Origin of the sequence: Nocardia sp. NPDC051030, from assembly GCF_040683015.1 — a bacterium.
Lineage (GTDB): Bacteria > Actinomycetota > Actinomycetes > Mycobacteriales > Mycobacteriaceae > Nocardia.
Genome location: NZ_JBFBCD010000002.1, coordinates 823,005 through 880,675, shown reverse-complemented (window position 1 = coordinate 880,675; position 57,671 = coordinate 823,005). Strand labels below are relative to the sequence as shown.

The following is a 57,671-nucleotide window of genomic DNA, read 5'->3' as shown; positions in this document are numbered from 1 at the left end:
CCTCGCCGAACACCTCACCCCCTTCCTCCCCGACCTCGCCACCCGCATCACCCACCAATGCACCGTCCACGACGGCAAACTCCCACCCCCACAACCCATCCAACCCCGCCTCGCCGCCACCCACACCACCTGAACGCCCGGCCGACTCCATCCACATCAAGATCAGGGAGCACTGGTGGCGGAAATCCGTCCAATTCACCACCACCAGCGCTCCCTGATCATGAAGCGCGCAGCCGGAAAGCGGCGTGGCCGATCTATTTGCGGTCGCGGATGCCCACTGGTCCGATGGCCGGGCGGTGTGGCTCGACCTGGCGATGCCCTGGTGGCGGGGCGAGTGGCTGAGGTGCAGCGTTGTTCGGCAGGCTCTACAGTTTCGGCATGTTCGAACCGCAGACATTGAATCCGCTGCTCCGTGGGGCGCGCGTTGCCAACTCGGTGGCGTTCGCGTTGCAGGGGTTCTTTCTTGCGGTGATTCTTACCGAGCTGCCGCAGTTGAAGGACAAGTTCGAGCTCACCGATGGGCTGATCGTGGGGATCGTGGCGCTGATCTCGCTGCTGGCGGGGGTGGGGAGTATTACCGCGGAGCGGATCGCGCTGCGGTGGTCGAGCCGGACGGCATTGCGGATCGGGCTCGGGTTGATCGCGGCCACGGGGGTGGGGATTGCGTTCGCGCCCAATATGATTGTGGTGTTTCTCGTGCTGGGGATTTATGGGATCGCGGTGGGGATCGTGGATGCCGGGACCAATATGCAGGCGGTGTTCATTCAGCACGGGTATGGGCGGTTCGTGTTGTCGTCGTTCTATGCGGCGTGGAGTGCGGGATCGATTGTGGGTGCGCTGACCGTGTCGGCGTTCGAGGCCGTGGATGTGCCGCTGTGGGCGTCGATTCTGATCGCGGCCGCGGTGGTGCTGGTGGCGGGACAGGCGTTCGGGGTGCGACTGCTCGGGAGTCGGGAAGCCGAGGCGGGTCCGGCCGAGACCGAGATCGCCGAGGCCGTGCCGCCCGCATCGGTGCCGGTGCGGATCTTCCTGGTGTTCGGGGTGGTGATCGCGCTGGCGTTCGCCATCGACCTCGCGGTCGGGAACTGGTCGGCGCTGTATCTGAAGGAAGAACTGCTGTCCTCGCCGTCGACCGCGGCATTGGCGCTTGCCGCCTATCAGGGTGCGTCGTTGCTCGGGCGGCTCACGGGTGACTTGTGGGTGCGGCGGTTCGGACCACGGCTGGTGGTGCGGGTCGCGGCTGCGGTCGGGGCGGTCGGTTTGGCGATCGTGGTGGGTGCGCCCGGTCCGGTCACCGCGATCATCGGCTTCCTCATCGCCGGAATCGGCCTGCCGATCATCGCGCCGCTGTGCTTCAGCGAGGCCGGACAGCTCACCAGCGGACGCGGACTCGACGCCCTCATCGCGCGGCTGAATCTGTTCAACTACGCGGGCACACTGGTCGGCGGCGCAGTGGTCGGCCTGGTCTCCGACGCCTTCAATATGCGAGCCGGATTCACGATTCCGCTGGTCTTCGCGGTAATCCTGGTCGGCTTCGCCAAGGTCTTCCACCCGCGCGCCACCACCTCGGCCGCGGACGTGCAGCCAGCCAACGAACCTGCTTGACTGGATCGAGTGAGCAACGAAGCAGTGATCGTCGACAGAGCGAAACCGGACGACGCGAACGAACTGGGTGACGTAGCCGCCGCGACCTTCCCGATGGCCTGCCCACCCGAATCCACACCCGAAGACATTGCCGCGTTCATCGCTGAGGTGCTGTCCCCCAACCGCTTCCAGGACTACCTAGCCGATCCCGCCCGCACCGTGCTCAAGGCCCTCGCCGACGAGAAGATCATCGGCTACGCGCTGCTGAACACCGCCGAACCCGCCGACCCGGATGTCGCCAAGGTCATCGAACTGCGCCCGATTACCGAGCTCAGCAAGATGTATGTGCTGGCCGGACACCACGGCAACGGCGTATCCGCGGCCCTGATGCAGGCCGCCCTGGACTCGGCCCGCGAGGACGGCAGCGCGGGCGTCTGGCTGGGCGTGAATCAGAAAAACGCTCGCGCCCAACGCTTCTACGGCAAGCACGGCTTCCAGATCGTCGGCACCAAGACCTTCATGGTCGGCTCACAGCAGCACCACGATTACGTCATGCAGCTCGAATTCTGACGCCCGCCGGGGTTGACTCGTTTCGTGTGTTCAGTCGATACTGAACACACCGCACCTACAGAACATGATGTGGGTAGCAACGAAGGAGTCGAGAGATGACCACCCCCGCCATCCGCATCGAAAACCTCACCAAGCACTACGGCAAGAATGTCGCCCTCACCGACCTGAACCTGGAGGTCATGCCGGGTGAGGTGTTCGGATTCCTCGGACCCAATGGCGCGGGCAAATCCACCACCATCCGCATCCTGCTCGACCTCATCCGCCCGACCTCCGGCCGCGTCGAGGTCTTCGGCACCGACCCGCGCACCGGCGGAGCCGAACTGCGTCGGCGCATCGGCTACCTGCCCGGCGAACTCGCCCTCGAAGGCCGCCTCACCGCCAAGGACCTGCTCGACTTCCTCGCCGCCCAGCACGGCACCGTCGCCGCCGGGCACATCGAGGAACTCGCCGAACTGCTGGACCTGGACCTCGCCAGGAAGGTCGGCGCGATGAGCAAGGGCAATAAACAGAAGGTCGGCATTATCGCCGCCTTCATGCACCGCCCCGATCTGCTCATCCTCGACGAGCCCACCTCAGGCCTGGATCCCCTACTCCAGCAACGGTTCCTGGAAATGGTCGAGGAAGCCAAGGCGAACGGCCAGACCGTGTTCATGTCCTCGCACATCCTCAGCGAGGTGCAGCAGACCGCCGACCGCGCCGTCATCATGCGCGCCGGGCGACTGCTGGGCACCGAGAATGTCGAGGATCTGCGCCGCCGCGCACCGCGCTCGGTGAAAATCGTGTTCGGGGAGAACATCTTCGACGACGACTTCGCCCACCTGCCCAGCGTGCGAGACCTCTCCATCGACGGAAAAACCCTGCGCTGCACCACAGAAGGCGATGTCGACGCCCTGTTCAAGACGGCCACCAAATACCCGCTGGTGAGCGTGCTGTCCACCGAACCGGATCTCGAAGAGCTCTTCTTCAACCTCTACGAACGCCGCTGAATCCCCTCTCGAAAACCACGAACCACCTTCTCGCACAGGAGAACAAGCAATGACAGCCACGGTTTTCACCCAGACCCTGAAGGAACAGCGGCGCGCCCTCATCGGCTGGTCGATCGGCCTGGCCATCGTCCCGCTGATGTATCTGCCCTCCTACCAGTCCTTGAAGGACTCGGGCTCGCTCAATATCCAACAGAACGATATGTACAAGGCCATGGGCATGAGCGACTTCGGCAGCGCCACAGGCTATCTGAACGCCACCATCTTTTCGCTCATGGGCCTACTGCTGATGGTGATCTTCGCGGTGACCATGGCCGTCCGCACCGCCGCCCAGGAGGACAGCGGAACCCTCGATCTGCTACTCGCCCAGCCGATCTCCCGCGCCTCCCTGCTGCGTCAGCGCTTCGCCGCCCTCGCCGTGCAGGTCGGCGTCGTCACCACCGTGCTCGGACTGAGCGTGATCGCCGGGGCCAAGGCCGGGAAGATGGACGTTCCCACCGGCAATATCCTCGCGGCCATCGCCGGGCTCGGACTGCTGGGGCTGGCGGTCGCCGCCCTCACCCTGTGCGTCGGCGCGGTGACCGGGCATCGCGCCCAAACCCTCGGCGGCGCAGCCCTGCTCGTGCTCACCGGATACCTGTTCAATAGCCTGGGCGCGTTCATCGACGGGGCCGTCTGGTTGCAGAAGTTCTCGCCCTTCCACTACGCCGTCGGCGACACGCCGCTGGTGAATGGCTGGAACGCCGGGGATCTGGGGATTCTGGCCGCGCTGGCCGCCGCCGCGATCGCCGTGGCCCTGACCGTCTTCGATCGCCGCGATCTCGCCGTCTAGCACTCCCCGCGGGGTGGGTTCACCGAACCCACCCCGCTGTGCCGTCTCCACCGGAAGGAATACTCGAATCCATGACCAGCGCAGCATCCGAGCCGATCGCCCCCACCGACGCCCAATTGGCCTTCGTGGAGGATTTCGCCCTCGTACTCGAACGCATGGGGCTGGTCCGCATGGTCGGCCGGACCGTCGGCTGGCTGCTCGTCTGCAATCCGCCGCAGCAGACGTTCAATCAGATCACCGAGGCGCTGCAAGCCTCCAAGGGATCCATCTCCAGTTCTCTCAAGACGCTGACCACTATGAAGTGGGTGGACAAGACCACCAAGCCGGGCGATCGCCGCGACCTGTACTCCATCCGGCCGGGCATCCTGCCCGAACTCACCCGTCAGCAGACCGGCATGTACTCGAGCCTCACCGATATGACCTCGCGCGGACTGGCGCTGTTCGACGACCCCGATAGCGATGAGGCCGCCCGCGTCCGCGATATGCACGAGTTCTTTATGTGGATGTTCAAGGAGATGCCCGCCCTGATGGACCGGTGGGACGCCGAACAGCGCAAAGGCAAGTAGCGGCACGAAAAGGCCCGGCCGGGAACCGAATTCACGGTTCCCGGCCGGGCCTTTTCGTTGCGGAGCCGAAAGCGACTGTCAGGCGAGCAGTTTCGCCTTCAGCGCGGCGACATCCGCATCGCTGAGCTTCAGGCCGTCGCGCACGTAGTTGTCGAAGCTGCCGTAGGTCTGGTTCGCCTGATCGAAGGCCGAATCCAGCGCGGACGCGGCGACACCGTTCATCATGTCGCCGTCCTTGGCATTGCGGTAGTAATTCGACAGCAGGTAGTCGTAGTAGACCGTGTCCTTGTCGACGCCCAGGATGGTCAGCAGCACAGCCGAAGTCCAGCCGGTGCGATCCTTGCCCGCGGTGCAGTGGAACAGCACGGCACCGTCATTGTGGGCGATATCGCGCAGCACATCCGCGAAGCCCTCGTTCGCACCGGGCGCGGTGATGAACGCGCGGTACAGGTCGGTGCCCGCCGTCAGCGTGGACGCCATGACCTGCGGAGGAGCCTGACCGATGATGTCATTATGGAATTCGGTGGCACCGGCCGGAACCTTGTCCACACCCATGAGCTGCTGCTCGTAAGACGTCCGAAGGTCGTGCACGGCACGCACATTCAGGTCGGTCAGCGCGGCCAGATCCGCATCGGTGGCCTTGCTCAGCTCACCGGTGCGGTACACCAGGCCGGTGCGCACGGTGTGGCCGTCGGCGGTGCGGTAACCACCGGCATCGCGCGCGTTGACCACGCCCTGCAAGCCCAGCGATCGCGCATCGGTGTTCACCAGCACGTTGCTGGTGGAGGCGGGCGGCTGCGCCTGCGTCGCGGCGGGAGCGTCGGCGAAGGCCATCGCCTGCACCGAGCCGAAGGACAGGGCTGAGGCCAGCACCAGCGAGGCACCGAGGACACGGGTCCGGGTCATACGAAATCCCTTTCTTCGAGCGCCCAGACTGATGGCTGGGCCGGTAATCCCGCAGAGGTCACGGGATCGGGTTCAGGACGCGGTGGCCGGAGCCTCGAACCGCGAGAGAGCGAGCAGGCGGGAGATCGCGCGCAAATACTTCTTGCGGTAGCCGCCGTTCATCATCTCCTCGGAGAAGATCTGATCCAGCTTCGCGCCCGACACGGTGACCGGAGTTCCCGCGTCGTACAGCCGGTCGGCCAGGACCACCACGCGCAGCGCGACGGCCTGATCGGTGACCTGGTGCACGCCCGAGATGTACACCGCCGACACGCCGCTGATCAGCGCGTTGTAGCGGGACGGGTGCAGGGTGCTGAGGTGCTTGAGCAGCGCATCGAAATCGTCGAGCGTGGAACCCGGTGTGGCGGCGGCCTTCTCGGCGAGCAGCTCGGGCGCGGTCGGCTCCGGGGCGGGTGGCAGATCGCGGTGACGGTAGTCGGGGCCGTCCACGCGGATCGGCTCGAACAGCGAGCCCAGCTTCTTGATCTCGCGCAGGAAGTCCTGGGCGGCGAAACGGCCCTCGCCCAGCTGGCCGGGCAGCGTGTTCGAGGTCGCGACGACCGACACGCCGCGCGAGGTCAGCTCGGACAGCAGGCGCGACACCAGCATGGTGTCGCCCGGATCATCGAGCTCGAACTCGTCGATGCACAGCACGCTGTTTGCGGCCAGACGCTCGACGGCATTATTGAAGCCCAGCGCGCCCACCAGATTGGTGACCTCACCGAACGTGCCGAAGGTCTTGGGCTCCGGAACCGAGTGGTAGATCGAGGCCAGCAAGTGGGTCTTACCCACACCGAAGCCGCCGTCCAGGTACAGGCCGATGCCCGACACCGGCTTCTTCTTGCCGAAGAGCGGCTTCTTCGCGGCAGCCTTGTGAAGCTTGGTCACCTGACCCGCGAATTCCTCGGCCTTGCGGACGGCCGCGGCCTGCGAGGGCTCCTTCGGATCCGGGATGTACGAAGCGAAGCTCACCTCGTCGAAGGTGGGCGGGGGAACCATCTGGGCCACCAGCTGGTCAGCCGGAACCTCCGGGTGGCGATCGACGAGGCGTTGTTGCACGGCGATAGCGTACGGACGTGGTGAGATCGGTTCTCATGCAGCGTATGCCCAATGCGATCCAGCTCACAGATCTCAGCCACGACGAACTTGTGGGGCTGTACGCCTACCCGGCCGGGCCCTCGGCACCGTATGTGCGCGTCAACTTCGTGAGCAGCATCGACGGGGCGGTGTCGGTGGACGGGCGGTCCGGCGGATTGGGCACGCCCGCAGACAAACTGGTCTTTCGGATACTTCGGGATCTGGCCGATGTCGTCGTGGTCGGGGCGGGCACCGCGCGCACCGAGAACTACGGTGCCGCGCACACGGATTCGACCCTGCGGACGCGGCTGTGGCATCACGGCTTCGGCGGGGATCCCGATGGCGCGCCGCCGCGCATCGCGGTGGTGAGCGCCGGGGCCGCGCTCGATCCCGCGAGCAAGCTGTTCACCGATACCGGGGCGCGGCCGATCATCATCACCACCGCCGCCGCACCCGCCGAGAACAAGGCCGGGCTCATCGACGCGGGGGCGGAAGTGATCGAAGCGGGCGATGCGACGGTCACCCCCGCCCAGCTCCGCGACACCCTCGAAAAACTCCATCTGCGGCGCGTCCTGTGCGAGGGCGGGCCCGCGCTATTCGGTGATCTCATTACCGCCCAGGCCGTCGACGAACTCTGCCTGACAATCTCTCCCATGCTGGTCGCGGGCTCGGAACAGCGAATCGCGGTGTCCCCCAATGCCATGCCCACACCCATGAACTGCCGCCACCTGCTCTTCGCCGACGACGGCACGATCCTCACCCGCTGGGAGCGCTGTCACACCCGGTAGCTGAAAGAGCACGCGAGACCTGGCAGGCTGTAGCGCATGCGCTGGACTCGGGCCGCTTTGCTGGCGTCGACACTTTCGGTTTTGGTGACCACCGCCTGTGGTGCCGGGCCTTCCGACCGGCCGGTGGTCGCGGTGGAACGCCCACATCAGGCCGGGGCCGTCGAGACCACCACGCCCGCCGAGGCCGTGCCGCCCGCGCCCGAGGTGCCCAAGACCGAACTGTCCTGGCATGACTGCACCGTGCCGACACTCAATCTGCTCTCGCTCGGCACGCCGCCCAATGGGCTGATCCTGGAATGCGCCGAGTACACGGCACAAATGGACGCCTCCGGGGCGGTGGGCGGGAACTTCCGCAATGCCGCGATCCGCGCGCGCTACGACCGGACCCCGAAAGATGTCGCGCCGCTGGTGCTGACCTCCGGGGCGGATCGCTCCTCCACGGCCACCCTCGCGGGACTGGCGGCCGGACCGGCCAGCTCGCTGCTGGCCGCACGGCCCATCGTGGCGGTGGATCGGCGCGGCATCGGCAGCTCACAGCCCGTGAACTGCATGACCCCCGACATTCGCGCGAAGATCACCGATCAGGCCCAATTCACGCGGGGCACCACCGATCCCGTCGACGCGGTCGCCACGGCCAGCAAGGACGCCACCGTCGCCTGCCTGGACTTCCTGTCCCCCGCGCAGGGCACCTTCGACTCCGCGCATGCCGCCGACGACATCGAACAACTGCGTCGGGTGTGGCAGGTGGATCACCTCGCGCTGCTCGGGACCGGCAGCGGGGCGAACGTGGCGGTGAATTACGCACGCAAGTACGGCGATCATGTCGGGCGGCTGGTGCTCGATTCACCGCAGGCGCTCGGGCTCGACGCCATCGGGCGGGCCGAACAGCGGGTGCAGGGCGCGGAGGCCGCGCTCACCGCGTTCGCGCAACGCTGTGCGGGGCTTGGCTGTTCGCTCGGCGCGGATCCGCGGGCGGCGATCATCGACCTCGTGAATCGTGCGGGTTCGGGTGGGTTCGGGGACCTGTCGGCCGCAGCACTGGCGACCACGCTCAGTGGCTTCCTCGGGGATTCGCGGACCGGGGCGAACAATCAGATCACCGAATTCGCCGATGCGCTCTCGGCGCTCGGGCGTGGGGACCGCGGGCCGATCACGCCGTTCGTGCTGCGGCAGACCTCCGCCATCAACAATGACGGCGAATTCGTGAACCGCTGCACCGACAATGTGCAGCCCGCCACCCCGGGCCGGGCCAAGGACCTCGTGACCACGTGGGGGACGCAGTATCCGGTGTTCGGGAAGGTCGGGGCGATCGATCTGATGGTCTGCTCGGCCTGGCCCGCCTCGACGCCCATGCCGGCCCTGAAGAAGTTCGAGAAGCCGGTGCTGGTGCTCGGCGGCAGCGCCGACCCGGTGACCGGACAGGACGGGCGGCCCTCGGTGACCGGTGCGCTCGGCGCGGCCGGGGCGCGCACCGCGACTGTGATCTGGCAGGGCTGGGGTCATCCGGCATTCGCGCACTCCGGATGTGCGCAGCAGAGCGTCTCGGACTATCTGAAGGACGCCAAGCTGCCCGCGGACGGCACTGCCTGCCCGGCTTGACCCATCCCGACCGGTCCGCAATCCCGGCCCGACCGGCGAGTCTCGGGCGCGCCACGCAATCCCAACGGCGGGTCCGCGCACCCGTGACAGTGCCATCCGGTGTACCGTGCCCGAGTGTTCCTTCGCCAGCTCGAGCCCCGCACGGCTCGCACCACCACCGAGGTTCTGAACTTCGCACTGTGGCCGTTCGCGGTCCTCACCGTGCTGAACCGGGTGTTCATCAAGGCTGTCAACGGGTACATCACCGATGACTTCCGGCCCGTCTACAACGCGTCGCTGGCATTCCTGAATCACAAACCGATCTACAACGCCAACTTCGACTCCGTCGATCCGCATTATTTGTATCCGCCGAGCGGGACGCTGTTGATCGCGCCGCTGGCGATCATCGATCCGGAGAAGTCGCGGTGGTGCTTCATTCTTTTGAATGCGGCCGCCATCATTCTGGCGGGGTATCTGCTGCTGCGGCTGTTCAAGTTCAGCATCAAGTCGGTGGCCGCGCCCGCGCTGCTGCTGGCCATGTTCGCCTCCGAGACGGTGACGAACACGCTGGTGTTCACCAATATCAACGGGTGTCTGCTGCTGGCCGAGGTCGGGTTCATTCATCTGCTGCTGCAACGCAAAGACCTATGGGCCGGTGTGGCTTTGGGGTTGACGATCGCGGTCAAGGGGCCATTGCTCGCGCCGCTGCTGTTGATTCCGCTGGTTCGCGGGCAGTGGAAGGTGTTCCTCACCGCGCTGGGCGTGCCGCTCGTGCTGAACCTGCTGGCCTGGCCGCTGATCGTCGATTACAAGCAGTTCTGGACCCACACGCTGCCGTATCTGGCCGAGTCGCGGGACTACTTCAATAGCGCCATCGTCGGCAATGCCGGGTACTACGGGGTCGCGGACTGGCTGACCTGGATCATCCGAATCGTCATGGGCGTCATGGTGTTGCTGACGCTGTGGATTCTCTACCGCTACTACCGCGATGACGAAGTGTTCTTCATCTGCACGACCACCGGCATCCTGCTCACCTCGATCCTGGTGCTCGGATCGCTCGGCCAGATGTACTACTCCATGTTCCTGTTCCCGATTCTGATGACCGTGGTGCTGCGCAACTCGGTCATGCGGAACTGGCCGGCCTGGGTCGCGGTATTCGGGTTCATGTCCTACGACAAGTGGCTGTCGGATCGCTGGCAGAGTGCCGGGCGGACCGCCGAATACCTGCGCACCACCTTCGGGTGGGGGCTGCTGCTCATCGTCGCGTTCTGCGTGCTCGGCGAGCGCTACCTGGCGGCGCGCCGCGATGGACGGCTGGAGCCGGGCAAGTCGCTGGACCCGGCCTGGATGCATCCCGAACGGGCACTGGACGCGCCGGGCGCGCGCAATGGGCGACCGGCACGGGACACGGTCGCCGAACCCATCGGCACCGGTCACTGATCACCACATTCGCTTCGACGGCCCGCCGGAACTCCGGCGGGCCGTCGGTGTTTCGCGCATCGGTGGACCTGGGCATCGGCGGTTGGCGCGGAGACGGCCGCCGCCGGGACGTATTAGCGTGGGGGCATGAGTTCCGACGCTGATACCTCGCTACCGGCACCGCGCATCCAGCTCACGCCGCAGGAGTGGAAGGCCAAGCTGAACCCGGACGAATACCGGGTGCTGCGGCAAGCCGGTACCGAACCGGCCTACACCGGCGAATACACCGACACCGAAACCGAAGGCGTCTACGGCTGCCGGGCGTGCGGGGCCGAATTGTTCCGCAGCAGCGAGAAGTTCCATTCGCACTGCGGCTGGCCGTCATTCTTCGATCCGGCTCAATCCGACGCGGTGATCCTGCGCACGGACGACACCCTGGGCATGCGACGCGTGGAAGTGCTGTGCGCCAACTGCCACAGCCACCTCGGGCACGTGTTCGAGGGCGAGGGATATCCCACCCCCACGGACAAGCGCTACTGCATCAACTCGATCTCTCTGCGATTGCAGCCTGCGCAGGGTGCTGCGGGTGAAACGCCCTAGGCTCGTTCGCCGCTCGGCGGGCGAGCGTCGCGATTCCCGCGATCATCGGCACCGCGACCGCCAGGGAGATCCAGCCCGTGCCCAGGCCGAGCCCATCGGCATGAGATGAAGCCAGCCAATCGGTGATCGACGCACCGAGGGGTCGAGTCACGATGTAGGCGAACCAGAATGCCGTGATCGCGCTCATTCCCAGTCGGCGATGCGCGATCGCGGGGACGGCGATGGCGACGGCGAACAGGATGGCCGAGGGCAGGTAGCCGAGATGCAGGGTGGCGGCGGTGAGGTCACCGGCCACGGTGCCGAGGGCGAAGGTCGTCATCACCGTCGCCCAGTAGAAGCCCTCGCGCCGACGAGTGGTAATGCTGTGCACCGAAAGAGTTTTCTCCGTTCGATACCACCAGGCCAGGATGCCCGCGAGGACTGCCGCGAACACCGCGGTCGACGCGGGCAATGGGATACCGATCACGAAGTCGACGATGTCGGCGACCATGGTGCCCACAATGGCCACCATGACCACCGCGGTCCAGTAGGTCCACACCCGATAGCTGGGCGTCCGAAACTGCAGCCACAGACTGATGGTCAGCAGCGCCAGCCCGCCACCGACCGCCACCTCGGGGGCGGGCCCGGAGACCAGGAAGTCCGAGAACGTCTCCCCCATCCCGGTGGACAGGATCTTGATCACCCAGAACAGCGCGGTGATTTCAGGGACCTTGGTCAGTATCGAACGCGGAGGCGAAACATTCTCTGTCACATTGCTTGTCACGCGCACAGCCTGCCGACACGACGCTGAGAAACCGTTGTGAGCCACCGGTTGCGGAGCGGCCCACTCTATGCGTGGGCCGCGATCTCCAGAATCCAGAAACCGGCGGTGACCTGAGGGAGCTTATAGTCGGTTCGGGTTGACCCCGGAGAGGAGAGGCGCTCGTCCATGAGATTGCTACTGGTCGAAGACGAGCAGCGCCTGGCCGAAACCATCGCGCGCGGGCTGGGGCTGGAGGGCTTCGTCGTGGTGATCGCCTCGACCGGGCCCGACGGGCTGTGGCGGGCGACCGAGGAATCGTTCGATGTGATCGTGCTCGACATCATGCTGCCCGGTATGAGCGGATACCAGGTACTGCGCGCCCTGCGCGCCCGCGATGTCCGGACGCCGGTGCTGATGTTGACCGCGAAGGACGGTGACCATGAGGAAGTCGACGCGCTGGATATGGGAGCCGACGACTATCTGACCAAACCGTTCTCATTCATCGTGCTCATCGCCCGGTTGCGAGCCCTGCTGCGCCGCAACGCACCCCAGCAACATCCGATCCTGTCCGCGGGTGATCTGCGCCTGGATCCGGCGCGCCGGACCGTGCATCGCGGCGACGTCGAATTGACCCTCACACCAAGGGAATTCGGGCTGCTCGAATATCTGCTGCGCAACAAGGGGACGGTGCTCACCAAACTCGAGATCCTGCGCAATGTATGGGACGCGCACTATGACGGTCCGGAGAATGTGGTCGAGGTGTATGTGGGTTACCTGCGCCGCAAGATCGACACCCCATTCGGGTGCGCCAGCATCGAAACCCGCCGCGGTGTGGGCTACCTGCTCGCCGACGAGGATCGACCGGCGAACCGTTTAGGCAGCAGGACAACGAATCTCGCTCCCCCGTAGGGTGATTCGCCGATGCTCACGGTGCCCGCGTGGGCGCGGACGAGCTCGGCGACGATCGCCAAACCCAGTCCGGTGCCGCCTGAGTCACGACCACGATCATCTTGCAGGCGGACGAAGCGCTCGAATACCCGCTCACGATCGGCCACGGGAATCCCGGGACCGTCGTCATCGACGATCACGCGAATCGACTCGCCGGCATCCTCAATAGCCACGCTGACCCGCGTAATGGCATGCGCGGCGGCATTATCGGCGAGATTGCGAATCAGCCGATGCAGCGCACGGGGATCGCCGGCGACACGGGCGGCCACCACCCGCGCCTCGACCCGTAGTGCGGGGTGATTGTGCCGCAAGGCGGTCACCGCGGCCGCGACCAGATCGTCGATATCGACATCCTCGGGAGTCACCCTGAGCCGGGACTCGTCGGCCGACGCCAAGGTGAGCAGGTCCTCGACGAGATAGCGAATCCGCTCGGCCTCCGGGAGCACCGAGCCCGTAATGGTGGCCGAGTCCAGGAAGTCCGGATGATCGCGGCCGAGCTCGAGCGCGGCTATCACGGTCGAGAGCGGACTGCGCAGCTCATGGGAGGCATCGGCGACGAAACGGCGCTGCGCGTCACGTCCGGCTTGAATGCGGTCGAGCATCGCGTTCATCGTGACCGCGAGCTGGGCGATCTCGTCGCGGGTGGCGGGCACCGGCACCCGGTCACCGAGCCGGTCCGCCCCGATCGCGGCGACCTGACGGCGGATCGCGTCCACCGAGGCCAGTGAACGCCCGACCAGAGCGAAGGTCGCCACGCCCGAGGTCAACAGCACCACCGGTGCGACCACCCCGAGCACCAGCGCCACATTGCGGACCGTCTCCTCGGCCTGCTCATCGCTGACCGCGACCAGCACCGTGTAGCCCCCGCCGGTCACGGGCACGGTCGTCACGCGCAGCCCGTCCGCACCGCCGACCTCGAGGCCCCTCGCCCGCATCGGAACCGGATTCATCAGCGGCACATCCGCCTTCCCCGCCGAACCGCGCACCACGGTCCCATCCGGGGCGATCACCTGGATCGCGGTGAGGGTGTCATCGACATCGAACAGGGCATTGTCGAGTTGACCGGGAGCCTGCTTGCCCAGCTGCTGGACCAGTTCACCGGCCCGCTCATCGGCCGAGGTTTCGAGCGATCCGATCAAAGACCGATACATCAGCACCAGCGCCACCACACCGCCGATGCCGAACACCACCGCCAGCACCAGAGTGCTGAACACCGCGGACCGAACGCGCAGCCCCCAGCGCGAGGGCCGCAATACGATCGACAGATCAACCATGTCCGCAATCATCAGGGATGCGGGCACGCCAACGCCGTCTGCTCTCAGCGTGTTCACAGCGCCCGCTGGCAGTGTGGCCGATATGTCGACCACAGGCAGTCGATTCCGGCGACGGCGCGGTAAAGCTGATATCAGTCGGCGAGATGCGAAAGAGGCTGTCCGGCAAAGACTTTGCGTACATTCGCCGCGAAGGCCAACGCCATCGAACGGTACGATTCCGCGGTGACACCACCGATATGCGGGGTGAGCGAGACGTTCTCGTCCAGCAGCGGGTCGGCGGGATCGATGGGCTCATCCCACGTGACATCCAGTCCCGCGCCGGCGAGCCGGTCGGACCGTAAGGCGTCCAGCAGTGCGTGGTAATCCACGATCGGCCCGCGTCCCACATTGATCAGCCACCCACCGGGCGGCATTGCCGCGAATTGTTCGGCTCCGATCAGGCCTCGGGTGTGTTCTGTCAACGGGCAGCAGACGATCAGCACCTCGGTGCCGGCCAACGCTGTGTCGAGCTCCTCGATGGACCGATACCGCTCGAGCGGAACCAGCCCGGTCAGCGCCGGGTAGTCCTGGTAGCCGCGATGACCGACCGCGGTCGTGACGGCCTCGAATGCGTTCAACCGCCCGATCAGCGCGATCCCGATCGCGCCGGTTCCCACCACGGTGACCGCCTTCCCCGCCAGCATGCTCCCACCGGGTTCCCCCACCCGGCCTGCGCTGATACTCCGCTGCGCATCGCGATACCGACGCAGCAATGCCAGCACATGCAGCATCGCCATCTCCGCCACCGCGACCGCATTGCCGGTATCACCCGCGGGCACATATGCCACCGGAATCTCCCGGGCACGCGCGGCCGCGACATCCACCCCCTGCACCCCGACCCCGAACTGCTGAATCACCCGCGGCCGCGTCGCATCCATCAGCCCACCATCGACCGTGGCCCCCAACGGCACCAGCACGTCTACCGGCGGCGGCCGCTCCTCGTCGACCCTGATTCCGACCAAATCCGCCTCGGGCAGCGCGGCCTCCAGTGCGCGCCGCACATCGGCGAATCCCGACCCACAAAGTCCGATCAACATAACCCGATTCTGGACTCGCACCAGTCGGCGATATCGGCGAATTGCCCGATTGGGCAGTGGGCTATGGCTGCCCGTTCGTGGCCGCAGCGTTGCTGTCAACCTACGAACGCCTTTGGCGTGCCGCTCAGCGACACGCCCAGGGCCGCTCGATCGTCGCTGCGCTTGCACCCCTCGGGCAACACAGACGAGTGAATCGCAGGAATCCTATGGGGCATATGCAAATACGCGCATGCCCCGAATTCCCTGGGCATGAGTTCGGCGAATTCATGGCAGCCTGATGGGATCCGAGGTTCGAACCAGGAATACGACGGAGCCCGGCCGCATTTCGCGGCCGGGCTCCGGTCTTTGGTGCCAAGGCTATCCCCGGCAGCACCTTGGTTACTTCACGGCAGCGTGTCGCTGATTACGGCAGGGAGGCGATCAGCTTGTCGACCTCGACGCGCGGGCCGGTGAAGAACGGAACTTCCTCGCGCACATGCAACCTCGCCTCGGTGGCACGCAGGTCGCGCATGAGGTCGACGATGCGATGCAGTTCCGGGGCCTCGAAGGCCAGGATCCACTCGTAATCGCCGAGGGCGAACGAGGCGACGGTGTTGGCGCGCACGTCCGGGTAATCGCGCGCGGCCTTGCCGTGATCGGCCAGCATCTTGCGACGCTCCTCGTCCGGGAGCAGGTACCACTCGTACGACCGCACGAACGGGTACACGCAGATGTAGTTCCCCGGCGCCTCACCCGCCAGGAAGGCCGGAACATGACTCTTGTTGAACTCGGCCGGGCGATGCAGCGCGGCATTGCTCCACACCGGGTTACTGACCGAACCCAGCTCGGTGAGGCGACGGAAATCGGCATAAGCGGCCTGCAAATCCTCGATCCGCTCCGCATGCCACCAGATCATGAAGTCCGCGTCGGCGCGCATGCCCGCCACGTCATACAGCCCGCGCACCACCACCCCGCGCTCCTCCAGCGAATCGAAGAACGCCTGAGCCTCCTTGATGGCAGCCTTCCGGTCATCGCCCAGAATGCCGGGCTCGACCTGGAACACCGAAAACATGAGGTACCGAATGGTGTCATTCAGAGCTTTGTAATCAAGTCGCGCCATGCCCCCATCGTGCCACTCCCCCCGAACCCCCCAGACACCCGGTGCAACTCCCGATTTCCGGGCATTCCCCTCGAAATGACCTAGTGTTTTCGGAGTGAGTAGCCTCCCCCCGCACGGCTCGTCACCCCACCCCTTCGACCCGGCCCACCAGCCAGGCGAACCGGTCCCACCGGGCGAGCAAACCCCACCCGCCGCCCAGTGGTCATCCGGTGGCGAGAACCCACCCGACGCGCAGTCGCCGCAGAGCGGGCAGATCCCATGGAACGCGCCGGTTCCACCCGGCGGGCAAAACCCGTGGGGCCCACCGGTCCAGCCCGCCCAGCCGGGCCCGTTTTCGGGCGGGCCGGGGCAGTTCGGTGGCGGCCCCGGGCAATTCCCCGGGGCTCCAGGCCAGTCCGCGGGACCCGCGTGGAGCGGACAGTTTCCGCCGGAGGGGCAGGTCCCTCCGGGAGCTCAGTTCCCATCAGGCGGGCAGGTCCCACCGGGCGCGCCCGACCAGTCGGGCGCGCAAAACCCATGGGGCGCATCGGCCCAGCCAGGATCGGGCGGTGGGCCGGGGCAGTTTCCCGGTGGACCGGGGCAGTTCGCGGGTGGCAGGCAGGGATTTGCTGGGGTGGCGGCCGGGGTGGTCAAGGATCGGGTTGCGGGTGGGCTGCTGATTTTTGCTGCGGCTGTTGCCGTGATCGGGTCGTTTTTGACGTTGGTGTCTTGGGAGATGAGTCTCGAGTCGCCGGGTAGTGGTACCGAGGCGATGAACTTTCATGCACGGTTCACCGCGTGGCGGTCGTATTTCGAGAGTTCTTATCAGCCGGTTGATTCCGACTCTCAGACACAGTTGTTGGGGGTGCCGCTGGTGACAGGGGCCGTGCTGGCGGTGCTGGCGGGGGTGCTGCTGTTGGCCGGGCTCGGTGGGCGGAGCCGGGTGGTGAAGGCGATCGGTTCGCTGGCTGCCGGAACGATTTTCGGGGTGACGCTGACCGTGGTGTTCATCACGGCATCGACGACACTGGCCGAGAGTGAGCTCTCGCAGAGCAGCCTCGGCGCGGGGTTTTGGATCCTATTGATCGCGACCGGGGTGGGGTTGGCGGCGCTGGTTCTGGGGCTGCCCGTGCAGAGGGCATCGTCGGGTGAGTCGAATCCCGGTGCGTACGGGGCTGTTCCGCAGCGTGGGCGGGCCTCCGGGACCGATATCGCGACCGGGGTGCTGCTGGCGCTCGTGGCGGTAATGCTGATCGTGGGGTCATTCCTCCAGTTGATCGGCGACTCCACCTGGACCACATGGGAACTCGGGATCGGCGACCAATCCTCGACGCAGCTGACCGGTGTCTCGCTGCTGCTCGCCGCCATGCTGGCTTTGCTCTCGGCGGCACTGCTGTTCATCGGGCTGGGCGCGCGTGGGCGAGTCGCGCGCGGGCTCGGATCCGTCGCGGCCGGAATGGCTTTCGGTGTGGCATTCACCGTGATCTTCGATGTGGTATCGACGGCGAACGGCGCCGACCAAACATTCCAATCCACCGAGTACAAGGCGGGCTTCTGGGTGCTGGTCGCCGTCGGCGTGGTTTCCTTCTGCGCCGCCATCGCCAGTCTGATCTTGAATATAGGGGCGGCGCAGCCGCCTACCTATCCTCCCGCCCCGCAATACAACTCACCGGGCGGATACAGCCCGATGCCGAACAATCCCGCGCCCCAACAGTATTACGGCCCGCCGCCCACTCAGGCGCAGCCGTGGAACATGGATCCACCGCAATAACGAAGCCTCGCTTTCCGGCGAAGGCGCGTTCACACGCCGGGGTCAAGATGCGGTTGCGGTCCAGGAGGCGATCAGGCGGCGCAGACCGTCGCGGTAGACGCCGTCACCGGCGAGAACCGTGGTGATGTCGTCCAAATGCGCTGCCAGCAGCGGGTGTTCATCGGGATCCAAGGCTGCCAGGGCCGAACGGGCGCGCAGTCGAACGGCTTTCGGATCCCGCTGCTCAACCAGCGCCGCACAGCCGAGGGTGTACAGATACATCTCGCGGTAAGCGTGCAAAGCCTCGGTGATCGGAAGCCCGAGCGAGAGATTATCGGCCAGTTGAGGTTCGGTGAGCCGGGCCAGCACGCGCGGCCCGAGCCAAGGCCGGGGCCCGCGCAGCAGCACCAGCCCCGGATGCGCGACCAGCAGGTCATACCAGGCCACGAATCGCCGCTCGGTGACCTCCGCCCACATGCCCGAGCCAGGAGCGATCTCGGGCAGGCCATCGGCCAGATGATCGGCGAGAAGATCCAGCAGACCGCCGAAATCACCACCGCCACGCCGAACCACCGTGGTGTGCGACACACCAAGGAAGCTCGCAATGGCCCGGAAACTCAGCTCCGACGCCCCCCGAGTCTCGATAATCGCCAGCCCCGCGCGCGCAATCGCCCCGGGCGTGGCTTCCTCCAGCGACTTCGACGTCTTAGGCATGCAGACACTGTAAGTTACAGTGTAACTATCGGGTGCACCGGCCCAGCCGTGTCCCCCGGCCGCATCGGCGCGCGCATCGACTCACGCGCGAGCCAACGACCGTGATCCGAATCGAAATGCGAAGGACCGTGCTGTGCACCCGACTTACGCCGACGTGAAGGCGGCCGCCGACCGAATCGCGGGCCTCATCCGCCCGATCGTGCTCGCCCCCATGGACCCGGCCGCCATCCCCGCCGCCGACGGCGGCACCTGCGAAGTCTGGCTGGCCCTCGAACACCTCCAGCACTCCGGCAGTTTCAAGGCCCGAGGCGCGGCGAACTTCCTCCTCGCCCACCGCGAACAAGGGGGGCTCCCCACGGCGGGCGTGACCATCGCATCCGGCGGCAATGCGGGCGTAGCGTGCGCCTGGTCCGCCCGCCTGGCCGACACCGCCGCCACCGTCTTCCTCCCCACCACCGCACCCCCGATGAAGGTGGCCCTCCTCCAATCCCTCGGAGCCCAGGTCCTCACCCCCGGCCCCTCCTACGCCGAAGCCGCCGCCGGCTGCGAGCGCTACGCCACCGCCAGCGGAGCCCTCCGCTCCCACGCCTACGACGACCCCTACATCTCAGCCGGAGCAGGCACCCTCCTCGAAGAAATCCTCACCCAACTCCCCACCCTCGACACCGTCATAGTCGCGGTAGGCGGAGGCGGCCTCTTCACCGGCGTGGCCACCGCCGCCGCCCACCACGGAATCCGTGTGGTCGCAGTCGAACCCGAGAACTGCCGCGCCTTCAACGCCGCCCTGCAAGCAGGCCACCCCGTGGACGTCCCCACCGACTCGGTGGCCGCCGACTCGCTGGGTGCCCCCCGCACCTCAACCATGGCCCTGGCCGCCGCAGCCGCCGCCGACACCCACTCGATCCTCGTCCCCGACACCGCCATAATCGCCGCCCGCCAAGCCCTCTGGGACGACCGCCGCCTAGCCGTAGAACACGCCGCCGCCACAGCCCTCGCAGCCCTGACCTCCGGCGCCTACACCCCCCGCCCAGGCGAACGCATCGCAGTAGTCATCTGCGGCGCAAACACAAACCCAAGCGACCTGATCTCCACCTGAGCCCGATCCCCACGCCCTCCTCACCCGTCCTGCTTGCAGCCGAAAGCCACCCGGCCGCTGAGGATCCCGGTCACAGCGCCATGCGCGCGGACTACCGGGCCAGCGAGCTGCTGTCGCGGGCGTGCGGCCGCAACAGCCGCATGTGCGCTGCATGTTCCTGGCCGCCCGCGCCCGACATGAACGCTCGCCACTCGGGTCTTGATGATGCCGCGCTTATCGAGCCCCAGGTGGGCGGCCGCGCAGAGGCAGGCCGGTCGGCGCGGTCAGGCCGGTCAGCGCGGTCAGGCCGGTCAGCGCGGTCAGGCCGGTCGGCGCGGTCAGGCCGGTCGGCGCGGTCAGGCCGGTCGGCGTGGTCAGGCCGGGTAGCGGAGTGCCACACAGGGATTCGGTCAGGTGAGGTGTTCGAGGATGCGGCGGGCGGCGGCGGTGCCGGAGGCGGCGCAGGCGGGGACGCCTACGCCGTTGAGGTAGGAGCCTGCCAGGGCCAGGGCGGGGAGATCGGATGTGGCGGAGCGGAGTTCGGCGATTCGGGTGGTGTGGCCGGGGGCGTATTGCGGCAGGCCGTTGGGCCAGCGTTGGACTACCGCGGTCAGGGGGGTGATTTCGATGCCGGTGACGGTAGTGAGATCTTCGACGGCGGCGGTAACCAAGTCTGAGTCGGACCAACCGAGGGGGGTGTCGTTGCCGAAGCGGCCGAAGGAGGCGCGGACCAGGGCCACGTCGCGGGCGGCCAGGTGGGGCCATTTGCGGCTGGAGAGGGTGAAGGCCTTGGCGCGCAATGGTTCATCGGTGGCTACGAGGATGCCGGAGTTGTCCGGGAGGGGTGCGTCTCGCGGGAGGGCCAGCGCTACCACCGCGGACGAGGCCAGCTCGATTCCGGCGACCAGATCGGCTGCGGCCGGGGATATTTCGCGGAGGAGAGTGGCGGTTGCCGGGGCCGGAGTGGCCAGAATCACGGCGTCGACCGCGCCGACCGGATCCAGGTGCCAGCCTGTCGCGGTGCGAGTGAGACGGGTTGCGGTGGTGGCGGTTTCGACCTTCACATCGGCGGCCGTGCGGAGTGCTTCCAACAGCACGCCGTATCCGTCACGAATACCACCGAAGACAGGCGTATCGCTCGGCGGCGGCAGCGCCCGCGCGACGGCCTGAGTCAAGCTCGCGGCCCCCGTATCCAGCGCGGCGGCCAGGGTGGGCAGTGCCGCGCGCACGCCTATCGAATCCGCCCGTCCCGCATACACTCCCCCGAGCAGCGGGTCGACACTGCGCCGCACCACCTGCTCGCCGAACCGATCCGCGACCAGCTCCCCCACCGACATGTCCCCGCCCGGCTTCCACTCCAGCGGCCGATTCGGCTCATCGGCAATCCGGGCAACCGTCTCCGCATCCACCAACCCCGAAACCGATTCCGCCCCAGCCGGAATCCCCATCAAGGTTCGCTCCGGCAGCCGATGCCCCACCCCGCCGGACCACACCAGCGGCCGCCGCCCCGCCGGATGCACCAACTGCTCCTCGATCCCCAATTCCCGCATCAACTCCGGGATCTCGCGCCGCCGCCCCACAAAAGCCTCGGCCCCCAAATCAACCGGCTCCCCCGCGATCTCCACGGTGCGCAAAATCCCGCCCACCCGCTCCCGAGCCTCCACCAAAACCAGCTCGACCCCGCCCCCGAGCGCCTGCCGCAACCGGTAAGCCGCCACCAGCCCGCTGATCCCGCCACCAACCACCGCGATCCGCATCGACCACTCCTCGTCACCCGATACTCACCCAGCCCAGCCAACCCGCCGGTCAACCAACCCAGGCACCCGCGACCTCACCGCCGAGCCGCACTCCCCCGAACCTACCCCCGCCCACCACTGTGACCTGCGCCGCCCGCCCAACGAGTGTCCACTCATGCAGGCAAACGCCGAGAATCCCCCTGCACCACTGAACACTCGCCGCTATCCGAAAACGTCCGGCCCGGCGGGAAGCCCGTTAGTGGGAGCGATCTCGTCGGCGACGGCCACCCATACGCCGCCCAGCGGAATGTCACCGGGCATGTCGCCGGAGGCCAGGTGAGCATGCAATGGCTGAGGCAAACGCCGAGTAGACCACTCGCCCATTGCATGCTCGGCGGAGCGGGCTCGGTGGGAAGGCCCGGGTGGCGAATTGGCGGGTGGGGGTATTGATTCGGGGTGGGGCGAAAGTTCGGACAGGGTTGTGGTGGGTCACCTACGCTTTCGGGGTGACTGGAGGTTTTCCCGGTTCACAGCCGGGGGCGTACAACAGTGGACAGCTGCCGCGAGTTCAGGACGGTCGGCGAGAACCGGAGCCGGAGGCACACTCCGGCGCGAAGGCGGCGATGCTCGGCAGAGTCGCGGGAATCCTGCTCATCCTCGGATCGGTCACGACGATCATCGGGTCTTTCGTGCCGGTGCGTTGCAGCGACTTCTACCGGCCCCGCGGATGCAATGCCACGCTGTGGCATCTCCCGGCGAACAAGACGAGCGCCTACATAGGGCTGCCGATAACGGTTCTCGCCTTCGCCGGGCTGGTCATGGCGGTATTGCTGGTCGCCGGATTGGGCACGCGCAGTGGAGTTGTGCGCGTCTTCGGAATGATCGCCGCGTTCAGCGTCTTCATCGCCGCCACCAGCGGAACGATCACGGCGTTCGCGGTGGATACGAGCCGCAGCCATATCTCACTCGGCGTAGCAGTGATCATCCTCGCCGCCATTCTCGCCTTCGCCGCCGCGATCTTCTGCGCCTTCGCCGCAGTCGCCGCACCCCGCACCCTCACCCGACGCCCATTCACCCCACCCCCGGGCTGGCCCCCGCCGACCGGTGGCCAATGGACTCCCCCGCCCACCGGTCAATGGCCCTCGACAACCCCTCACACCGGCCAGGTCGTCCACCTGCCCGCAATACCGCCCGGCTACCAGGCGGTGATCACCCTGGTACCGATAACCCAACTCCACCAACCGGTTCCACCACAAGGCCACCAACCCTCACACCAAGGCCACCAGCCACACCAAGCCCACCCGAATCCGGCCCCGGGCCAGCACATGTCACAGCCCCACCAGCCCATTCCGCAACCAGGGCACTACATGTCACACCCCGGCCACCCGATTCCCCAACCGGGGCAGCCGATTCCGCAGCCCGGCCAAGCGCAATCCAGCCGGACAGACCCCCAGATCGCCCTGCAAAAACCACACTCCGGTCAACCCATCCAGCACCCTGGTGAGCACACACCGCACCCGGGGCAACACGCGGCACAGCCCGGACTTCACTCATCGCAACCTGGCGACCACATCCCTCAGCCCGGCCAACTCCACCCTCAGCCCGGCCAACTCCACCCTCAACCCGGCCAACTCCACACTCAACCTGGCCAACATATGCCGCAATCAGGGCATCACGTGGTACAGCCGGGACACATACCCCAGACAGGGTGGCTCCCGCAGCCAGCCCAACACATGCCATCACCCGGACGGCGATTGCCAAGCGCCGGACCATATCCGACGCACGGCCCCGGGTCTCCCGGACCATTCGCGCCACCGAGCGGGCCTATGGATCAAACGCCCGGATCGGCCGCCACCGCAAGCCCTGAATCGCCGTCCGATGCCACCACCATCGGCCCGGGACAGCATGCGCCACACCCTGGTTCAGGAAATCCGCACATCCTCCCGCCACTACCGGGTGATCCTGCCCCGCAGCCACCACACCCGACTCCCCATGCAGCACAAGACACTCCGCCCCCTCCCGCACCCGGGCCACCGACTGATGCCGATACACCCGCTGAACCCGCTCAGCTCGACGACGGAGTAACGGAGCGAAGAGACTTCACCGAACACCCCCTGCCCGAGGAGCGGAAGGACCAGCCCCGACCGGACTAACGCGCCACCTCGAAACCCCCCACTCGCAGCGCTGAATTCACCCGACTCCGTAGTCCCGGAAGACAGCGCTCCGTGCCCCAAGGCCTAAGCGAAGAAGAGAGACTCTCCAACCCCAACTCACGGAGGCGGATTCACCCAACTCCGCGGCCCACAAGGAGAGAGCGCTCCGCGTGCCCAGCACCTAGATCCGGACGGTGCGCGCCCAGCTCCTAGATCCGGGGAGCGGCTCTCGAACCCCGACTCGCGGAGCCGGATTCATCCAACTCGGCGGTCTCAAAGAGAGAGCGCTCCGCGCCGCCCAGGCCTAGCGCGGGGAGGGGACGCTCTCGAAACCAAACTCACGGAGGCGGATTCACCCGACGGCGCGGGCCCCAGCGCGAGCGCTCCGCGTCGCCCAGGCTTAGAGCGGGGAGGGGAGACTGTGGATCAGGGCTACGGTTTCGGTTATTACGGTGGGGTCGGTGTTGGGGAGGACGCCGTGGCCGAGGTTGAAGATGTGGCCGGTGGCGCCTAGGGCGAGGGCTTCGTCGGCTTCGCGGGCTATGCGGCGGACTTCGGCGTCGATGGCGGCGGGGCCGGCGAAGAGGACTGCGGGGTCGAGGTTGCCCTGCAAGGCTTTTCCGGGGCCTACGCGGCGGACGGCGTCGTTGAGGGGGATGCGCCAGTCGACGCCGACTACGTCTGCGCCGGCTTCGCCCATGGCGCCCAGGAGTTCTCCGGTACCGACACCGAAGTGGATGCGGGGGATGCCCGCGTCGGCGATTTCGGTGAGGACTCGCTCCGAGTGCGGGAGAACGTATTCGCGGTACTGGGCGAGGGTCAACGCACCGGCCCAGGAGTCGAAGAGCTGGACCGCGTCGACGCCCGCTTCGATCTGGGCGCGCAGGAATTCGATGGTGATGTCGGTGAGGACGCCCAGCAGCTGATGCCAGGTTTCCGGATCGGCGAGCATCATCGCCTTGGTGCGCTCATGGTTCTTGCTCGGACCGCCCTCGACCAGATAGGACGCGAGGGTGAACGGCGCGCCCGCGAAACCGATCAGCGGCGTATTGCCCAGCTCACCGAGCAGCAGCTTCACACCGGATGTGACGGCCCCCACTTCCTCCGGCCGCAGCCGCGGCAGCGCGCGCACATCGGCGACGGTGCGCACCGGATTGGCGATCACCGGCCCGACTCCCGCCACGATATCGAGGTCGATCCCGGCGGCCTTCAACGGAACCACGATGTCGGAGAACAGGATTGCCGCATCCACGTCATGGCGGCGGACCGGCTGCATGGTGAACTCGCACACCAGCTCCGGATCGAAACAAGATTCCAGCATGCCGACTCCGGCGCGCAGTTCGCGGTACTCGGGCAGGGAACGCCCGGCCTGCCGCATGAACCACACCGGACGCCGATGCGGCCGGCCACCGGTGGCGGCGACGAGGAAGGGGGCATCGGTCAGGCTGCGGCGGCTGTGAGTACTCATCGCAACCCATCGTAAGGGTGACGGGCGGCGCGCCTCTCACGACACCGGACCCGAGAGGTCTACCGTTGCCAAACGTGACACCGCTCGACTTCCGCGACGGCGCCGCACCGACCCCGGAGCCAGAAGAACCTGCCAGGTTCCGCGCCGCGGTCGATGCGATGGGAACCGCAACCGTGCACCCTCGGATCGAGCTCGCACCGATCCGCCCGCCGCAACGCCTGGCTCCCTACTCCTACGCACTAGGCGCGGAAGTCACGCGACCCGACACCAATGTGGTGCCGGTCGACTCCGACGGTGACGCGTTCGGCCGCCTGATCCTGCTGCACGACCCGAACGGGCAGGAAGCCTGGCACGGCGTGTTCCGCTTGGTCGCCTACATCCAGGCCGACATCGACTCGGCCCTGGCCGCCGACCCGCTGCTGCCGGAGGTGGCGTGGAGCTGGCTGGTGGACGCGCTCGAATCGCGCACCGGCTACACCGCGCTCGGCGGCACCGTCACCTCCACCAGTTCGGTCCGCTACGGCGATATCGCCGGACCCCCGCGCGCGCATCAACTGGAGTTGCGCGCGTCGTGGACGGTGGGCGATTCGGAGATGCGCCCGCATGTCGAAGCCTTCTGCGAGGTACTCGCGTATGCCGCGGGATTGCCGCCCGCCGGCGTAACCCAGCTGGACGTGCGCCACGGCGACGAAGACGCCGAGTAGCTCTCACCACCGAGAACGTCTGTACTGCAACCAAATCGACGCGGGACACGTACGATTCGCAATGGCCCGGGGTCGTGCCGCGGGCCACCGTTTCACCGACGTGACGCGGACCGCGCCTGCCCTACCCGTAAAGTTCAAGACCATGTCCGTACCAGAAGAACCCGAAGCCACTGTCGCGGTACCCTTGCTCGCGCCAGTGGACGGTGTGCCGCCGGTATTGGACACCCCTGCCGCAATCACCGCGGCCGCCCGCCTCCTCGCCGAGGGCACCGGCCCGCTGGCCGTCGATGCCGAGCGCGCTTCCGGCTTCCGCTACTCCAATCGCGCGTATCTGATCCAGTTGCGCCGCGCGGGCTCGGGCAGCTTCCTCATCGACCCGATTCCGGTCGACGGCGACCTGTCCCCCCTGGCCGATGCGATCAACGACCTGGAGTGGGTGCTGCACTCCGCCGACCAGGATCTGCCCGGTCTCGCCGAGCTCGGCCTGTATCCCGCCCGCCTGTTCGACACCGAACTGGGCGGTCGCCTCGCCGGATACGAGCGCGTCGGCCTGGCCGCCATGGTGGAGAAACTGCTCGGCCGCGAACTCAAGAAGGGCCACGGCGCGGCCGACTGGTCCACCCGCCCACTCCCCGACGACTGGCTGAACTACGCCGCCCTCGACGTCGAACTGCTCCTCGAACTGCGCGACGCCGTCGCCGAAGACCTCGAACAGCAGGGCAAGACCGACTGGGCCGCACAGGAATTCGAGCACGTCCGCGCTGCCGAACCCTCCGCCCCCAAATCGGATCGCTGGCGACGCACCTCCGGCATTCACACCCTGCGCCGCACCCGCCAACTCGGCATAGTCCGCGAACTCTGGATCACCCGAGACCGCCTGGCCCGTCTGCGCGACGTCGCCCCCGCCCGCATCCTCCCCGACTCCGCCATAGTCGCCGCGGCCACCAGCGAACCCAAAACCATCGCCCAACTGCGCACCCTCCCCGTCTTCGGCGGCCCCCGCCAACGCCGCTACTCCAGAGAATGGCTAGGAGCGGTAGAACGCGCCCGAGCCCTCCCCGACACCGACCTCCCACCCCTGACCCAGCCCTTCGACGGCCCCCCACCCGTCAACCGCTGGGAACGCCGCGACCCCGCCGCCGCGGCCCGCCTCCAACGCGCCCGCGCCGCCATGACCGAACTCTCCGGCGAAGTCGCCATCCCCGTGGAAAACCTCCTCACCCCCGACCTCCTCCGCCGCATGTGCTGGGACGGCCTCCCCCGCACCGCCGTCAACGGCGACGCCCCCACCCTCATAGAAACCTTCCTCACCGCAGGCGGCGCCCGCCCCTGGCAACGAGAACTCGCAGTAACCCGCCTCGCCGAGGCCCTCTACCCCGAAAAACCCGCCTAGCCCGCCACGAACGCCGAGGAACCCGCAGCCGAGGGAGCTCTGGTGGTGGCGAATCGGACAAAATCCCGCCGCCACAGCTCCCTGATCTTGATGCTGCGTCAGTCCTCGAAGACGGGTGGGCGGCGGTCCTTGCGGGCGCGGACTGCTTCGTCGAAGTTTTCGGTGGTCAGGCGGACGTAGAGCTGGGCCATGCCCTCATGCTGCATATGCGATTCGAAGCTGCCCGCTTCCAGGCCACTCCACAGCATGCGCTTGGTGAGCTCGCCGCCTACTCGGCTCCAGCGGATGATCTGGTCGGCGGTGTCGTAGCACGTCTCCAGCAGCTTGTCGCCGGGAACCACACGCGAAACCAGGCCTATGCGTTCGGCTTCGGTGGAATCCACGTCGCGACCGGTGAGCATGATCTCGAAGGCACGGGTGGTGCCGATGACGCGGGGCAGCAGGTAGCTGATGCCGAGTTCGGCGGAGGTGAGGCCATTGTTGATACCGGCCGCACGGAAGTAGGCGTCCTCGGAGGCGATGCGGATATCGGTGCCGACGGCCAGGCAGAAGCCGCCGCCGATGGCCGCGCCATTGATGGCGGAGATGACCGGCTGATGCATGCGGCGGATCGTCAGCATCACATTATTGAGCAGATCCATGGACCGGCGGGCAATGCTGGTGCGCGTCAAGCCTTCCACGCCGGGCACTCGTCCCGCGTGCTGCAAATCCGCGCCGGAACAGAAGCCATGCCCCGCACCGGTGAGTACGACCACCCGCACCTCATTGTCGGCGGCCACCGCCTCGAGGGTCTCCCGCAAGGGCACCATGACATCGAATGCCATGGCGTTCATCCGATCCGGGCGATTGAGGGTGACCAGCGCGATCCCCGGGCGCGGCTTCTCGACGAGCACGAACGCGGTGGAATCGGACGCTGGGGTATCGGACGCTGGGGTATCGGACGGCATGCGACCTCCTTGACGCAGAAACTGAAACCTGTTCCAGAATCTACGCGAGAACCGCAGCCCCGCACAGGGAACACCCCATCCGACTCGGCCGCTCACACCGGCCCCCGTGCTAGCTTCCGATCATGGAACAACGCGTCAGCCTCATCACCTTGGGCGTTGCCGACCTCGCACGCTCCCGCACGTTCTACGAAACCCTCGGTTGGCGGGGACAAGAAGTCGAAGAGACGGTCTTCTTCCAAGCGGGTGGACTCGGCCTGGTCCTCTGGAGTCGCGAGAAACTCGCCCTCGACAGCGGCCTCGACGACGCCCACGGCACCGGCTTCGGCGGCATCGTCCTCGCCCACAACCTGCGCTCCCCCGCCGAAGTCGACGCCCTCCTCACGACAGCCCGGCAAGCCGGGGCCACCATCACCAAACCCGCGGCGACAACGACCTACGGCGGCTACGCCGGCTCCTTCGCCGACCCCGACGGCCACCTCTGGGAGATCGCCCACAACCCCGGCTTCCCCTTGGCCGAGGACGGCACCTTGACCATCCCCGACTTCGGCACCCCCTAGCCGCCCGCCGAACCGATCCCGGCAACGCCGACAGCCATCACCTCCGCCGCCGCCAATTCCGCAGCGGCCTGCTCTTCCGACGTGCGTTCGTCGTAGCTGCGGCCTTTTCTTTGTCGGGCGATCACGTGCCCGCAGGGGACGAGAATCCCAGCGCCACAGCGAAAACGAGGGGCTCCCACCATGTTGGTGGAAGCCCCTCGAACGTCGAAACGTCAGCGCCCGTTGGGCGAGAACGCCTTTCCGGAGATCTCCGACGACAATGTTTGCGTGGCAACGCCTGTGGCCCGCTCGGCCAACTCCGGCGACAGGGTTCGTTCGGCGGGCTTGTCCGGGTGGCCGCCTCCGCCCAGCCAGCCGTTGATGCGCTGGGAGATGTCGGCGGGGGTCAGGCCCAGCTCCTGGTGGATCGTCGCCCGCGAGGCGTGATCCAGGAAGCGTTGCGGCACACCGAGATCGCGGGTGGGGACATCCAGACCGGCGGCGCGCAGGCGGGCCGACACGGTCGAACCGATGCCGCCGTGCAGGCCGCTGTCCTCCAAAGTGACCACCATGCGGTAGTTCTCGGCCAGCTTCACCACGGTGTCGGAGACCGGCAGCACCCAGCGCGGGTCTATGACAGTCACCGAAACACCTTGCGCCTCCAGCAGATCCGCCACGCGCAGGGCGAGATCGGCGAAGGTGCCGACGGCGACCAGCAGGACATCGCCGTGCACGGACTGCGCGGAGGCACCCTCGACATCGGGCAGCCGCAGCACGTCCACGCCCTCGAGCCGCTCGACCGCCGAAATATCCTCGGAGACAGAACCCTTCGGGAAGCGGATGGCGGTCGGTCCATCACCGATGTGCAGCGCCTCGCCCAATTCCTCACGCAGCGTTGGCGCATCGCGCGGGGCCGCCACCCGAATTCCGGGAATGATGCCCAGCACCGACAGATCCCACATGCCATTGTGCGACGCACCGTCGTCACCGGTAATGCCCGCACGGTCGAGGACCAGCGTCACCGGCAGCTTCAACAGCGACACATCCATCAGCAGCTGATCGAAGGCGCGGTTGAGGAAGGTCGAGTAGATGGCGACCACCGGATGCAATCCGCCCAGCGCCATACCGGCCGCGGAGGTCATCGCATGCTGTTCGGCGATCCCGACGTCGAACATGCGCTCCGGGAAGCGATCCCCGAACGCGGAGAGACCGGTCGGCCCCGGCATGGCGGCGGTGATGGCGACGACATCGTCCCGCTGCTCGGCCTGGGCGATGAGTTCCTCGGAGAACACCGACGTCCAGCTCGGCGCGGACGAACGACTCACCGGCTCACCGGTTTCCGGATCGATATGGCCGACCGAATGCATCTGATCGGCCTCATGGTTCTCGGCGTGCTTGTAGCCGCGCCCCTTCTGCGTCACCACGTGCACGAGCACCGGACCGCCGAAGTCCTTGGCGCGCCGCAGCGCTCCCTCCAAGGCGACCTCGTCGTGCCCGTCCACCGGGCCGACATATTTCAGCCCGATATCGCTGAACAGCTCCTGCGGCGCGACCGCGTCCTTGATGCCGGTCTTGATGGCATGCAGCACCGAATACGCCGAATCCCCCACGCGCGGAATGTTCTGCACGATCCGCTTGGTGGCGTCGAGCGCGTGCTCGTAGGCGGGCTGCATGCGCAACCCGGCCAGCCGTTCGGCGAGTCCGCCGATGGTCGGCGCATAGGACCGGCCATTGTCATTGACCACGATGACCACCGAGCGATCCTGCCCGGCGGCAATATTGTTCAACGCCTCCCAGCACATACCGCCGGTGAGCGCGCCATCCCCGACGACCGCCACCACGTGCCGCTTCTGCCGGGTCAGCGCGAACGCCTTCGCGAGCCCATCGGCATAGGACAGCGAGGCCGACGCGTGCGAGGACTCCACCCAGTCGTGCGCGCTCTCGGCGCGACACGGATAACCCGACAAGCCCCCTTGCTTACGCAGCGTGTCGAACCCATCCTTGCGACCGGTCAGAATCTTATGCACGTAGGCCTGATGCCCGGTGTCGAAGATGATCGGGTCGGCAGGCGAGTCGAAGATCCGGTGCAGCGCGATGGTGAGCTCCACGACGCCGAGATTCGGCCCCAGGTGCCCGCCCGTGACGGCGACCTTCCGCACCAGGAACTCACGAATTTCCTCGGCCAGTTCGCGTAGCTCCGGCACTGACAGCCGACGCAAGTCCTCGGGCGTATCGACCCGGGAAAGCACTCCCACGGCTATTGCTCCCTCCGGATGTCTCCATGTGTTTGCAACAGTCTACGGAGACCCGACCGGCCCCCGATGCCAGGAACGAAACCCACCTGCGACATCTACTCGAGATGTGAGGCTCGACACACCCTACCCGGATACAGTGGCCGCGTGGTCCCCAATGAGCCAGCCACCGGCGGATTCGCAGCTCCAGCGCCCGCCGGGGTCGTGGCCCGCATCATCGACGAGGTGTACGAGCTGTGCCGGGCCGACACCTCGGGGACGCTGGCCGACTACATCCCGGAACTGTCGGCGGTGCAACCCGATTCGTTCGGCATATGTCTGGCAACCGCGGATGGGCAGGTGTACGGCAGCGGAGATCTGGACATTCCCTTCACGATTCAGTCGATCTCGAAACCGTTCACCTACGCACTGGCGCTGGCCGATCGCGGGCCGGAAGAAGTGGCGAAGCGGATCGATGTGGAGCCGTCCGGGGAACCTTTCAATGAGATCAGCCTGGATCCGAAGACGCAGCGGCCGCGCAATCCCATGATCAATGCCGGGGCCATCGCCGCCGCCTCGCTCATCGAAGGCCATGACGCCGCCGACCGATTCGCCCGAATCCGCCGCAGCTACAGCCGATTCGCGGGCCGCGAACTGCGCATGAACGACGCCGTCTACGCCTCCGAGGCGCGCACCGGATATCGCAATCGCGCCATCGGGTATCTGCTGCGCGGCGTCGGGATCATCGATATCGATCCGGATGAAGCGGTGGACCGCTACTTCCGGCAGTGCTCCATCGACGTCACCTGCCGTGACCTGGCGATCATGGCCGCCACACTGGCCAATAACGGCGTGAATCCGATGACCCATGAGCGCGCCCTGTCCGGGCCGCTGGTTGAGCAGGTCCTGTCGATCATGACCACCAGCGGCATGTACGACGCCGCCGGAGACTGGGTGACGACGGTCGGACTGCCCGCCAAAAGCGGTGTGGGCGGCGGCATTCTGGCCGTGCTGCCGGGCCAGATCGGCATAGCCGTCTACTCCCCGCGACTGGACGCACATGGCAGCAGCGTGCGCGGCGTGAAGGCCTGCCGCGAACTCTCCAGCCGATTGGGCCTGCACTTTTTGCATGTCACCCGCGCCGCGCACACCGCCATCCGCGCCGCGTACACGGCGGCCGATGCACCCTCGCGGCTGCGACGCGATGCCGACGAATTGGAGATTCTGCGGCAATACGGCGACCACGCCCGCATCTTCGAACTCCACGGCGACTTGCTGTTCGCGGGTGCGGAATCCACCGTCCGCGCCGTCGAGCAAATACCAGGCGAATTAGATGCTTTGGTTCTAGATCTCCGCGAAATCGGGGATGTGAGTCCCATCGCAATCCGCATGCTCGACGACCTGCAAGCCGAATTGGCCGCCGCCGGATGCCGCGTCGCACTCGTCGATCCCGAGGCGAAACTCGGACATATGGTTTCCAGCCTCGATCCGAACGATCCGCGCGGCCGCGTCTTCGTCGACCGTGATGCGGCCACCGAATGGTGCGAACAACTCGTTCTGGATAAACATCGCCCACCCGGACACACCGACCATTCGGCATTCACAGTCGAACAGCATCCGGCCCTGACCGATATGCCCGACGACGAACGCCAACAACTGGCAAAAGAATTCGAGATCCGCACCATCGCGCGCGGGGAACGCATCGTAGCCGCGGGCAGCCCCCGCGCGGGCCTGTTCCTCATCCTCGACGGTCGCGTCCGCTTCACCTTCGAGGACCGCACCGGCCGACGGCACCGACTCGTATCGCTCTCCCCCGGAATGTCCTTCGGCGAAATCTCACTGCTGGCCGGAGCCGCCTTCGCCAACGACGTCTACGCCGAAACCACGGTCCGCGTGGCGGTCCTGCCGCCACCCAAATTCGACCTGCTCACCAGTAAGGCCCCCGAGGTGAAACTCGCCCTGCTGGAACGCCTCGCGGCCGCCGCCTACGCCCAGGCCGATGCCGCGGTCCGCGCCCTGGCCGCACACGGCGGAGCCTGATAGCAGCCTGCCGCGGTCCCGGCCGCCCACCCGATCAGGTGCGGACAGCCGGGAACGCTGCGGCGCAGGCGATCAATCATGTTCACAGACTTCTGGCGAGATCGTTCCGGGGTCAGGCCAGCCCGAGGATCTGCGCTGTCCGAGCGAGGTGATCGTCGGCGGTGTGCTGATCGACATCCACGGGGGCTTCGACGCCCGGAATCATCTTCCGTAGTGCGGGCTCCCACTGAACCTTCCGATCCGGGAAGCACTGCGCCAGCAGATCGACCATGATCGCCGGAGCGGTGGAGGCACCCGGGGAAGCGCCGAGCAGACCCGCGATCGTGCCGCCCGCGCCCGTGACCAGCTCGGTGCCGAAGGTCAGAATGCCGACCTTGTGCGGGTCCGGCTTGACGAGCTGAGCCCGCTGGCCCGCTTGCACCAGATACCAATCGGCGGGATCGGCGTCCGGGTAGAAGCGTTGCAGCTCAGCGAATTTGCGGCGGCGAGTGGCCAGCAGTTGGCCGATCAGATAGCGCACCAGCGGCAGGTTCTGGACTCCGACGGCGAGCAGTACCGCGATATTTCGCAGGCGCAGGGTCGTGAACAGATCGATGAGACGGCCATGCTTGAGCAGGCGGGTGCTGAACGTGGCGTAGGGGCCGAACAAGAGAGACCCATTGCCGTCGACCACGCGTTTGTCCAAGTGCGGCACCGACATCGGAGGCGCGCCGAGTTCCGCCTGGCTGTAGACCTTCGCATCGTGCCGTCCGACGACGTCCGGATTATCCGTACGCAGGAATTGCCCGCCGAACGGAAACACCGCATACCCGCGGACCTCGGGAATCCGGGCCTTCTGCAACAACTTCAGCGCATAGCCGCCCGCGCCGACGAACACGAACCTCGAACGGACCGTGAAGCGCCGCTTGGTATTCCGGTCGCGCACAGTCACGGTCCAGAGGCCATCCGGGTCGCGCCGCAGTCCGGTCACCTCGCGCCCGAGCAGGACCTGCGCCCCCGCATCGGTCATCGTCTTCACCAGAGAACCGGTGAGCGAACCGAAATCGATATCGGTGCCCGCTTCATATCGGGTGGCGGCCATCGGCTCGGTGCGGTCGCGACCGGCCATGAGCAGCGGGGCCCACTCGGCGATCACGTCGGGGTCCTCGGTGTAGTTCATGGCAGAGAACAGCGGGAGCGAGCGCAGCGTCTCGTAACGGCGACGCAGGTAGGCGACATCGCGGTCACCGAAGACCACGTCCATATGCGGTGCCGGGTTGACGAACGCGGCCGGGTCGGTGAGATCGCCGTCTTCGACCAGCGCGGACCAGAATTGGCGTGACAGCTGGAACAGGCGCGCGATCTGTTCGGGCTTGGCCGGATTCTCGGGGTCGGGCATGTAGTTCAGTTCGATCAGGCCGGAATGGCCGGTCCCGGCATTGTTCCAGGCATTCGAGCTCTCCCCCGCGATCTCGCCGAGGCGCTCGAACATGACCATGGACCAGTCCGGTTGCAGCTTGGTGAGCATTGCGCCGAGCGTCGCGGACATGATGCCGCCGCCGATCAGGACGACGTCGAGGACCTCTCCCGGGACAACGGATTTCACGGCCGTGGTGTGTGCGGGTTCCATTTCCAACCTCCACTGTGTGGTGTTGATTGCATCGTCACCCCGCCTGACTCATCCGTCCAATACCGAGAACTCTCGATTATCATCCAGATATGGATGAATATCCTTCGGCCCAGGTGGAAGCACTCGCGCCGCTGCTGGCAGCCTTCGATGCGGCCGCCGCTGAGGGGCACATCACACGCGCGGCCCAGCAATTGGGTGTCCCGCAGTCCTCACTGAGTCGCCGGTTGAAGACCCTCGAGCAGATCCTGGGCGTGCAACTGTTCCAACCCGTCGGGCGCGGCATCACCCTCACCCCGGCCGGACGCGAACTGTCCGAACGCACCCGAGACCTGGTGCGCGCCCTCGACGACGCGGTCAGCGTGGTGCGCAGCAATGCCGACCCCGACAGTGGTCTCGTCCGCTTCGGCTTCCCGCTCACCCTCGGACCGGTCAGCATGCCCTCGCTGCTGGCCGACTTCCACACCGCCGCACCACGAATCCGCCTGCACCTGGTCCAGGCCCACGGCGAAGCCCTCGCCGACCAGATTCGCGCGGGCCGCCTCGACCTCGCGGTCATGATCCCCTCCCCCGCGGATCTCCCGGCAATCGTGTTGGGCCACCAGCGCATTCACGTGTACGTCGCCCGCCATCACCGGCTCGCCGCACAGCACACGGTCGATCTCACCGAACTGGCCGAGGAACGATTCATCGCCAACCCACCCAGCTATCACCTGCGCCACATGCTCGACTCCTGGTGCGCCGAAGCCGGATTCACCCCGAACGTCGCCTTCGAGATCACCGAATTCGAAACCCTGCGCGCCCTCGTCGCCCACGGCCTCGGCATCGCCCTGCTCCCCGAACCCGAAACCCCCCACCCCGACCTGCACCGCATCTCCCTCACCACCCCACGCGACCGCACCATCGGCCTCGTCTCCGGAAACCACCGCCCCACCCCCGCGGTGGCCCGCCTGCACGACTACCTCGCCACTCACGCCGAGCGGTTCCAGTGGCGGACAGCGCCGCAACAGCCCTGACAGTGCGGGGGCAGATCGGTCAGAGCCGAGATTCCGCAGCTGCCACTTCCTCGGCGAAATCAGGGACGCGGGATCGGGCGATGAGATCGTCGCGGGCATATCGGCGTTCGACTTTGTACCGGCGGGTGGCCCCCGCGGGGAAGCGGCGCGGCGGGGTTCGCGGTGTGTCGGGCGTCGGTAGCATCGGCTGGGTTGCCCCGGAACCCAGCGAGAGGACGCCCGTGACCAGCAGCGAGGCCACCACCGGCACCATCACCACCTATGGCTCCGGAAGCGCGAGCGCCACCCCCGACATCATGCGCGTCACCGTCTCCATCGAAACCCACGCCGATACCGTGGCTCTCGCCTACTCCCGCGCCGGAGAACGCACCGACTCCGTCATCCAGTCCCTGCGCGGTGACAATGTCCAACCCCGCGACATCTCCACCAGCGGGCTATCGGTGCGCACCAATACCGTCTGGACGGACAACAATCGCGAGAAGATCATCGGCTACGTCGCCAGCACTTCCCTGACGGTGACCCTGCGCGACCTCAGCGCGAAGACCACCGACGCGACCGGCCCAGCCGCGATCATCGCCCACGCGGTGGACGCGGGTGGCGACGACGTCCGTCTAGGCGGCCTCACCCTCACCGTCGACGACGAGGAATCCCTCCTCACCCAAGCCCGCGACGCCGCCTGGGATCACGCCAAATCCAAGGCCGACCAATACGCCACCCGCTCCGGCCGCACTCTCGGAACCGTCCTCGAAATCACCGAGAACACCTCCGACCCAATGCCCGTCCCCCGCATAGCCTTCGCCGCCGCCAAGCGATCCATGGACGCAGGTGGCTCCGTCCCGGTCGAACTCGGCGAAAGCGAACTCTCCGCCACAGTCCGAGTCACCTGGCAACTCAACTAACCCACCCCGGCTGGAGCCCATCAGCCACCTCACCATCGAGTGTTCACTGGTGCAGGCATTCGCCGAGAAAGGCCCTGCGCCATTGAACACTCGATGCGGGATGGTGGGGTGAATCCACCAGGGGCTGCTGGGATCTTGGGTCAGCGCTCCAGTAGGGCGATGCATTCGACATGGTGGGTACCGGGGAAAGCGTCGAAGACGCGCAGCTTGGAAGGCTGGTAGCCCGCGGCTCGGTAGAGGCCGATGTCTCGGGCGAAAGAGGCTGGGTCACAGCCGATATGGATGATGCGGCCCGGATTGCGCTCGGTGAGGGCGTTGATGACGTCCTTGCCCGCGCCCGCACGCGGGGGGTCCAGTACTACGACATCCGGTGAGGTGGCGGGCTGTTCGGCTATCCAGTGCTCGACTCGTTCGGCGCTCAGGTCCACCCAGGGCTGGTCGGTCAGGGCGATGCGACCTTCGGCGACGGCTGTGCGGGCGGATTCCACGCCGTGGACCGCGCCGGTCTGGCCGACCTGGTCGGCCAGGCGGGCGGCGAAAACGCCTACGCCGCAGTACAGATCCCAGGCGAGTCCGCCGGGTGCCGCATCGGACCACTCGGCCACGACATCGGAATAGCGCTGTGCGGCACCGTAATGGGGCTGCCAGAACCCGGTGGCCGACAGCTCCCAGCGGCGGCCCGACACGTATTGCACGGGTTGGCCGGTGCCATCGACCACACGCTCGACCCGGGCGCGGTGTGCGGCGGCCCGCCGAGCCGTCGTGCTGCGACGGTCCGCACCGCGGCGGCCCTCACGACCGCCGGACCGGTCACGCCCGGAGCCATGCCCCTCCTCGGGCGGGGCCAGCTCGACGATATGCCGCATGCCGTCACCATCCACGGCCACAACGAGATCCGCGCCCGGTGTCCACGTCCGCTCGCCGATCCCCTCCATCGCACCCGCCATAGGCTGCGGGCAGCGCAGATCCGCGATCACCTCGGTGCTGCGATACCGGTGCACACCGGCGTTCCCGTGCGCATCCACCACCAGCCGCACCCGGCTACGCCACCCACTCGTAGGCGCGTCCGCAACCACCGCATCGGCAGCTGCCCCAGCGCTCGGCGACATCGCTTCGGTTCGCGAACCACGCCCAGCCGCAGCGGCATTCACCTGTGCGTCCCGGACAGCCGCGCGGGTCTCCGACCCAGCGCCCGAGGCAGCCGTATCGGCGTCGGCCCCGGTCCGCGTACCCCGGGTGGCGGTATCGGACGTGATGGTCGCAGTCCGTGCAGCGTCATCTTGGGGCGGTGTACCTCGCAAGTGCGCGGGCCACCCAGTCGCCACGCCGCCGAGCCGACCCGGTGTGTGGGCCGAGGCGTGCGTACCTCGCGGTGTCACAAGGCCACTGGGCCGGACAAGTCCGGCGGGGATGGCCTCGACGACGAACTCCGGCTCCCAATCCGCGAGGCGGCGCAGTTGCTCGGAGACGACGGAGGCCTTGAGCGCGCGCTGGGCTTCCGGTGTGGCGAAGGAGAAGTCGCAGCAGCCCGCGCCGCCGGGACCGGAGACCTGGCAGGTGGCGGGGATGCGGTCGGCGGAGGGTTCGAGGATTTCGACGGCGTCGGCGCGGCAGAAGGAGCCGCGGTCCTCGGTGACCACCGCGCGGACGAATTCGCCGGGCAGGCCGTGGCGCACGAACAGGACTCGCCCCTCGTGGCGGGCCACGCAGAAGCCGCCGTGGCCGGGCGGGCCGAGGCGGACCTCGAAGACCGAGCCGAGCCAGTCGGAACCGGTGTGGGAACTCACGATTCATCTCCGAATCCGCGGCGCACCGAACCGGGCGCATTGACCGCGCGGGGCCGGGCGGCCTTGGCGGAGGAGCTGAGCTGCCAGGGCACGCTGGTCACCATGACGCCGGGCTCGAACAGCAGGCGCCCCTTCAATCGCAGGGCGCTCTGGTTGTGTAGCAACTGTTCCCACCAATGTCCGACGACGTATTCGGGGATGAACACGGTGACGATGTCGCGCGGGGAATCCTTGCGGACCCGCTTCACGTAATCCACCACCGGCTTGGTGATTTCACGATAAGGCGATTCGATCACCTTGAGCGGCACGGTGATATCGCTGCGCTCCCATTCCCGCACCAGCGCCCGGGTATCGGGCTCATCCACGTTCACCGTGATGGCCTCGAGCGTGTCCGGCCGGGTGGCGCGCGCGTAGGAGATGGCCCGCTTGGTCGGCAGATGCAGCTTGGACACCAGCACGATGGAGTGGGTGCGGCTCGGCAGCACGCCATCCCATTCGGTCTCGTCCAGTTCCCGCGACACCGTGTCGTAGTGCCGGTGAATGAGTTTCATGATCCCGAAGATCGCCAGCATGGTGACGATGGCGATCCACGCACCCGCCAGGAACTTGGTGACGAGCACGATCACCAGCACGGTGGCGGTCATGACGAGGCCGATGGCATTGATCACCCGCGACCGCTTCATCCGCGACCGCTGCGCCGGATCGGTCTCGGTGCGCAGCAACCGCGTCCAATGCCGCAGCATGCCGGTCTGACTCAGCACGAAGGACACGAACACGCCGACGATGTAGAGCTGAATGAGCTTGGTCACCTCGGCCCCGAACAGCACCACGAACGCGATCGCGGCACCGGCCAGGAACAGGATGCCATTGCTGAATGCCAGCCGGTCACCACGCGTATGCAGCTGTCGCGGCAGGAATCGGTCCTGCGCCAGAATCGAACCCAGCACCGGGAATCCGTTGAACGCGGTATTGGCCGCCAGCACCAGGATCAGCGCGGTCACGATGGTGATGAAGTAGAACCCGGCCGGGAATCCGCTGAATACCGCGCCCGCCAGCTGCGCCACCATCGTCTTCTGCTCATACCCGGCCGGTGCGCCGATCAGGTCCGAGGTGTTGTGCGCGTAGACGATTCCGATCCGCTGCGCCAGCACGATCATGGCGATGAACATCGACACCGAGATGGTGCCCAGGAGCAACAAAGTGGTGGCGGCATTGCGGGACTTGGGCTTACGGAAAGCGGGTACCCCATTGCTGATCGCCTCGACACCGGTCAACGCGGCACATCCGGAGGAGAATGCGCGGGCGATCAGGAATACGAAGGCGAGACCGACGAGATGATCACCTTCGGGCTTGAGCTCGAATCCGTAGGACTCGGCATGCACCTGATCGCCGAGAATCCCGATGCGGGTGAATCCCCAGATGAGCATGAGGAACATGCCGATCATGAAGGCATAGGTCGGAATGGCGAAGGCGGTGCCGGATTCTCGAATACCGCGCAGATTCACCGCCGTCAGCAGCACGATCGCCGCCACCGCGAACAACACCTTGTGCGTCCCGACGAATGGGACGGCGGATCCGATATTGGAGGCCGCGGACGAGATCGAGACCGCCACGGTGAGCACATAGTCCACCAGCAGGGCACTGCCGACCGTGAGGCCCGCGGTGGGTCCGAGGTTCTTGGTCGCGACCTCGTAGTCACCGCCGCCCGACGGGTAGGCGTGCACGTTCTGCCGGTAGCTGGCCACGACCACCGCCATCACCAGGGCGACCGCGAGGCCCACCCATGGCGCGTACGTGTAGGCGGACAACCCGGCCACGGACAGCACCAGGAAGATTTCCTCGGGCGCGTACGCCACGGAAGAAAGCGCGTCCGATGCGAAGACCGGGAGTGCGATTCTTTTGGGCAGCAGCGTGTGCCCGAGGGAATCGCTGCGGAAAGGGCGACCGACCAGCATGCGCTTGGCGGCCGTCGTCAACTTCGACACTTTAGGCAGCATAAGGGGTGGCGAGGCCGGTCGTGTCCACGGCGCGACGACCACCGCTTCCGGACCGTAGTGTGGCCCCTGAACAGTGTGAGCTTTTTCCGGTTCCGGTTTGAACGGCAACCTGAGGGGGAAACTGCCTCGGGAAAAACACGAACGGTACGGTTGCCACCCGAACAGACAACCAAACCGCACACCACGCTTTTCGGGAATGGGGTTCGCACGGTGTACGTAGTGATCATGGGGTGTGGGCGGGTAGGTTCCTCGCTCGCGCGGGCCCTGGTCCGCATCGGCCACGAAGTCGCGGTGATCGACCAGAATTCCAGCGCCTTCCTGCGCCTGGGCCGCGATTTCCCCGGACTGTGCATCACCGGTGTCGGATTCGACCGGGATGTGCTGACCCGGGCCGGAATCGAGCGGGCGGGCGCCTTCGCGGCCGTCTCCTCGGGCGACAACTCCAACATCATCTCCGCGCGCGTGGCCCGCGAGACCTTCGGTGTGGAGCGCGTGGTCGCGCGCATCTACGACGCCAAGCGCGCCGCCGTCTACGAGCGCCTGGGCATTCCGACCATCGCCACCGTGCCGTGGACCACCGACCGCTTCCTGCGCACCCTGGTCGCCGATCAGAGCACCACCACCTGGCGCGACCCCACGGGCACCGTCGCAGTGACCGAACTCATCCTGCACGAGGACTGGTACGGCCGGACCGTGCACTCGCTGGAGGGCGCGACCGGCGCGCGCGTGGCGTTCCTCATCCGCTTCGGGCAGGGCATGCTCCCGAACGGCAAAACCGTGCTGCAGGCCGACGACACCGTCTACGTCGCCGCCACTTCCGGCACCGTGGGCGAGGCTGTCGCTCTGGCCGGTAATCCCCCCGCGAGCGAGGACTAGATCATGAAGGTAGCCATTGCGGGCGCCGGCGCAGTCGGCCGATCCATCGCCCAGGAGCTATTGCGCGGCGGCCACCAGGTCATGCTGCTCGAACGCCGCCTCGATCACATCGATCCGGCCATCGCCCCCACCGCCGTGTGGACGCATGCCGATGCCTGCGAGCTGGAAACGCTCGAAGAGGCCGGGATGGAGACCTATGACGTGGTGATCGCCGCCACCGGCGACGACAAGGTGAATCTCGTGTTCTCCCTGCTCGCCAAGACCGAATTCGGCGTGGGACGAGTCGTCGCCCGCGTGAATGATCCGCGCAACGAGTGGCTGTTCGACACCTCATGGGGCGTCGACGTGGCGGTTTCAACGCCGCGCCTGCTGGCCTCACTCGTCGAAGAGGCCGTGTCCGTGGGCGATCTGGTGCGCCTGATGACGCTGCGTCAGGGCCAAGCCAACTTGGTGGAGATCACACTGCCCACCGATACCCCCTTGGCGGGCAAGGCCGTTCGCACGCTGCAATTGCCGCGCGACGCCGCCCTGGTGACCATTCTGCGGGGCGGCCGGGTCATCGTGCCCCAGGCCGACGATCCGCTGGAGGGCGCGGACGAACTGCTGTTCGTCACCTCCGTGGAGGCCGAGGACGACCTGCGTAAGGCGCTGGGCGTCAATGGCTTCGGCGCCGTGAACGCCGAGGCCGACGTCGTAGCCTGAGCTCGACGCCGACCCGGCGCTGTCTTTCTTCGATCATCGTCTTCGCGTACCTGCCGTGCTGTCGGCGGACTCCCCGTACCGCCGATTCATCCGGTGCGCGCATCCGGCGATCAGGAGGCCGCGCGCAACTCCGCGCGCAGCTTGTTCAGAGCCCGGTGCTGCATGACCCGGACCACGCCCGGGCTGGTGCCGATGGCCTCGGCGGTCTGCGCCGCGGTCCAGCCCAGCACGATGCGCATGACCAGCACCTCGCGATGAGTCGGCGCCAGCACCTTCATGAGATCCCGGGTGGCCCGGCGGGTTTCGGACTGCAAGGCCCGTTCCTCCGGTCCCGCCTCGAGCATCGGCGCGTCCGGGAATTCCGCCACCGGATAGGCCGGGTGCTGCTGTGCCCGGCGGAACGCGTCGGCGACCTTATTGGCCGAGATGCCGTACACGAATGCCAGGAACGACTTGCCCTGATCCCGGTAGCGCGGAATGGCCTGCACGGTGGCCAGGCAGATCTCCTGGGCCACATCGTCCGCGGTCACATGCAGGTGACCCGAACCGCTCATGCGGGCCGCGCAATAGCGCCGCACCAGCGGGTAGATCACCTTGAGGATTTCCGAGACCGCCGCCCGGTCACCGGCCGCGGCCGGTCCGATCAGCTTCTCCAATTCCGCTGCGGCACGCCGGGACTCCGACGTCGCCGCACTGTTTGCCTTCGTTCCCCGCGCCGCCTGGTGTCGGCGAGGGATTGCCTGCACTGTCGCACCCGGCCCCTCGACCCGGTCCTGCGACGTTGCTACTGCCTTGCCGTCGGTTACCAACTCAGCGATCCTTTCTCCGTACCTTCTGAGAAAGATCGTGCTCGGTTCCGGGCCTTCGAAATAGGTACCCCAGGGGTGGGGTGGGCACCCCCTACCGCCACCCAATCCCCCCGAAGGTGTTGCGCGGCGGGCGGATAGAACGATAAGGCGCTGGTCGCGGCCTACTCAGGCGACAGACTCACCGGTCTTGCCGGGGGTGGTCGAACCGGATGTAGCGGGCAAATGCCCGGCGCGGCGAACCGCCCACACCGTCACCACCAGCGCCACACCGGTCAGCGGCCAGCCCATGGCGAGCCGCGCCACGGCCAGCAGGCCGGTGCTGTCGGAGGCGTACAGATGGTTCTGCACCACGTACCGCGCCCCGAAGACCACGGCCCACACCGCGGTCGCGATGTCATAGAGCCGCATGGCCCGGCGATCGGAGCGCCACTCGGTGCCGTGCCCGTTCAGCACGCCCCAGATGACGCCCGCCAGCGGCCAACGCACCACCAGCGACAGCAGGAACGCGCCCGCGTAGACCAGGCTGGCGTAGATGCCGAACAGGAAGAAGCCCTTGGCCTCCCCCATCCGATAGGCGATGAACGCGCACACGCCGACCCCCAGGAATCCGGAGATCGCGGGCTGCACCGGGCCCTTGCGCACCAGCCGCCACACCAGGATGGCCGTAGCGACGCCCAGGGCCGCCCAGATCGCGGTGGTCAGCCCGCGCAGGGAATTCACCGGCACGAACACCAGCACGGGCAGCGAGGAGTAGATCAGGCCGCTGAAACCGCCCATCTGCTCGAGCAGCGTCTGCTCGGCCTCCTCCTCACGCTCCTCCTCGAGGGCATGATCCCGTTCGAGTTCGGCGTCGGTGAGTTCGGCGGAGTCGGCCTTGCGGAAGGTGACTTCGCGGCCCTCGTCATTGCTGCTGGCGGGTATCGGCATGCGTCAGGAATTCTCACGAAGTTCGTAGTAGGGGTTGAAGATAACCTTGCCGCCATCGCGCTGGCCGATGCGGCCGCGGACCAGAATACGGCGGCCCGGCTCGATTCCGGGGATGCGACGCCGCCCGATCCAGACCAGCGCCACGCTGTCGGTGCCGTCGAAGAACTCCGCCTCGACCTCGGCGCCCGCGGTCTTCGGACACGCCTCGACGCTGCGCAACCGGCCCAGCATGGTGACCTCTTCACCGCGCCGACACTCCGATGCCCGGCACGCGCCCGACGCCTCCGACGTCTCGGCGAGCTCCTCGGCATCCAAACGATCCAGATCCTCGGTCAACCGGCGCCCGAGCCGCCGGAAATAACCTGAGGGGGTGTCCTTCCCACCTGGGGATGGCATCTCGCACGCTCTCCTGTAGAGCAACACGGCGTGGGTCTCACGTCGTTCGTTCTTCCCACGCGCCAGGTGGGTTGATTGGATACAACAAGCCCACACGACCGGCGGTGGCCGTACCACCGCCACTGTAGATGTACCGGCCTGCCCCCGCCACGCGCGCCCGTCCTCAGTACGCTCGGGCCGTGCTCGATCTTCCAAGTCCGGCGGTCGCCGTCGCCCTGCCCGGAACCGGCTCCGACGCCCATTTCGCCCGCCGGGCCTTCGGATCCGCCTGCGCCGCACTGGATCTGCCGTTCCTCGCGGTGGACCCGGACCCGCGGCGAGTCATCGACAGCTACGAGGCCGCGCTCAATGACGCCGCACGCTCGGGCCCGGTACTTGTCGCGGGAATCTCACTCGGCGCGGCCGTCGCTGTGAACTGGGCCGCACGCCACCCCGAATCCGCATTCGGCGTGGTCGCCGCGCTCCCCGCCTGGACCGGAGCCGACACCACCGACTGCCCGGCCGCACTCAGCGCCGCCGCCACAGCCTCCGCTCTGCGCGCCGACGGCCTCGACGCCGTACTCGCCCGCATGCAAGCCTCCAGCCCAGAGTGGCTGGCCGAAGCCCTGACTCGCTCCTGGCGCTCGCAGTGGCCGGACCTCCCCGCCGCACTGGAAGAAGCCGCCGCCTACCGCTGGCCCGAGCCCGAAGTGCTGACAAGCGTCACCGCACCGGTCGCGATCATCGGCGCGAGCGACGATCCGGTGCACCCCATCGCCGTAGCCGAACACTGGACCGCCCTCATCCCCCGCGCCGACCTGCATGCCATCACCCTGGCCGAACTCGGGGCAGACCCGGCCGTCCTCGGCACGCGCGGCCTCAACGCCCTCCTCCCCCGCCGCGTCGCCACCCCCTGACGAATTGCCAACGCCACAAAACGAGTTCGCCCCATCCGCTTCGAGAGCGGATGGGGCGAAGGTCACTCGGGGGTAGGGCTATTGCAGGCCGAGCTGTTGCATGGCCGAGCCCTCGGCGCCGCGACGCGGCTCCGTGGAATCCTGCGGGTTCGGCACACCCTGGTAGGGGGCACCGCCCTGCATGGCCGCCATCTGGGCCGCCACGGCGTCCTGCTGGGCCTGCAATTGCTGTGCGTGAGCCGCCGCCAACTGATCGGCGAGCTCCTGGGGTAGGACCACCGGAAGCGGTTCGCGGACCGGTAGTGGCTCATCGCCACGCCGGACCACGGTCTCGCCCATGATCGCGCGGGCGGCACTCACCAGCGGCGCGCCCTCATCGGCGGATCCGGACGGGCCGGCCGCCACCAGGCGAACCATCCAGCGCGGGCCGTCCACACCGATGAAGCGCAGGTCCGCGCCCTCGGTGAGGGCGTGCAGCTCGCGCCCCCACGGGCCGTTCTGCACCGACACCTGCGCGCCGTCCTTGCGCAGGGTGTCCGCGAGATCGGCTGCCACCGAACGCCATTGACCCGCCGATTTGGGGGCGGCGTAGGCGGCCACGGTGATCCGGCCGTGCTGGGTGGCCAGGTGCACGGCTTGCGGCGTGCCGTCCGGGGTCATCTCGACCTGCAGCTGCCCGCCGGGCGGCACCGGCACGATGACCGAGCCCAGGTCCAGGCGCTGCTCGGCCACGGTCTCGAGCTGTTCGGAGACATCCTCGTAGTCGTACGGACCGGTCCGGTCCCCGGACGCCGCGCCCACGACGGGCAGGGCGGTATCCGTGTCGTAGTCGTCCTCGGCGGCGTCGAATTCGACGTCGTCCTCGTAGTCGTCGTACTCCACGAACTCCTCGCCGTACTGCGATTCATCATCGCTCTGGCGCTTCTTGCGTCCGAACATCGTTATGCCTCCTTGCCGGCTTCCGCCGAGCCCGCCCCATCGGACTTCGCGGCGAGGCTGGCATGCCCACCGCTGGATCCGTATCCTCCTGCGCCTCGCTCGGTTTCGTCGAGAGAGGCGACCTCCACGAAGTCCACCAGTTCCACCCGCTGCACCAGCAGCTGCGCGATGCGGTCACCACGCCGGAGCTCGATGGCGGTGCGCAGATCATGATTGATCAGGCACACCTTGATCTCACCCCGGTAGCCCGCATCAACCGTGCCGGGGGTGTTGACGACGGACAGGCCGTGTTTGGCGGCCAAGCCCGACCGCGGGTGGATGAGACCCACGGTGCCGAGTGGGAGAGCCACCGCGATGCCGGTACCGACCAGCACCCGCTCTCCCGGTTCGATGATGACGTCTTCGGTAGTGCACAGGTCCACGCCCGCGTCGCCCTCGTGGGCACGCTTCGGTACGGGGATGCTGGGATCAAGCCGCAGCAGGGGAATAGGTGGAATACCGGTCACGTGCGACGAGCCTACGCGTTCGACCCCGCATGCATTGACCTAGTCTGATGTCGTGTCCGACCAGCCCCCTCAGGTGACCAACAGCGTGTCTCCCAATGAGAACAAGCCGCAGTCCGAGCCCCTCTTCTCCGAGCGCCTCTGGGTGCCGCTGTGGTGGTGGCCGGTGGCCTTGGCGGTGACCGGACTGCTCGCCGCCGAAATCCATATGGGCGCACCGGGAATCCGATCCTGGCTGCCCTACGTGCTGCTGTTCCCGGTGCCGGTGTGGGTGCTGATGTGGTTCTCGCGGCATCGGGTGGAGGTGGTCCTCGACTCGACCGGCACGCCCGAATTGCGCGCGGATCGCGCCCATCTGCCCGCCACCTTCGTGAAGCGGGCCGCGGGCGTGCCGGCCAGTGCGAAGAGCGCGGCCCTGGGCCGACAGCTCGACCCCGCCGCGTATGTGCAGCATCGAGCCTGGATCGGCCCGATGGTGCTGCTCGTGCTCGATGATCCGGACGACCCCACGCCGTACTGGTTGGTCAGTACCCGCAAGCCCGAACAGATCATCACTGCGCTCGGACTCTGACGACCGACCCGGTCTCTGACCGATCAGGGGTCAGAGGCCGAGGGTCGCAGCGCCCAGAAGTTCCTCACCGCGCTCGGCAGTTCCTGACCGCGCTCGGCGTACCGAGCGCGGATCGACGGAATCTTCTCCTGCGTGACTACGCCCTACGCGGCGCAGTCCATGCAGATCAACTGACCGCCGGACTCATTGGCCAGTCGGCTGCGGTGGTGCACCAGGAAGCAGCTCGAGCAGGTGAACTCGTCGGCTTGCTTCGGGATGACCCGAACCGAGAGCACCTCCTCGGAAAGATCCGCGCCGGGAAGCTCGAACGACTCCGCGGTATCGGATTCGTCGATATCCACGACGGCGGACGCGGCCTCGTTGCGACGAGCTTTCAGCTCCTCCAGCGAGTCTTCCGACACCTCGTCGGTTTCGCTGCGCCGCGGTGCGTCATAGTCGGTTGCCATGTCGTCTTCCCCTCGTCCTTACTCCGTATATCCCGGACCGGCTCACTTAGACCCGACTCCCTGAGGAATCGGATCAGGGTGGACCGCCCCGCCCGTGGTGTACGTCACGTGTACACCGGTCACCGATCGGGCCGGATGCTCCTGATCCGCACCGGATCGCGCTCGGTCAACGCAGGACATGCCCTTGTTGTTCCCGAAATCGAACCCCCGATTCACCCCGGCGATTCGATCTGGGCCGCCAGACAATAGCGGACCCTAGAGCAAAAGTCGCAATCAAAACACACGCGATTCGAAACTGAGGGTCAATCGTCACCGCGCAGGGGACGGACCGAGACCTCCGGCGGACTTGCCGAGACCTTGTACGCCGGTGACCGCGACGTTTTCGTAGAGTATGGGCGTGGTTTCACTGATCACCCAAGGCACCCCGATAGATCCGAAGGGCCGTCCCTTCATCAGGCGCCGCTGGGAACCCTGGGCGGCGATGGTGGGTGTCATCGCCTTGATCTGCGTCGGAGTGTGGTTCAAAGCACTCACGACGACAGAAGGCGATCACGGCGCCATGACCTGCAACTCACCGAGTCCGGCCTCCGGCACGTCGGCGGCCAAGCCCGCCACGCTGGGCGAACGGGTCTCGAACTCGCGGCTACGTGATGTCGAGCCCGCGGCCCTGGCCCAGTCGAAGGTGCGCGTGTTCAATGCGAACGGCCAGCGCGGTCAGGCCGCGCATGTGGCCTCCCAGCTGGGCGATCTCGGTTTCGCGAGCGCGCCGGACGTGCAGGCGGCCAATGACCCGGTCTACGTGAACGGGGACCTGGAGTGCGCGGGCCAGATTCGCTTCGGCGTGAGTGGACGGCCCGCCGCGGCGGCCGTGCAGCTGGTCGCGCCGTGCGCCGAGCTGATCGAGGATCAGCGCACCGACGACACCGTGGACTTCGTGCTGGGCTCGCTGTTCCGTGAGCTGCGGCCGAGCACCGACGCCGAGGAGGTGTTGCGCGCGTTGAAGAGTCCCGCACCCGGCAGTGGTCCGGCCATCGACTCGAAATTGCTCGAAGCCGCCCGGCACGCCAAGTGCTGAGGGTGCTCTCCCGGCTCTGAAAGCCTCGAGCCGGTGTCCGCGAGGTTGAAACTCGCTCCGGCCGAGACCGATTCGTGATCGCCGCGCCCGAACGGGCGCGGCGATTTCGATATCCGGGTGTCTACCCGGCTGTCACTCGTTCGGGATAGGGGTGATGACACCGATCCGCTCGAGCAGACCGGCCAGTTCGTCTCCGATGCCGGGCGCTGCCGCCATCACCAGCGCGCCCTCGGAGCCGGGGGTGGACGGAGACGGGAGAATGAGCCGCGCGCCCGCCTCCGAGGCAATCAGGGCACCGGCAGCCCAGTCCCAGAGATTGAGTCCATGCTCGTAGTGCGCGTCCACCCGGCCCTCGGCCACCATGCACAGATCCAGCGCCGCGGAACCGATGCGGCGAATATCGCGCACGTGTGGCAACACCTCGGCGACCAATTCGCCCTGTCGCGTGCGGCGTTTGGTCCCATAGGCGAAGCCGGTCGCCACCAGCGCCATGGCCACCGAGTCGACCGCATTGCAGCGCAAGGGGATCGGCGCGCCGCCGGGAGCCTCGTGATGGCCGCCCGCGCCGGATTCGGTGCGATGCGCGCCCTGACCCAGCCCGGCGCTGTAGGTCACCCCGTGCGCGACATCCGCGACGGCTCCGGCGACGGACACGCCGCCGCGCACGGCCGCGACCGAGACCGAGTAGGCGGGGATGCCGTAGACGAAATTGACTGTGCCGTCGATGGGATCGACCACCCAGTGCACCGCTTCCGGATCGTCGGACAGGGTGCCGCCGTCCTCCTCGCCGACCACCCGGTCCCCCGGGCGGAGTTCGGAGAGCAGCTTGCGGACCAGCTGTTCGGTCTCGGTATCGACAATGGTGACCGGGTCGGTGGGCGTGCTCTTGGACTGCACGGCGTCATCCTGGAGGGCGCCGGGTCCGAAGACCTGGGGGCGGCGTTCGCGGACGTGCGCGGCCGCGGTCTCCGCGAGATGTACCGCCACGCGCCGAAGTTCGGCGATGTCCGCTGCGTGTGATTTGGCGGAGGTGTCGGGGTTCGTAGTCGGGTTCGATGCGGTCAGTGTGAAATCGGATTCCGGCACGAGGTCCATCGCAGCACAGATCCAGCATGTCGCGCATTAGGCTTGTCTCGCACGACACAGCGCTCTCGTCACGCACGACACAGCGTATGGGGCCGCATCCGGCCAGCGTGGCGGGCGAACCATCGATATTTCGGAACGGGTAGTGTGCCGCGCACAAGATCGGCCGGCTGCACTTTGGGAGAACGAGGAGTCGTCATGTCCGCTCGGGGCGGAGACCGTCACACGCATGCGTTCGGTATCGACATCGGCGGCAGCGGCGTCAAGGGCGCTGAAGTCGATCTGGGTACCGGCGAGCTGGTTCATGAGCGCATCAAGGTCGCCACCCCGCAGCCCTCGACACCGAACGCGGTCGCGGAAGCGGTGGCGAAGGTGGTCGCCCAAGCCGGTTGGGACGGACCGGTCGGCATCACCATGCCGAGCGTGGTGATCGGCGGCGTCATCCGCACGGCCGCCAATATCGACAAGTCCTGGATCGGCACCGACGCGCGGACCCTGTTCTCGACCGCGCTGGGCGGCCGCGAGGTCACCGTCCTCAACGATGCCGACGCCGCCGGACTCGCCGAGGACCGCTACGGCGCGGCAAAGGATCTGAACGGCTTGGTGGTGCTGCTCACCTTCGGTACCGGCATCGGATCGGCAGTGATGTACAACGGTGTCCTGATGCCCAACAGCGAACTCGGGCACCTCGAAGTCCAGGGCCGCGAGGCCGAGCACCGGGCCGCCGCCTCGATCAAGGATCGGGACGGTTTGACCTACCCGGAATGGGCGGCGGAGGTCAGCAAGGTGCTGGTCACGCTGGAAAACCTGTTCTGGCCGAACGTGTTCGTGGCGGGTGGCGGGATCAGTCGCGACTACCGTGAATGGATTCCGTTGCTGACCAATAGAACACCGGTGGTGGCGGCCGATTTGAAGAACTCGGCGGGCATCGTCGGGGCAGCGATGGCCGTGTCTAGCGGCATCGCGCCATGAGCACGCTGGTTCGATCGTTACAATGGAACAGTCCGGCGGTTCGCCGGTGAAACCAACCTGGCACTTGTGCCGGTAACCCCCCGACAAACCGCTCCGCCGGATGACCACTCTGGCGTGACGCCGCACGAGACCGTCACGAAAGGGCGTACGTGGTAGCCACGAATACCCAGGAGACCGCCGAATCAGCCGAGGCGGCCGATTCCGCAGACACTGCCGCACGGCCGGTCAAGAAGGCTGCCGCCAAGAAAGCCCCGGCCAAGAAGGTCGCGGCCAAGAAAGCCGTAGCCAAGAAGACCGCGGCGAAGAAGGCTCCGGCCAAGAAGACCGCCGCGAAGAAGGCTTCGCCCACGAAGGCTGAAGGCGCCGAGGGCGAAGAGATCGTCGAGGACGAGTCGCTCGAACTCGACGACATCGAAATCGACGACGAGGACCTCACGGAGGAGGTCATTGTCGACGAGGTCGACGATGACGAGGAAGCCGTCCCCGCCGCGGCGGAGGGTGAGGAGGCCGAAGAGGCCGACGAGCCCACCCCCAAGGACAAGGCCTCCGGCGACTTCGTCTGGGACGAGGAGGAATCCGAGGCCCTGCGTCAGGCCCGCAAGGACGCCGAGCTCACCGCTTCGGCCGACTCGGTCCGCGCCTACCTCAAGCAGATCGGCAAGGTCGCGCTGCTGAACGCGGAGGAGGAGGTCGAGCTTGCCAAGCGCATCGAGGCCGGCCTCTACGCCACCGAGCGCATGCGCGAGCTCACCGAGAAGGGCGAGAAGCTGCCCGTGCAGCTGCGCCGCGACCTGCAGTGGATCATGCGCGACGGTAACCGCGCCAAGAACCACCTGCTGGAAGCGAACCTCCGCCTGGTGGTTTCGCTCGCCAAGCGCTACACCGGCCGCGGCATGGCATTCCTGGACCTCATCCAGGAAGGCAACCTCGGTCTGATCCGCGCGGTCGAGAAGTTCGACTACACCAAGGGCTACAAGTTCTCGACCTACGCGACGTGGTGGATCCGTCAGGCCATCACCCGCGCCATGGCCGACCAAGCCCGCACCATCCGCATCCCGGTGCACATGGTCGAGGTCATCAACAAGCTCGGCCGCATCCAGCGCGAACTCCTCCAGGACCTGGGCCGCGAGCCCACCCCCGAAGAGCTCGCCAAGGAAATGGACATCACGCCCGAAAAGGTGCTGGAAATCCAGCAGTACGCCCGTGAGCCCATCTCCCTGGACCAAACCATCGGCGACGAGGGTGACAGCCAGCTCGGTGACTTCATCGAAGACTCCGAAGCAGTCGTCGCGGTAGACGCGGTCTCCTTCACCCTCCTCCAAGACCAACTCCAGTCGGTCCTGGAAACCCTCTCCGAGCGCGAAGCAGGCGTAGTCCGCCTCCGCTTCGGCCTCACCGACGGCCAGCCCCGCACCTTGGACGAGATCGGCCAGGTCTACGGCGTTACGCGCGAGCGCATCCGCCAAATCGAATCCAAGACCATGTCCAAGCTGCGCCACCCCAGCCGCAGCCAGGTCTTGCGCGACTACCTGGATTAGTTCGACCCCGAGATTGGGCCGCAGAGCAGCAGCTTTGCGGCCCATTCTCATATCCGATACTGGCGCTGTTCCACGCGGATACGAGGTTGGGTGAATGAAGGATCCATGGTGGGAGCGGATGCCTCCCGAACTTCGGGTTCGTGTCGATGAGTTGATAGCCCAGGACCACAAGATCCTCGCCATCAAGGAGATCCGAGAAGGCCTCGGGGAGCCATCCCCAGGCATCAACGAGTGCATGGACCTGCTCGTCGAGCGGTACACCGAGCTGAGCCAGCCATGGATCAGGCCGAGTCCACCGCTGGATCACGACGATCTGGTCGAGCGGGTAGCGAACCTACCCGAACGCCCCGACGCGATCGAAGCAGTTTGGGACGGTGACACTTTCGGCTGGATGGTCTGCCTGGTCGCCGTGACGCGAAGCTCCCGAGCCGAGCATTACCTCGCACAGATCCGGCACGGCGGCGACATCCGCCTCTTCAACGGTGAAGTACCTCCCTACCCGGAGGCTCGAGAGGCCACGTCGGTTGGCCAGGCCGTTGCCGACACACTGGGGATGCCATTCCATTTCACCAGCCCGGATAGGCCAGATATCCACCTGCCCCGTTGGTGGGATGAACAGAAATAGGTGACAAGCCGCTCGGCCGCTTGAATCGCGGTGTGCCTTGGCCGAATCCAGCGTTGGCCGATCATGTTGGCCACGTACGGATTCGGTTTGATCTCGCCGAGTTGGGCGGGTACCGCCCAGCGAATCGATGGTGCCGACCTAGTAGACCACGGCAGTCAGTCCCACCGTGAACAGCAAGAAGCCGATCGAACCGATGAGGCAGCGGGTTGATAGTCGCAACTTCCTGTACCGGTACTGGTCGACGAAGGTTGCTTTCCACAACTCGAGGATGGCTCCGCGGAGTTGCTGTTCCGGGGATTGATCGGTGATCGACTTACGGAACTCCTCGAAGCTCGACCACCGGTAGTCGTAGTAGGGGTAGGAGTAGACCATGGACGAGTCAGAATCGATACCGTCCCAACGGGGAACCCATTTTCTCCGTTGAGGCGTGACCAGCGCCGTCGAAGCGAGGAAGACGGATGCGGCCACGAACACCAGGGTCGCGAGGGTCGATGAGATCACTAGAGGGTTCGGTCGCTGTGTTCCGCGTACTGACGCTGCTAATGCGGTACCAGCGATTACGAGCGCATTCGTGCTCAGCACGGCGCTGGCCCGGGTAGCGACCCCGACACGGTGCTGATCTTCCCTGACAATGTGCCAATGCACGGCCTCGAGGTCGAGTCCCCTCGAACGACTGGAAGGACCACCTGTTGCCATCGTCTGATCTTCCTGCAGCACAACGGTATCGGTAAAGATCAACGCGGCAACAGTCTGTGAACCAACTGCTAACAGACTTCCCCGGCGTACATGTCGCCGCAAAGCCGCTGCTTGCGGTCCGAACTCGTATGCGAGGTCGCCCGGGTGGTTCCCGGTTTCTGCAGGCCGCCCTTTGGAACGGTAGGGTCCGCGCCGTGGAAGCGATTACATCGATGAAACGGCTGGCGGTTTCGGCAGGGGTGGCAATGGTTTTGGCTGCGGGGCAGTTGGGGGTTGCTGCGGCGGAGGACAATTCTGGGTCCTTGGACGGGCTGGTGGGGTTGTTGGGTGAGCGGCTTGCCACCGCGGATACTGTCGCGGCGGTCAAGTGGGAGGGGGCGGTGCGGGATGGGGGTGAACCGGTGATTGACGATCCGGGTCGCGAAGAGGCGATCTATGAGGCGATGGGGCAGCTGGGGGCGCAACGGGATCTGCCTGCGGGTTTGGTTCGGCAGGTGTTTCAGGGGCAGATCGACGCTAGCAAGATCGTGCAGCGCGGGTTGGTGGCCGAGTGGCGTTATGGGCTTGCGGCGGCGCCTGCGCCTGCGACGGATCTGGCTGGGATACGGCCGGTGATCGACGGCCTGAATATTGCGATCGTCGACGAATTGGCTAGTGAGCGAACCGAATTGGCCCGGCCTGACTGTCTTGCGCAGGTGGCCGCCGGGGTGCTGACCGTCGCCGGGCGCAACCATCTCGACCCTCTTCACACAGCGGCGCTGGTGCGCGCATCGACGCCGTTGTGTGGGAGCTGACGTACCGATCTAAAGCGTGTGCACCACTGTTCGAAGGACAACTGATTCCTCGCGTTCTATCCGAACCCGTTGTTGCGCAAGGAGACTTGCCAACACCGTCGCTCGAATACATAGCTTCGGCGCGTGAGCGGAGCGGTGTCAGTCGACGAGGTAGCGGAGCATCATCACGGTGTTGAATTGCCGCGTCTCGGCCAAGCGGAGCTGGATGCGTTTGTCCAGGGAGGGGAAGAACGGGGTGCCGCCGCCGAGCACTATGGGTGATACGAACATCTGGTACTCGTCGATGAGGCCGTGGGGTATCAGGGAGGCTGCGAGGCTTGCGCCGCCGACCTCCATGACGCCATCGCCCGCGGCCTTGAGTTTGCGGACCTCCTCGACCGCGTTCGCACTGACCAGGGTGCTGTTCCAATGGACTTCGGTGAGGGTGCGGGAGAAGACGAACTTGGGTTTCTCCGTCCAGAGTCCGGCGAACTCGCGCTGGATTGGCGGCGCGTCCTCGGGCACGTGCGGCCAGAAGTCGGCCATCAACTCGTAGAGTCGGCGGCCGTGTAGCGAGACCTCGATCTCGCGGAAGCGGTTGTTGTGGAACTGATGCAGCTCGTCATCGGGGTCTGTCCAGTTGATGCTGCCGTCGCGGTCGTTGATGTAACCATCCAGGGACACGCCGAACCCGTAGATAAGTTTCCTCATAACAGGTAGACCTCCCGCGCGCTCGAAACTCATCACGACAACTCGGCAACCGGTGGGACCTGCTCGGTCCGCTCAGTGCGGCCGTTTGAACCAGTCTCCCGCACTGCGCTTGGACAGCAGAATGACGATTGCCAGGCTCGCACCGAAGCCGAGGAGGCCGGGCGGCTTTGCCTGCGTCATGGCGCTGAGGCCCCACAGGATTCCGATGCTCGCGAACACGATCGCGGCGACGCGGAGACCGTTTCCGTTCGCGGTGTAGCCGAAAGCGAAAAGCGCCAGGAAGAACGCGGGAAGGAAGCCGCCGATGAGCGTGCCGCACAACTCGGGCTTGCCGAGGACACCCGCGAGCACCGAGAGCGCTATGCCGATTCCACCGAACAGCCACGAAATGATCTGCGCCGCTCGCGCCGTTCCGGGCATCTTGGTGGGGTATGACGGGACCTGACCGTACGGCTGATACTCATGCGAGTCGTAGGCATGGCCATCCGCCGTTATCGGATATGGCTCGTAGCCCTGGTCATCCACTGCGATCTCCCCCACGTCCCGTTCCGGCAACTGTCTCGCCAATTACCCGAAGACGGACAATACAGGCGCGGACTACTCGAGCGATCGCCTATCAGGATCGACCCGGGTAATCGGCCCGGGCCTGTGGGAGCATGGCGTCCGGAGAAGGGGGCCCGGAATGAATTGGGATGGATTGCTGAGGGGAGTCGGCCGGACGGGGGAAACTCCGCCGCGCCGTCGGGGGTGGCGTACGCCGACAGTCCTATTGGTCGTGCTCGTACTCTCCTGCGGTGCGGGCCTAGGCGTGCTGGCTCTTGTGGTCGGGCACGCTCTCCAGGGGTTGATCGATTTCGTCAACGAGGTCCTGAAGACGAGCGGTCCAAGCCGCGGAGGCGCCGGGTAGTAACCGCCTCAGCGACTGGGCGGAAGGTGGCCGCGGCCACCGGACATGCGATCCTCCTGATCAACCCGGGTTCGACCCTACTCCCAACCAGCTCGACCGCGGACGAAACTGCCAGGGCCACAGACTCATTCACCAGACCACCGCGCGAGCCAGCGCGGAGGAGTGCTGACGCCGGGGGTGGCGCGAATCTCCTTGTGCCGGAATGGATCCAGGCGGAAGTAAATTTTCTGGAAAACTGGCCTTTCAATTTACGAATCGGGGTATCGGGCGGTAGTGTTCGCTCGTCGCAGCGTCCGCGATCGCGAAACGCCTGTTCTGGCAATGGAGTTCGAGTGCTGGAAATTCACCATTTCACCTACGGGTGGGTCACACCCGTCTTGGCTTACATCATGTCCGTGACCGGGTCATTGCTCGGTTTGCGGTGTACCGCGCGCGCCCGTTCGGGGGAAGGGCGCGAGGGCTGGTTGATTGCCGCGGCCGTCGCGATCGGCGGTACGGGGATTTGGGTCATGCACTTCATCGCCATGCTCGGGTTCTCGATTCATGGCGCGACCATTCGCTATAACGTGCCGCTCACGCTGCTCAGCGCGGTGATCGCCATGGTGGTGGTGTGGACGGGGCTGTCCATCGTGGCGCGGGCGCGCTGGGGTGGCTGGGAGTTGCCTGCCAGTGGCACGGTCACGGGGCTCGGGGTGGGCGGCATGCATTACTCCGGCATGTACGCGATGAGGTCGGACGCGATGATCCATTACGACCCGTGGCTGGTGACGCTGTCCATGGTGATTGCCGTCGTCGCGTCGACCGTGGCGCTGTGGTTCACGCTGAACATCAATAGGATTCTCGCGACCATCGGCGCGGCGCTGATCATGGGTGTCGCGGTGTGCGGCATGCATTACACCGGTATGGCGTCCATGTCCGCACATGAGATGGACCACGCGAGCATGCCCTCGGGCGCGGGCGCGATGGAATTGCTGGCCCCGCTCATGGTGAGCGTCAGCATGGTGACCATGGTGTTGCTGATCCACGTCGGCCTGACCGAGGTGGACGATGCCAGCCGGATGGTGGAACCGGTGCGGCCCGAACCCGCCGGTCCCGAGCCGGTGCGTCGCGGCGGCTGGTCATTGCAGGCGAATTCGGCGGCGGCACAGGACAATCGCGGTGCGGCAGCTCCCGGTACGGCGGCCAGCGCCGCGCGGCCACTGCCGCCGCGTCCCGGCCGCCCTCAGAGCATGCTGGGCGCGCCTGAGAACAATCACCTGTACGAGCAGTATCAGAACGGTGTGACCGAGAGCGGATACGGCTACGGCAACGGCTATCCGGGCAGCTCACCGGGTGCGGTCGGGGTGCAGCACGATGGGCACCACCTGACCTGAGATTCCGCCGAGCCACCTGAGAACACGGACCAGTTGGTCGACATTCCAGCTCATCCACAGCAAACTGGCTGGCGTGGCGCACCACCAGCTCGAACTCATCTTCGTGGTCCTATTCGCGACCATCCTGGCCCAACCGCTCGGCAAACGGCTGGGCCAGGCGCCCGCTGTGCTCATGACCGCGTTCGGCGTACTGCTGGCCCTGATTCCGCAGGTGCCCGAGATCCACCTCGACCCGAACCTGATCCTGCCGCTGGTGCTGCCGCCCCTGCTCTACGCCGCCGCGCGCCGCACCTCCTGGCGCACCTTCGCCGATAACTGGGGGGCGATCAGCCTGCGCGCCGTGGTGCTGGTCGTGGTGACCGTCGCGGCCGTGGCCTGGGTCTTTCACGCCTGGTATCCGGCGATCCCGATCGGGGCGGCGATCGTGCTGGGCGCGGTGGTCGCCCCACCGGATCCGGTGGCGGTGTCGGCGCTGGCGGGAAAGCTGGGACTCCCCCGCCGCCTGGTCGCGGTGCTGGAGGGCGAGGGACTGTTCAATGATGTGACCGCCATAGTCATCTACTCGCTGGCGATTCAGGCCGTGGCGAGCGGCACCTTCTCCGCCTGGAGCGCGGCCGGGGAATTCGCGATCTCCGCGCTGGTGGGCATCGCGGTCGGACTCGTATTCGGCTGGCTCGGAAGCAAACTCATGCGGCGACTCGGCGAAGCGCCATGGCAGGTGGCACTGGGACTGCTGCTGCC

Annotated in this window: 56 protein-coding genes (2 of these 56 cut by a window edge); 30 read left to right on the top strand and 26 right to left on the bottom strand. The window is 66.7% G+C overall.

The features are described from left to right. The 6 genes from metG to AB0N05_RS08685 form a co-directional block, all read left to right on the top strand. Positions 1–133: the final stretch of a methionine--tRNA ligase gene (metG, locus tag AB0N05_RS08710; RefSeq protein ID WP_364689325.1), read on the top strand. The gene continues 1,385 nt to the left of window position 1, outside the view; the window shows 133 of its 1,518 coding nt (coding positions 1,386–1,518); its start codon lies beyond the left edge, outside the window; the stop codon is at positions 131–133. Positions 134–378: 245 nt separating this feature from the next. Beyond that, positions 379–1,605 (top strand): MFS transporter, encoded by a 1,227-nt coding sequence (locus AB0N05_RS08705; protein WP_364689322.1) that lies wholly within the window; start codon positions 379–381, stop codon positions 1,603–1,605. Between the two features lie 9 nt (positions 1,606–1,614). Continuing rightward, positions 1,615–2,154: a GNAT family N-acetyltransferase gene (locus AB0N05_RS08700; protein ID WP_364689319.1), complete on the top strand. Its 540-nt coding sequence runs from the start codon at positions 1,615–1,617 to the stop codon at positions 2,152–2,154. A gap of 95 nt (positions 2,155–2,249) precedes the next feature. Beyond that, entirely contained in the window at positions 2,250–3,140 is an 891-nt protein-coding gene (locus AB0N05_RS08695) for an ATP-binding cassette domain-containing protein (RefSeq protein WP_364689316.1), read from the top strand. Between the two features lie 49 nt (positions 3,141–3,189). Continuing rightward, the gene (locus AB0N05_RS08690) at positions 3,190–3,969 is read left to right on the top strand and encodes an ABC transporter permease subunit (protein ID WP_364689313.1); all 780 of its coding nucleotides are present in this window, start codon (positions 3,190–3,192) and stop codon (positions 3,967–3,969) included. 71 nt (positions 3,970–4,040) lie between these two features. Further along, a complete protein-coding gene (locus AB0N05_RS08685; protein WP_364689310.1) occupies positions 4,041–4,535 on the top strand; it encodes a MarR family transcriptional regulator in 495 nt (164 codons plus the stop codon). A 78-nt stretch (positions 4,536–4,613) separates the two neighbouring features. Here AB0N05_RS08685 and AB0N05_RS08680 read toward each other — a convergent pair whose 3' ends face one another. Beyond that, complete coding sequence (locus AB0N05_RS08680; RefSeq protein WP_364689307.1) at positions 4,614–5,441, bottom strand: tyrosine-protein phosphatase; 828 nt, start codon at positions 5,439–5,441, stop codon at positions 4,614–4,616. 72 nt (positions 5,442–5,513) lie between these two features. Continuing rightward, positions 5,514–6,539, bottom strand: a complete 1,026-nt coding sequence (gene zapE / locus AB0N05_RS08675; protein ID WP_364689304.1) for a cell division protein ZapE — start codon at positions 6,537–6,539, stop codon at positions 5,514–5,516. Between the two features lie 35 nt (positions 6,540–6,574). On the opposite strand from zapE, the gene AB0N05_RS08670 reads away from it, so the two are divergent. The 4 genes from AB0N05_RS08670 (at position 6,575) to msrB (ending at position 10,942) form a co-directional block, all read left to right on the top strand. Further along, positions 6,575–7,345: a pyrimidine reductase family protein gene (locus tag AB0N05_RS08670; RefSeq protein WP_364689637.1), complete on the top strand. Its 771-nt coding sequence runs from the start codon at positions 6,575–6,577 to the stop codon at positions 7,343–7,345. A 36-nt stretch (positions 7,346–7,381) separates the two neighbouring features. Then, on the top strand, positions 7,382–8,944 hold the full coding sequence (locus tag AB0N05_RS08665; protein ID WP_364689301.1) for an alpha/beta hydrolase: 1,563 nt from the start codon (positions 7,382–7,384) through the stop codon (positions 8,942–8,944). A 114-nt stretch (positions 8,945–9,058) separates the two neighbouring features. Continuing rightward, a complete protein-coding gene (locus AB0N05_RS08660) occupies positions 9,059–10,363 on the top strand; it encodes a glycosyltransferase family 87 protein (RefSeq protein ID WP_364689298.1) in 1,305 nt (434 codons plus the stop codon). A 126-nt stretch (positions 10,364–10,489) separates the two neighbouring features. After that, on the top strand, positions 10,490–10,942 hold the full coding sequence (gene msrB / locus AB0N05_RS08655; protein ID WP_364689295.1) for a peptide-methionine (R)-S-oxide reductase MsrB: 453 nt from the start codon (positions 10,490–10,492) through the stop codon (positions 10,940–10,942). On the opposite strand, the gene AB0N05_RS08650 is transcribed toward msrB, so the two are convergent. Beyond that, the gene (locus AB0N05_RS08650) at positions 10,884–11,705 is read right to left on the bottom strand and encodes a hypothetical protein (RefSeq protein ID WP_364689292.1); all 822 of its coding nucleotides are present in this window, start codon (positions 11,703–11,705) and stop codon (positions 10,884–10,886) included. The two genes, msrB and AB0N05_RS08650, sit on opposite strands and share 59 nt — an antisense overlap. 165 nt (positions 11,706–11,870) lie before the next feature. On the opposite strand from AB0N05_RS08650, the gene AB0N05_RS08645 reads away from it, so the two are divergent. Next, a complete protein-coding gene (locus tag AB0N05_RS08645) occupies positions 11,871–12,593 on the top strand; it encodes a response regulator transcription factor (protein ID WP_364689289.1) in 723 nt (240 codons plus the stop codon). On the opposite strand, the gene AB0N05_RS08640 is transcribed toward AB0N05_RS08645, so the two are convergent. The 3 genes from AB0N05_RS08640 to hemQ form a co-directional block, all read right to left on the bottom strand. Continuing rightward, the gene (locus AB0N05_RS08640) at positions 12,521–13,906 is read right to left on the bottom strand and encodes a HAMP domain-containing sensor histidine kinase (RefSeq protein WP_364689287.1); all 1,386 of its coding nucleotides are present in this window, start codon (positions 13,904–13,906) and stop codon (positions 12,521–12,523) included. The genes AB0N05_RS08645 and AB0N05_RS08640 overlap by 73 nt on opposite strands. A gap of 131 nt (positions 13,907–14,037) precedes the next feature. Continuing rightward, positions 14,038–14,982, bottom strand: coding sequence for an NAD(P)-dependent oxidoreductase (locus tag AB0N05_RS08635; protein WP_364689284.1), 945 nt, complete (start codon positions 14,980–14,982; stop codon positions 14,038–14,040). A gap of 403 nt (positions 14,983–15,385) precedes the next feature. Continuing rightward, entirely contained in the window at positions 15,386–16,081 is a 696-nt protein-coding gene (gene hemQ / locus AB0N05_RS08630; RefSeq protein ID WP_364689281.1) for a hydrogen peroxide-dependent heme synthase, read from the bottom strand. 853 nt (positions 16,082–16,934) lie between these two features. On the opposite strand from hemQ, the gene AB0N05_RS08625 reads away from it, so the two are divergent. Next, the gene (locus tag AB0N05_RS08625; RefSeq protein WP_364689278.1) at positions 16,935–17,831 is read left to right on the top strand and encodes a hypothetical protein; all 897 of its coding nucleotides are present in this window, start codon (positions 16,935–16,937) and stop codon (positions 17,829–17,831) included. Between the two features lie 42 nt (positions 17,832–17,873). Here AB0N05_RS08625 and AB0N05_RS08620 read toward each other — a convergent pair whose 3' ends face one another. Beyond that, positions 17,874–18,524, bottom strand: a complete 651-nt coding sequence (locus tag AB0N05_RS08620; protein WP_364689275.1) for a hypothetical protein — start codon at positions 18,522–18,524, stop codon at positions 17,874–17,876. 133 nt (positions 18,525–18,657) lie between these two features. On the opposite strand from AB0N05_RS08620, the gene AB0N05_RS08615 reads away from it, so the two are divergent. Beyond that, positions 18,658–19,620 carry a threonine/serine dehydratase gene (locus AB0N05_RS08615; RefSeq protein WP_364689272.1) on the top strand — a complete coding sequence of 321 codons (963 nt, stop codon included), beginning with the start codon at positions 18,658–18,660 and terminating at the stop codon, positions 19,618–19,620. Between the two features lie 389 nt (positions 19,621–20,009). Here the strand turns inward: AB0N05_RS08615 and AB0N05_RS08610 are convergent, their stop codons facing one another. The 3 genes from AB0N05_RS08610 to hemE all read right to left on the bottom strand — a co-directional run bounded on the left by AB0N05_RS08610 (position 20,010) and on the right by hemE (position 24,956). Beyond that, complete coding sequence (locus AB0N05_RS08610) at positions 20,010–21,356, bottom strand: protoporphyrinogen oxidase (protein ID WP_364689269.1); 1,347 nt, start codon at positions 21,354–21,356, stop codon at positions 20,010–20,012. A 751-nt stretch (positions 21,357–22,107) separates the two neighbouring features. After that, on the bottom strand, positions 22,108–22,320 hold the full coding sequence (locus AB0N05_RS08605) for a hypothetical protein (RefSeq protein ID WP_364689266.1): 213 nt from the start codon (positions 22,318–22,320) through the stop codon (positions 22,108–22,110). A gap of 1,568 nt (positions 22,321–23,888) precedes the next feature. Beyond that, a complete protein-coding gene (gene hemE / locus AB0N05_RS08600; protein ID WP_364689263.1) occupies positions 23,889–24,956 on the bottom strand; it encodes a uroporphyrinogen decarboxylase in 1,068 nt (355 codons plus the stop codon). Between the two features lie 74 nt (positions 24,957–25,030). Between hemE and AB0N05_RS08595 the strand changes: the two genes are divergently transcribed. Together AB0N05_RS08595 and AB0N05_RS08590 are read left to right on the top strand one after the other, a co-directional pair. Further along, positions 25,031–25,660 carry a DUF3000 domain-containing protein gene (locus tag AB0N05_RS08595; protein WP_364689260.1) on the top strand — a complete coding sequence of 210 codons (630 nt, stop codon included), beginning with the start codon at positions 25,031–25,033 and terminating at the stop codon, positions 25,658–25,660. Between the two features lie 142 nt (positions 25,661–25,802). Then, on the top strand, positions 25,803–27,053 hold the full coding sequence (locus tag AB0N05_RS08590; protein ID WP_364689258.1) for a ribonuclease D: 1,251 nt from the start codon (positions 25,803–25,805) through the stop codon (positions 27,051–27,053). 98 nt (positions 27,054–27,151) lie between these two features. Here the strand turns inward: AB0N05_RS08590 and AB0N05_RS08585 are convergent, their stop codons facing one another. Beyond that, positions 27,152–28,000, bottom strand: coding sequence for an enoyl-CoA hydratase (locus tag AB0N05_RS08585; RefSeq protein WP_364689255.1), 849 nt, complete (start codon positions 27,998–28,000; stop codon positions 27,152–27,154). 122 nt (positions 28,001–28,122) lie between these two features. On the opposite strand from AB0N05_RS08585, the gene AB0N05_RS08580 reads away from it, so the two are divergent. Continuing rightward, the gene (locus tag AB0N05_RS08580) at positions 28,123–28,557 is read left to right on the top strand and encodes a VOC family protein (RefSeq protein ID WP_364689252.1); all 435 of its coding nucleotides are present in this window, start codon (positions 28,123–28,125) and stop codon (positions 28,555–28,557) included. On the opposite strand, the gene AB0N05_RS08575 is transcribed toward AB0N05_RS08580, so the two are convergent. Both AB0N05_RS08575 and dxs read right to left on the bottom strand, forming a co-directional pair. Next, entirely contained in the window at positions 28,554–28,682 is a 129-nt protein-coding gene (locus AB0N05_RS08575; RefSeq protein ID WP_364689250.1) for a hypothetical protein, read from the bottom strand. The two genes, AB0N05_RS08580 and AB0N05_RS08575, sit on opposite strands and share 4 nt — an antisense overlap. A gap of 87 nt (positions 28,683–28,769) precedes the next feature. After that, entirely contained in the window at positions 28,770–30,785 is a 2,016-nt protein-coding gene (gene dxs / locus AB0N05_RS08570) for a 1-deoxy-D-xylulose-5-phosphate synthase (protein WP_364689634.1), read from the bottom strand. A 150-nt stretch (positions 30,786–30,935) separates the two neighbouring features. Between dxs and glsA the strand changes: the two genes are divergently transcribed. Next, positions 30,936–32,807, top strand: coding sequence for a glutaminase A (glsA, locus tag AB0N05_RS08565; protein ID WP_364689247.1), 1,872 nt, complete (start codon positions 30,936–30,938; stop codon positions 32,805–32,807). 112 nt (positions 32,808–32,919) lie between these two features. Here the strand turns inward: glsA and mqo are convergent, their stop codons facing one another. Next, positions 32,920–34,416: a malate dehydrogenase (quinone) gene (gene mqo, locus AB0N05_RS08560; RefSeq protein WP_364689244.1), complete on the bottom strand. Its 1,497-nt coding sequence runs from the start codon at positions 34,414–34,416 to the stop codon at positions 32,920–32,922. Positions 34,417–34,505: 89 nt separating this feature from the next. Between mqo and AB0N05_RS08555 the strand changes: the two genes are divergently transcribed. Further along, positions 34,506–35,429, top strand: a complete 924-nt coding sequence (locus AB0N05_RS08555; RefSeq protein ID WP_364689241.1) for a LysR substrate-binding domain-containing protein — start codon at positions 34,506–34,508, stop codon at positions 35,427–35,429. A 221-nt stretch (positions 35,430–35,650) separates the two neighbouring features. After that, positions 35,651–36,328: an SIMPL domain-containing protein gene (locus AB0N05_RS08550; protein ID WP_364689239.1), complete on the top strand. Its 678-nt coding sequence runs from the start codon at positions 35,651–35,653 to the stop codon at positions 36,326–36,328. 140 nt (positions 36,329–36,468) lie between these two features. Here AB0N05_RS08550 and AB0N05_RS08545 read toward each other — a convergent pair whose 3' ends face one another. Both AB0N05_RS08545 and AB0N05_RS08540 read right to left on the bottom strand, forming a co-directional pair. Then, a complete protein-coding gene (locus AB0N05_RS08545) occupies positions 36,469–38,115 on the bottom strand; it encodes a TRAM domain-containing protein (RefSeq protein ID WP_364689236.1) in 1,647 nt (548 codons plus the stop codon). Further along, positions 38,112–40,100: an APC family permease gene (locus AB0N05_RS08540; RefSeq protein ID WP_364689234.1), complete on the bottom strand. Its 1,989-nt coding sequence runs from the start codon at positions 40,098–40,100 to the stop codon at positions 38,112–38,114. The genes AB0N05_RS08545 and AB0N05_RS08540 overlap by 4 nt, the downstream gene beginning before the upstream one ends. Positions 40,101–40,322: 222 nt before the next feature. Here AB0N05_RS08540 and AB0N05_RS08535 point away from each other — a divergent pair, with 222 nt between their 5' ends. Further along, positions 40,323–40,988, top strand: coding sequence for a TrkA family potassium uptake protein (locus tag AB0N05_RS08535; RefSeq protein WP_364689231.1), 666 nt, complete (start codon positions 40,323–40,325; stop codon positions 40,986–40,988). Positions 40,989–40,991: 3 nt separating this feature from the next. Continuing rightward, positions 40,992–41,690, top strand: coding sequence for a TrkA family potassium uptake protein (locus tag AB0N05_RS08530; RefSeq protein ID WP_364689229.1), 699 nt, complete (start codon positions 40,992–40,994; stop codon positions 41,688–41,690). 110 nt (positions 41,691–41,800) lie between these two features. Here the strand turns inward: AB0N05_RS08530 and AB0N05_RS08525 are convergent, their stop codons facing one another. The 3 genes from AB0N05_RS08525 to AB0N05_RS08515 all read right to left on the bottom strand — a co-directional run bounded on the left by AB0N05_RS08525 (position 41,801) and on the right by AB0N05_RS08515 (position 43,822). Continuing rightward, positions 41,801–42,427: a sigma-70 family RNA polymerase sigma factor gene (locus AB0N05_RS08525; RefSeq protein WP_364689630.1), complete on the bottom strand. Its 627-nt coding sequence runs from the start codon at positions 42,425–42,427 to the stop codon at positions 41,801–41,803. 237 nt (positions 42,428–42,664) lie between these two features. Further along, positions 42,665–43,276, bottom strand: coding sequence for a DUF3159 domain-containing protein (locus AB0N05_RS08520; protein WP_364689627.1), 612 nt, complete (start codon positions 43,274–43,276; stop codon positions 42,665–42,667). Positions 43,277–43,429: 153 nt separating this feature from the next. Beyond that, positions 43,430–43,822 (bottom strand): OB-fold nucleic acid binding domain-containing protein, encoded by a 393-nt coding sequence (locus AB0N05_RS08515; protein ID WP_364689226.1) that lies wholly within the window; start codon positions 43,820–43,822, stop codon positions 43,430–43,432. A 179-nt stretch (positions 43,823–44,001) separates the two neighbouring features. Here AB0N05_RS08515 and AB0N05_RS08510 point away from each other — a divergent pair, with 179 nt between their 5' ends. Then, positions 44,002–44,718, top strand: a complete 717-nt coding sequence (locus tag AB0N05_RS08510) for an alpha/beta hydrolase (protein ID WP_364689223.1) — start codon at positions 44,002–44,004, stop codon at positions 44,716–44,718. Between the two features lie 78 nt (positions 44,719–44,796). Here the strand turns inward: AB0N05_RS08510 and AB0N05_RS08505 are convergent, their stop codons facing one another. Both AB0N05_RS08505 and dut read right to left on the bottom strand, forming a co-directional pair. Then, the gene (locus AB0N05_RS08505; protein WP_364689220.1) at positions 44,797–45,657 is read right to left on the bottom strand and encodes a DUF3710 domain-containing protein; all 861 of its coding nucleotides are present in this window, start codon (positions 45,655–45,657) and stop codon (positions 44,797–44,799) included. A gap of 2 nt (positions 45,658–45,659) precedes the next feature. Next, on the bottom strand, positions 45,660–46,163 hold the full coding sequence (gene dut / locus AB0N05_RS08500) for a dUTP diphosphatase (RefSeq protein WP_364689216.1): 504 nt from the start codon (positions 46,161–46,163) through the stop codon (positions 45,660–45,662). A gap of 85 nt (positions 46,164–46,248) precedes the next feature. Between dut and AB0N05_RS08495 the strand changes: the two genes are divergently transcribed. Further along, entirely contained in the window at positions 46,249–46,731 is a 483-nt protein-coding gene (locus AB0N05_RS08495; RefSeq protein WP_364689625.1) for a DUF3093 domain-containing protein, read from the top strand. A 143-nt stretch (positions 46,732–46,874) separates the two neighbouring features. On the opposite strand, the gene AB0N05_RS08490 is transcribed toward AB0N05_RS08495, so the two are convergent. Next, positions 46,875–47,177: a DUF4193 domain-containing protein gene (locus AB0N05_RS08490; RefSeq protein ID WP_364689213.1), complete on the bottom strand. Its 303-nt coding sequence runs from the start codon at positions 47,175–47,177 to the stop codon at positions 46,875–46,877. Between the two features lie 397 nt (positions 47,178–47,574). Between AB0N05_RS08490 and cei the strand changes: the two genes are divergently transcribed. After that, the gene (gene cei, locus AB0N05_RS08485; RefSeq protein ID WP_364689210.1) at positions 47,575–48,252 is read left to right on the top strand and encodes an envelope integrity protein Cei; all 678 of its coding nucleotides are present in this window, start codon (positions 47,575–47,577) and stop codon (positions 48,250–48,252) included. Positions 48,253–48,384: 132 nt separating this feature from the next. On the opposite strand, the gene AB0N05_RS08480 is transcribed toward cei, so the two are convergent. Further along, positions 48,385–49,347: an inositol monophosphatase family protein gene (locus AB0N05_RS08480; RefSeq protein WP_364689207.1), complete on the bottom strand. Its 963-nt coding sequence runs from the start codon at positions 49,345–49,347 to the stop codon at positions 48,385–48,387. Between the two features lie 186 nt (positions 49,348–49,533). Here AB0N05_RS08480 and ppgK point away from each other — a divergent pair, with 186 nt between their 5' ends. The 3 genes from ppgK to AB0N05_RS08465 all read left to right on the top strand — a co-directional run bounded on the left by ppgK (position 49,534) and on the right by AB0N05_RS08465 (position 52,470). Continuing rightward, entirely contained in the window at positions 49,534–50,307 is a 774-nt protein-coding gene (ppgK, locus tag AB0N05_RS08475; protein WP_364689203.1) for a polyphosphate--glucose phosphotransferase, read from the top strand. 149 nt (positions 50,308–50,456) lie between these two features. After that, a complete protein-coding gene (locus tag AB0N05_RS08470; RefSeq protein WP_364689201.1) occupies positions 50,457–51,845 on the top strand; it encodes an RNA polymerase sigma factor in 1,389 nt (462 codons plus the stop codon). Positions 51,846–51,939: 94 nt separating this feature from the next. Beyond that, positions 51,940–52,470, top strand: a complete 531-nt coding sequence (locus tag AB0N05_RS08465) for an ADP-ribosylglycohydrolase family protein (RefSeq protein ID WP_364689198.1) — start codon at positions 51,940–51,942, stop codon at positions 52,468–52,470. A 138-nt stretch (positions 52,471–52,608) separates the two neighbouring features. Here the strand turns inward: AB0N05_RS08465 and AB0N05_RS08460 are convergent, their stop codons facing one another. Then, on the bottom strand, positions 52,609–53,208 hold the full coding sequence (locus AB0N05_RS08460; protein WP_364689195.1) for a hypothetical protein: 600 nt from the start codon (positions 53,206–53,208) through the stop codon (positions 52,609–52,611). Positions 53,209–53,360: 152 nt separating this feature from the next. Here AB0N05_RS08460 and AB0N05_RS08455 point away from each other — a divergent pair, with 152 nt between their 5' ends. Further along, entirely contained in the window at positions 53,361–53,960 is a 600-nt protein-coding gene (locus tag AB0N05_RS08455) for a chorismate mutase (protein ID WP_364689193.1), read from the top strand. A gap of 138 nt (positions 53,961–54,098) precedes the next feature. On the opposite strand, the gene AB0N05_RS08450 is transcribed toward AB0N05_RS08455, so the two are convergent. Then, positions 54,099–54,650: a dihydrofolate reductase family protein gene (locus tag AB0N05_RS08450; RefSeq protein ID WP_364689190.1), complete on the bottom strand. Its 552-nt coding sequence runs from the start codon at positions 54,648–54,650 to the stop codon at positions 54,099–54,101. Positions 54,651–54,722: 72 nt separating this feature from the next. Further along, positions 54,723–55,190, bottom strand: a complete 468-nt coding sequence (locus AB0N05_RS08445; RefSeq protein WP_364689187.1) for a hypothetical protein — start codon at positions 55,188–55,190, stop codon at positions 54,723–54,725. A gap of 699 nt (positions 55,191–55,889) precedes the next feature. Between AB0N05_RS08445 and AB0N05_RS08440 the strand changes: the two genes are divergently transcribed. Together AB0N05_RS08440 and AB0N05_RS08435 are read left to right on the top strand one after the other, a co-directional pair. Further along, complete coding sequence (locus AB0N05_RS08440; protein ID WP_364689184.1) at positions 55,890–56,930, top strand: MHYT domain-containing protein; 1,041 nt, start codon at positions 55,890–55,892, stop codon at positions 56,928–56,930. Positions 56,931–57,003: 73 nt separating this feature from the next. Beyond that, positions 57,004–57,671: the beginning of a Na+/H+ antiporter gene (locus AB0N05_RS08435; protein ID WP_364689181.1), read on the top strand. Its footprint extends 928 nt past the window's final position; the window shows 668 of its 1,596 coding nt (coding positions 1–668); the start codon lies at positions 57,004–57,006; its stop codon lies beyond the right edge, outside the window.

Coding starts and splice junctions, on each gene's coding strand:
- AB0N05_RS08530 (WP_364689229.1), top strand. CDS start 40,992: ATGAAGGTAGCCATTGCGGGCGCCGGCGCAGTCGGCCGATCCATCGCC.
- AB0N05_RS08705 (WP_364689322.1), top strand. CDS start 379: ATGTTCGAACCGCAGACATTGAATCCGCTGCTCCGTGGGGCGCGCGTT.
- AB0N05_RS08695 (WP_364689316.1), top strand. CDS start 2,250: ATGACCACCCCCGCCATCCGCATCGAAAACCTCACCAAGCACTACGGC.
- AB0N05_RS08665 (WP_364689301.1), top strand. CDS start 7,382: ATGCGCTGGACTCGGGCCGCTTTGCTGGCGTCGACACTTTCGGTTTTG.
- AB0N05_RS08640 (WP_364689287.1), bottom strand. CDS start 13,906: ATGGTTGATCTGTCGATCGTATTGCGGCCCTCGCGCTGGGGGCTGCGC.
- AB0N05_RS08585 (WP_364689255.1), bottom strand. CDS start 28,000: ATGCCGTCCGATACCCCAGCGTCCGATACCCCAGCGTCCGATTCCACC.
- hemE (WP_364689263.1), bottom strand. CDS start 24,956: ATGAGTACTCACAGCCGCCGCAGCCTGACCGATGCCCCCTTCCTCGTC.
- AB0N05_RS08605 (WP_364689266.1), bottom strand. CDS start 22,320: ATGATCACTGCTACGCCGAGTGAGATATGGCTGCGGCTCGTATCCACC.
- ppgK (WP_364689203.1), top strand. CDS start 49,534: ATGTCCGCTCGGGGCGGAGACCGTCACACGCATGCGTTCGGTATCGAC.
- AB0N05_RS08610 (WP_364689269.1), bottom strand. CDS start 21,356: ATGCGGATCGCGGTGGTTGGTGGCGGGATCAGCGGGCTGGTGGCGGCT.
- AB0N05_RS08620 (WP_364689275.1), bottom strand. CDS start 18,524: ATGCCTAAGACGTCGAAGTCGCTGGAGGAAGCCACGCCCGGGGCGATT.
- AB0N05_RS08515 (WP_364689226.1), bottom strand. CDS start 43,822: ATGCCATCCCCAGGTGGGAAGGACACCCCCTCAGGTTATTTCCGGCGG.
- hemQ (WP_364689281.1), bottom strand. CDS start 16,081: ATGGCGCGACTTGATTACAAAGCTCTGAATGACACCATTCGGTACCTC.
- AB0N05_RS08465 (WP_364689198.1), top strand. CDS start 51,940: ATGAAGGATCCATGGTGGGAGCGGATGCCTCCCGAACTTCGGGTTCGT.
- AB0N05_RS08520 (WP_364689627.1), bottom strand. CDS start 43,276: ATGGGCGGTTTCAGCGGCCTGATCTACTCCTCGCTGCCCGTGCTGGTG.
- AB0N05_RS08480 (WP_364689207.1), bottom strand. CDS start 49,347: ATGGACCTCGTGCCGGAATCCGATTTCACACTGACCGCATCGAACCCG.
- AB0N05_RS08555 (WP_364689241.1), top strand. CDS start 34,506: ATGGATGAATATCCTTCGGCCCAGGTGGAAGCACTCGCGCCGCTGCTG.
- AB0N05_RS08490 (WP_364689213.1), bottom strand. CDS start 47,177: ATGGCAACCGACTATGACGCACCGCGGCGCAGCGAAACCGACGAGGTG.
- AB0N05_RS08690 (WP_364689313.1), top strand. CDS start 3,190: ATGACAGCCACGGTTTTCACCCAGACCCTGAAGGAACAGCGGCGCGCC.
- AB0N05_RS08580 (WP_364689252.1), top strand. CDS start 28,123: ATGGAACAACGCGTCAGCCTCATCACCTTGGGCGTTGCCGACCTCGCA.
- AB0N05_RS08680 (WP_364689307.1), bottom strand. CDS start 5,441: ATGACCCGGACCCGTGTCCTCGGTGCCTCGCTGGTGCTGGCCTCAGCC.
- AB0N05_RS08635 (WP_364689284.1), bottom strand. CDS start 14,982: ATGTTGATCGGACTTTGTGGGTCGGGATTCGCCGATGTGCGGCGCGCA.
- AB0N05_RS08590 (WP_364689258.1), top strand. CDS start 25,803: ATGTCCGTACCAGAAGAACCCGAAGCCACTGTCGCGGTACCCTTGCTC.
- AB0N05_RS08685 (WP_364689310.1), top strand. CDS start 4,041: ATGACCAGCGCAGCATCCGAGCCGATCGCCCCCACCGACGCCCAATTG.
- AB0N05_RS08450 (WP_364689190.1), bottom strand. CDS start 54,650: ATGAGGAAACTTATCTACGGGTTCGGCGTGTCCCTGGATGGTTACATC.
- mqo (WP_364689244.1), bottom strand. CDS start 34,416: ATGGAACCCGCACACACCACGGCCGTGAAATCCGTTGTCCCGGGAGAG.
- AB0N05_RS08670 (WP_364689637.1), top strand. CDS start 6,575: ATGCAGCGTATGCCCAATGCGATCCAGCTCACAGATCTCAGCCACGAC.
- AB0N05_RS08505 (WP_364689220.1), bottom strand. CDS start 45,657: ATGTTCGGACGCAAGAAGCGCCAGAGCGATGATGAATCGCAGTACGGC.
- AB0N05_RS08645 (WP_364689289.1), top strand. CDS start 11,871: ATGAGATTGCTACTGGTCGAAGACGAGCAGCGCCTGGCCGAAACCATC.
- msrB (WP_364689295.1), top strand. CDS start 10,490: ATGAGTTCCGACGCTGATACCTCGCTACCGGCACCGCGCATCCAGCTC.